The sequence below is a fragment of the Tsukamurella sp. DT100 genome, from assembly GCF_049844855.1.
Lineage (GTDB): Bacteria > Actinomycetota > Actinomycetes > Mycobacteriales > Mycobacteriaceae > Tsukamurella.
The window spans coordinates 35,249-90,865 of sequence record NZ_JBNCLV010000007.1; the positions used below are offsets into that span (position 1 = coordinate 35,249).

Consider the following 55,617-nt stretch of genomic DNA (forward strand, 5'->3'; position numbering starts at 1 on the left):
CCAGACCCCCCCCCGCGGCCGCCCGCCCCCCGCGCCCCCCCCCCCCTCCCCGGTAACCCCGCGGGCCGCGGTTCGGGGTATGGCCCCCCCCCCCGCGACCAGGGCGGCGCAACAGGGTCGTTTGCCGATAGATTGATAAGCACGAGTCCGGCGGTCGCCGGACGGCCGGACGTGGGTTCGGCGATGGACGTATCGAGGCGGAGGAGAACTGACGATGGCTAACCCGTTCGTCAAGGGGTGGAACTACCTGATGGCGCTGTTCAACTCGAAGATCGACGAGAACGCCGATCCGAAGGTGCAGATCCAGCAGGCGATCGAAGACGCGCAGCGCCAGCACCAGGCGCTCTCGCAGCAGGCCGCGGCCGTCATCGGCAACCAGCGTCAGCTCGAGATGAAGCTGAACCGTCAGCTCGCCGAGGTCGAGAAGCTGTCGGCGAACACCCGTCAGGCCGTGCAGCTCGCCGACCAGGCGACCGCCGCCGGTGACGTCGCCAAGGCCACCGAGTACACCAACGCCGCCGAGGCCTTCGCCGCGCAGCTGGTGACCGCCGAGCAGAGCGTCGAGGACCTGAAGGGGCTGCACGACCAGTCGCTGCAGGCCGCCGGCCAGGCCAAGCGCGCCGTCGAGCAGAACGCCATGCAGCTGCAGCAGAAGCTCGCCGAGCGTACCAAGCTGCTCAGCCAGCTGGAGCAGGCGAAGATGCAGGAGCAGGTCTCCGCGTCGCTCAACCAGATGGGTCAGCTTGCGGCCCCGGGCAACACCCCCAACCTCGACGAGGTCCGCGAGAAGATCGAGCGCCGCTACGCCAACGCCCTCGGCTCCACCGAGCTGGCGCAGAACTCCGTGCAGGGACGCATGATGGAGGTCCAGAACGCCACCGTGCAGATGGCCGGCCATTCGCGGCTCGAGCAGATCCGCGCGTCGATGCAGGCCAGCGGCCAGATCAAGGGTGCCCCCGCGGCCCCGCAGGCGGCCCCCGCCCCGCAGACCCCGCAGCAGGCCCCGAACCCGAACTTCCAGAAGCCCTGAGAACCGACGAGGAACGATGACTGACCAGCGAGGAGGCCGCCACCGCACCGACTTCTCGGCGGTGGCGGCCTCTGCTGGTCGGATGGCCGCCTCCGCGATCAGCGCCGCGTCCACCGCGATGGAGACGGCGGCCCGCGCCGCCGACGAGGCCCGCGACAAGGCCGCCCGTCGCCGGGATCCCAAGGCGGCCCACCAGCGCTCCATCAAGCAGGCCCGCTACACCGTGAACAGCTGGGCCGCGACCACCTCCACCTCGGCCGTGGTGGCCGTCGGCGGCTTCGCCGCGGCCGCGCCCGTCGTGGGCGGCACCGCCACCGCCGTCACCGCGCTCATCGCCGTGCCCGCGGGCTACGCCGTCCGCAAGCTGCGCCGCCTGCGCCGCACTCCGCCGCCGCCCCGCACCTACGCCCGCCGCGCGGTCCCCGCGCGCTCGTCGGCCCTCCACGACCCGGTGCGCGCGCTCGCCGACGCCGAGCAGGAGTTCCTGGCGCTCATGTCGGTGCTCACCCGCTCCGGCGCGCTGCCGCCCGACGCCCTCAGCGAGCTCGACGACGACGCCGAGACCTCCGCCGACGCCATCATCTCCTACGCCGAACAGCTCATCGACCTCGAGCGCGTCGTCGCGGGCGGGGGTGGCTCGGCCGCGTACCTGCGCGAGACCTTCGAGGATGGTCTCGACAGCCTCGACGAGGGCGTCGAGGCCTACCGCGAGATGGTCCGCTCCGCCGCGACGACGGTGGCCGCTGCGCGCCGGTCCCTCGGGTCGCCCGCCCGGTTCGACGAGCTCAGCACCGCGACGCCCCGCCTGCAGGAGACCGCCGAACGGCTGCGCGCCTGGGCCTACGGCATAGCGGCGCTGCCGCCGGTGCCGGATCCCCACACCTGGTGATCCGCTCTCGGGGTTAACCCCCAAATCTCCCTGAAACCGCAGTTCAGAGCGTGACTTCCGTGCTCCGACGGGGGCAGTATGGAAGGCGAAGGACTCAACGAAAATCCCCCGAAAGGTGCACCGCAATGTTCTGGAAGATCCTCGGCGCCATCGTCGCCATCTGGCTCGTACTGATGGTGGCCTCGGCGATCATCAAGTCGCTGTTCCCGCTCGCCATCATCGCGCTGGTGATCATCGGTATCGTCTCGGTGGTCAAGTGGCTGGGCTCGGGGAAGAAGACCCCGACCACGTTCTAGCGAGCCGCCCCGCGCACGCCCCCCGGGCATGCCGCCGGCTCACGAAGGAGTGCGGGTGCGCGTTGCGATCGTCGCGGGATCCGAGGCCGGGCATGCACTGCCCGGCCTCGCCCTTGCGCTCCGCCTGATCCGCGCCGGGCACGAGCCCGTCGTCTTCACCGGACGGCAGTGGGGCGGGGTCGGCGCGCGCTACGGCGTCGACACGCGCGAGCTGCCGGGCCTGGCCGCCCGACCGGGCGACGACGACGGCGACGCCGGATCCAAGATCCACGGCCGCGCCGCCCACATCGCCACGCTGGTCCTCCCCGGCATCGAGGCCTTCCGCGCCGACCTCGTGGTCGCCGACATCCTCACCCCCGGCGGCGGGATGGCCGCGGAGTTGTTGGGTGTGCCCTGGCTGGAGCTCAGCCCGCACCCGCTCTACCTGCCCTCGGCGGGGCTGCCGCCCATCGGTTCCGGGCTGGCCCCCGCGCAGACGCCGCGCGAACTGCTCCGCGACGTCGTCCTCCGCGCGTTCACCGCCCGCGACCTGCGCAACGGTCGCCGTCAGCGCGAGGCCGCCCGCGCGGGCATCGGCCTCCCGTCCCACGACGGCGGGCCCGCCGGCCGGCTCGTCGCCACCATCCCCGCACTGGAGCTGCCCCGGCCCGACTGGCCGGCGCGGACGCACCTCGTCGGGCCCCTCACGCTGGAGCCCACGGACGATCCGTGCCCCGTTCCCGACGGTGCCGGTCCGCTCGTCATGGTGGCCCCGTCGACCGCGGCGACGGGGGAGCAGAACCTCGCCGAGGTCGCCGTCGACGGCCTCCGCGGCGCCGGCGTGCGCCTCGCGGTGAGCGGGCTGAACCCGCCCGCCTTCGACGAGCCGTGGGTCGCCAGCGGCTTCGGCCGCCAGGACGACCTGGTCGCGCGGGCCGACGCCGTGGTCTGCGGCAGCGGGCACGGCATGCTCACCAAGGCGCTCACCGCAGGCAAGCCGGTCGTCGTCGTCCCCGGCGGCGGCGACCAATGGGAACTCGCCAACCGCGTAGCGCGGCAGGGGAGCGGCGTCCTCGTGCGGCCTGCGACCGCTGAGGCGATCCGCGACGGCGTGCGCCGAGTCCTCGACGACCCGTCGTTCGCCCGGGCCGCCCGCGCCGCCGCCGACGGTGCGCACCGCGTCGCAGACCCCGTGCTCGTGTGCGAGGCGTATCGGTAACCTGGTGCGGTGCGCCTGACTGACTTCCGCGAACTGCTCTACGCCGAGTTCGGCGCCCTCCGCGGCGACACTCTGATGCGGGACCACCGGCTCAGCGCCTTCGGCGCGACCGGCGATCAGGCCATCGAATCCGGCGTGGACCCGAAGGACGTCTGGCGCGAGCTCTGTTCCGAGTTCGACGTCCCCCGGTCCCGCTGGTAGCCGACCTCGCGTCGGGCGCGTGCCCTCCGCCCCGACCCCGACGTCCCCCGGTCCCGCTGGTAGCTACTCCTGGGGCGTCGGGCCCGGCGTCCACAGCCCGGAACGCGTGACCTCGGTCCGGCCCAGCTGCGCCGCCGGCGCATCGACGTAGGGCACGTACCGCTCCAGCGCGCCCCACTCCCGGCCCCAGTCGTGGTTCAGGTACGTCGGCACCGTCTGCGCCTTGGCGAGCAGCAGCGCCCAGCCCAGCGGCCCGCCGGCGTCGCCGCCCTGCCACGTGGTGGTCGCCGCGGCCGCGAGATCGCGCTCGGGCAGGATCCGCCACCGCGGCTGCTCCGCGACGCCGCCGTTCTCGCGCCACTGGCGCTGGCAGGGGAAGCCGATGCCGGCGCCCCAGTCGACCAGCGTAGGGTCGTCGGCCAACAGTTCCTGCAGCGTCTCCAGCTTCGGAGCGCGCGGGGGCGTGTACGCCACCCAGGTGCTCTCCGACGGTGCCGTGATGCTCGCGCGCACGCGCACGGCGGTCGCGCCCGCGGGCACCGTCTCCGCGGGGACGCGGAGGTTGCGCCACGCGGGGAGCGGGCCGATGTCGATCGGTGTCACGGCCCCGTTCGGGGTGATCGTGTCGGTCCCGGAGCCGAATTCGAGCTGCAGGTCGCCGGGGTTGAACCGGCCGGCGACGCTGATCGTCAGCAGCCGGTCGATCCCGCCGGCGGGCAGCGCGTACCAACTGGAGACGGCTCGGGCCGAGTGCTGCGGCCCGGTCTGGCGGCTGCCGACCACAGGCACGCGCGCAGGGTCGAGCCCGAAGGGTAGCGCCGCCGTGGAGCCGTTGACGCCGGGCGCGTCGAGCGTGCCGCCGCCGGTGCCGCCCGTGTTCGACGGGGTGTTGTCGGCGTCGCCGGTGCGCACGAGGTCCGCGGCGCCCCGCGACGACGAGGACAGGCTGCCGGCGATGCCGTTCGGGGTGAAGTTGGTGTTGAGCTCCCCGACGAGCGGATCGGGGGCGTTGCCGATGGGAGTGAGCACGCCCGCGGTGGCGTCGCGCTCGACGAGCACCTCGTCGGCCATGCCGCACGGGTTGCCGGCGAGCGAGCGCAGGTTCTGCTGCCCGTAGGAGTAGGCCGGTCGCTGGATCATGATCGACGCGACGTTGGTGGCGCCGATCATCGCGATGATCAGCGTCGCGACCAGCGTGATCGGCGTCGCGAATCCCGGCAGGCGTCCGCCGACCTCGGGGACGCGCGGCGTCCAACCGGTGACGTGCACGACGAGCGCCGCGAGCAGCAGCACGACGGTGGCCGCGCCGAAGACGTTCGCGATCTTGATCCCGGCGACGGCCGGCTCGGCGCCGCCCCAGGGGATGCCGAAGTTGCCCGGGTAGAACCAGCCGTTGGTCGTCTCGAAGGCCAGCGTCGCGCAGCCCGCGACGGCCGCGAGGGCGAGGAGCCGGAACTGGGGGCGCCGGATGGTACGCGGCCCGACCGCGACCACGGCGATCGCCGCGACCATTGCGCCCAGCGTGGCGAACGCGCCGAAGTGATGGGTCCACTTGGTGGGGTTGAAGGCCATGACCAGCAGCGAGACGCCGATGGCGGCCACGACGCGGCGCGCCGGCCCGGTCGCGATGCCGGGGATGCGTCGCCGCCACAGCAGCAGCGCGACGACGATCGCCGAGCCGAGGAACAGCGCGAGCATGGCGAACCGTCGGGCGACGGAACCGTTGGGGTTCTGCTGGAACAGGGCCTCGTACCGGATGATCTCGCGGTGCCAGGGCTCGCTCGGCCCGACGTCGCCGAGCAGCTTGGTGGACTGCAGCATCTCGACGAGGCCGTGGTCGGCGAAGACGAGGAAGAGCACCGACGCGCCGGCCGCGCCCAGCGTCAGCAGCGTCGCCGCGTAGCCGTTCGCCTTCACGTGCGCCACGACGGCCCGCCACAGGGGCGCCGCAGCGACGAGGAAGACGACGAACGCGAAGCTGCCCGTCGGGGCTGCGGAGAGGGTCAGGCCGGCCACGACCAGGCCGAGGCCCGCGGGGGCGAGGCGGCGGGTCGCGACGGAGCGCTCCACCAGGCACCAGGTGACGACGGTGCCGACCGCGACGATCGGCTCCGGACGCAGGCCGGGGTTGTAGGTGAGCCAGAACAGGGTGAACACGGCCGCCATCGCCCACAGCGCCCGCGAGTAGTCCCGCGGTGCGCGCCGCTTGCTCAGCCCGAGGCGCGGCAGCACCTCGCGGGAGAGCAGGAACCACGCCAGGATCCCCGACAGCAGCGCGGGCAGGCGCAGCCACGGGCTCGAGACGCTGAGATCCGCCATCCACGAGACCACGTAGAAGGGCATGCCGAAGGGCGCGTAGGGCGCGTCGTAGTACCGGAAGACCTCGGGCATGTAGCCCGAGTGCGGCGCGGCCTTGATCATCCCGAGGATGTAGCCGTCGTCGGACGTCGGCGCCCCGACGATGTGCCAGACCAGCAGGCTGCCGATCACGGCGACGTCGGCGAGGCGCACGTGCAGCCAACTGCGGGGGAGCAGCCGGCCCCGGCGCCGGCCGTCGGCGCGGTCGAGCAGCGCCAGCGCGAGCAGTGAGAGGAGCACGCAGGCCACGCCGACGAGGATCGCGGTGCCCTTGAGCACCGACGGGGAGGAGGTGTACCGCGAGTCGACGTCGATGGTCATCTTCGGCGTCGGGCCCTGCAGGTCCGCCGGCAGGTCGGAGAACACGCCCACCACCTGGGGCCGGAGATCGCCGCGGACGTCGCCCTGACCGGAGATGCCCGTGGCCGCGGCGAAGGCGTGATCGGCGTCGATCGCGATCCGCAGCTCGCCGCACCGCGCCAGGTCGGCGCGCGGCACGTGGTGCACCAGAGCGCCCCGTGAGCGGACCGTCAGCGCCTCGCCGTCGACGGTGACGTACAGCCCGGCCGTGCGCGCCCGGTCCCCGGCGGGCGGGGGCGTCGTGGCCGCGAGCACCGTCTGCCGGTCCGACGGTGCCGCCGCCGCGACCGCGCAGGGGATCGTCGCGTCCACCTCGAGCGGCTTGTACATCGTGAGCGGCGCGGTGACCGGCGCGAGTGATCCGGACTGCGGCCAGTCGATCGTGACGGCGGTCTGCTTGATCGGCAGCAGCGGCGTCGCGATCGCGAGCACCAGGCCGATCAGGCCGGCCACGACGGCGGCGATCCGGGCGATTCGGAGGTTCACGATCAATCAGGGTATCGGCCCGCAGCGGCGGGTCCGGTCGGCGCGCGGCGAGTCGCCCGAGACGGGTGTGAAATAGGTCGTCTCAGCAGTTATGCTGTGACCACCGACACAGCCCACGCCCGGTTCCGCCACCCCTGGAACAGGGCGTATTGAGAGAAAGCACGGTGGTTTCAGTGACCCTTGACGCCAATTCGCCGATCGAGAAGGTTCCCAGTGGCACGGATGCCACGCAGGCGGGCCGGCACGACGCCGACCCCCGGGGCGGGCAGTCCGCCGCGGTCGAGTCCTTCTCCCTGGACGATCGGTACACGCGCGAAGAGGGCACGATCTACCTCACGGGCATTCAGGCCCTGGTCCGCATGGTGCGCGACCGGGCGCGGCTCGATCGCCGCCAGAACCTCAAGACGGGCTCGTTCATCTCCGGCTACGAGGGCTCGCCGCTCGCGGGCTACGACCTGGAGATCGCCAAGCGCACGAAGTACCTCAAGGACTTCGACATCGTCCACCGCCCCGGCCTCAACGAGGAACTGGCCGCCACGTCGGTCATGGGCTCGCAGATCGCCGCGCAGGTCGGGCACCTCGACCGCGGCCTCGACGGCGTGACCGGCTACTGGTACGGCAAGGCCCCGGGCCTCGACCGCGCGACCGATGCGCTGCGGCACGCCAACATCATCGGCACCCACGCGGCGGGCGGCGCAGTCGCCCTCGTCGGTGACGACCCGGGCGCCAAGAGCTCGACGGTGCCGTGCGCCTCCGAAATGGCGCTGGCCGACCTGTACATGCCGATCCTGTACCCGGCCGATTCGCAGGACATCCTGGACCTGGGCGTGCACGCGGCGATCATGTCGCGCGTGTCCGGCCTGTGGACGTCGCTGAAGATCTCCGCGCACGTCGCGGACGGCTCCTCGACCGCCGACGTGCACCCGGACCGGATCCTGCCCGTCTACGGCGATCTCGGCACCAGCCCGCACGTCCCGTCGGGCCTGCTGCTCGGCGCGAAGCTGATGGAGCTCGAGCAGAACCAGCTGACGGTGCGCATGCCGCGCGCCACCGAGTACGCGCGGATCAACCGGCTCAACCGGATCACGGTGCGCTCCAGCGACGACCGGATCGGTATCGTCTGCGCCGGCAAGACCTACCTCGACGTGCGCGAGTCGCTGCGGCTGATCGGCATCGAGGACGACGAGCTCAACCGGCTCGGCATCCGCATCCTCAAGATGGGCATGGTCTACCCGTTCGAGCGGCAGATCATGCACGAGTTCATCGACGGCCTCGACGAGGTGATCGTGGTCGAGGAGAAGCGCGACTTCCTCGAGACCATGATGCGCGACATCCTGTTCCGCCACCCGGGTGCGCCGAACATCGTCGGCAAGACCAACGAGGACGGCTCCACCCTGTTCTCCCGCTTCGGCGAGCTGGACGTGGACTCGGTCTCCCGCGGCCTCGCCTCGCGCCTGGCGCGCGTGCACCAGGTGCCCGCCGCCAAGGACTGGCTGGACCGGAAGGCGCAGGTGCGCACCCGCATCGAGCTGCCGCTGGCGCAGCGCAGCCCGTACTTCTGCTCGGGCTGCCCGCACAACACCTCCACCAAGGTCGCCGACGACACGCTGGTCGGCGCCGGCATCGGCTGCCACGCGATGGTGCTCCTCATGGACCCGCAGCAGGTGGGCGACGTGACGGGCGTCAGCCAGATGGGCGGCGAGGGCGCGCAGTGGGTCGGCATGGCCCCCTTCGTCACCGAGAAGCACTTCGTGCAGAACATCGGCGACGGCACGTTCATGCACTCGGGCTCGCTGGCCCTGCGCCAGTCCGTGGCCTCGGGGGAGCGCATCACCTACAAGCTGCTGTTCAACGGCACCGTCGCGATGACGGGCGGCCAGGACCCGGTCGGCGAGATGACGCTGCCGCAGATCTGCACGCTGCTGCTCGCCGAGCGCGTCACCAAGGTCGTCGTCACGTCCGACGATCCCAAGCGCACCAAGGCCCTCGGCCTGCCGAAGGGCGTCGAGGTCCGCGACCGCGCCGACACCCTGGACATCCAGCGCGAGCTGGCCGAGGTCCCGGGCTGCACCGTCCTGGTGCACGATCAGCACTGCGCCGCGGAGAAGCGGCGCAAGCGCAAGCGCGGCAAGTACCCGGTGCCGAACCAGCGCGTCGTGATCAACGAGCGGATCTGTGAGGGCTGCGGCGACTGCGGCCAGAAGAGCAACTGCCTCTCGGTGCACCCGGTCGAGACCGAGTTCGGCCGCAAGACGCGGATCGACCAGAGCTCGTGCAACCTCGACTTCTCCTGCCTCAAGGGCGATTGCCCGTCGTTCGTGACGGTCACGCCGGGCGCGCAGGGCAAGGTGCGCAAGTCGGTGCCCGAGATCACCGCAGAGTCGATCCCGCAGCCCAAGAAGGCGCGCCGCGAGGCCGACGGCATGGCCATCCGCGTCACCGGCATCGGCGGCACGGGCGTCGTCACCGTCTCCGCGATCCTCGCGACCGCCACGGTGCTCGACGGCCACTCCGCGCGCACCGTCGACATGACGGGCATGGCGCAGAAGGGCGGCGCCGTGGTCTCGGACATCAAGGTCTCGGCGACGTACGTGGACCAGGCGGCGAAGGTCGCCTCCGGCGACTGCGACGTGTACCTCTCGTGCGACAGCCTCGTCGGCGTGGATCCGCAGAACCTCAAGGTGGCCTCGCCGGAGCGCACCACGTCGATCGTCTCGACCACCCAGGTGCCCACAGGGCAGATGGTGATCGACACCTCGGTCGGCTACCCCGACGCGGGCACCATCCATCAGGAGATCGACCGGGCGTCGCTGCGCACCGTCTACCTCGATCCGGGTGCGCTGACGCTGGAGCTGTTCGGCGACGAGCAGTACGCGAACATGTTCATGGTCGGTGCCGCGTTCCAGACCGGAGCGCTGCCGATCAGCTCGGCGTCGATCGAGCGGGCCATCGAGCTCAACGGCGTGGCCGTGGAGAAGAACCTGCAGGCCTTCCGTCGTGGCCGCCAGTCGGTCTCGGACCCGGCCGGCGTCAAGGCCGCGATCGACGCCCTGCATCCCGTGCCCGCGCCGGCCCCGGTCAGCGCGTTCGCCAAGGGCCTCGTCGCCGCCCTCGACGGTGGCTCCGAGGAGCTGCTCCGCCAGGTGGGGCTGCGGGTCGACGAGCTCGTCGCCTACCAGGACAAGGCCTACGCCGAGCGCTACGTCGACGACGTGGTGCGCGTCTTCCGCGCCGAGAAGGGCTGGGGCTCGGAGGATCTGACCGCGGCCGTCGCGCACAACCTGCACAAGCTGATGGCGTACAAGGACGAGTACGAGGTGGCGCGCCTCTCGCAGGACGCCGGCTTCGCGGCACAGGTCGCCGACGAGTTCGGCGCCGACGCCAAGAAGGCGATCCGCCTGCACCCGCCGACACTGCGTGAGATGGGCCTGAAGAACAAGCTCGCGCTGGGCGAGTGGGTGAACCCGGGCATGAAGACGCTGGCGAAGATGAAGCGCCTGCGCGGCACCAAGCTCGACGTCTTCGGCATGACCGAGATGCGGCGCATGGAGCGCACCCTCATCGCGGAGTACCGCGCGCTGGTGGGCCTCATGATCGCCGCCGCCGAGGGCGGTCGCGTCGCGGACGAGCAGCGTGACCAGGTCGTCGCCCTCGCCGAGCTGCCGGACATGGTCCGCGGTTACGAGTCGATCAAGACCGACAACGTGGAGAAGTACCGCGCCGCCGTCCAGGCGCAGCTGGAGACGCTGGGCTGGTAGCTCCCGCTCTCCCGTGTTCGACGGTGACCGTCCCTCCGATCCGGAGGGGCGGTCGCCGTCGTCTCCAGGCCTGGATCACGGGTGCATGCGTGCGCCCTTGAGGATGCGGTCGACGGCGTTCTTGGGGCCGTGCACACCGATGCCGACGAGGTCGAGGTCGTCGCTGCCGACCGCCTGCACCGCGGCGCGGTTGTCTCGGTCGTTGCCGGTCGAGAAGAGCTCCCGGGTGAAGACGGAGACGGTCAGGCCCCGTCCCAGCGCCCGCCGGTGAGCGGCGCGGAGCGTCTCGCCGGCGCCCTCGAAGACGAGGACGGGCTGGCGGAACATCGGCAGGTAGGCGACGCCGTCGGCATCGGCGTAGGGCTCGCCGACGACCTCGGGGACGGTGGCGGCGATCCCGCTGACGAGGAACGCGGTGGTGTTGAGGCGCTGCCACCCGGCCAGGTCGTCCCGGAGCAGCACCGCGATCTTGGTGTCGAATCGAATCGTCTCGGTCATGCCTCCAGCGTCGCCGCCGCCCGGGCGGCGGGTCTTGTACATACTTGATGGATGTCCGCGGAGTCGACCGTCGCCTGGCGTCCGGACGTCGAGGGGATCGCCGAGGTGTTCCGGGCGCACTTCGAGGAGCACGCCTACCCGATGCACACGCACGACGTGTGGACGCTGCTCACCGTCGACCGCGGCCGCATCGGGTACGAATTGGGTGGGGAGCGGTGCGATTCGACGACGCGGTCGGTGACGTTGTTGCCGCCGCACGTCGCCCACGACGGGCACAGCCTGACGGCGGGCGGCTTCGACAAGCGGGTGATCTATCTGGAGTCACGGATGCTCACCGGGGTCGGCCGCGCGGTCGGCAGGCCGACACTGCTCGACGGTCCGCTCCGCCGCCGCGTCGACCGCCTCAACGGCGCGCTCACGGCTCCGGGTGAAGAGTTCGAAGCGGCGAGCCGGCTCGCCCTGATCCTCGAACGCCTCCAATGGCACCTGGACGGGAATCCGCAGCCGCCGGAGATGCCGCGGAATCGGTCGGTCGCGCACGCCTTCCGGGACCTGCTCGACGGTCGTGTCCGCGAGGGGATGACCCTCGAGGAGGCGGGGCGCAGGCTGTACGTGGACCCGACGCACCTGGTCAGGGAGTTCTCCCGCGAGTTCGGGCTCCCTCCGCACCGGTACCTCATCGGCAGGCGGGTCGAGCTGGCGCGCGGGATGCTGCTCGCCGGGGGAACACCCGCCGAGGTCTCGGTGGAGGCGGGCTTCCACGATCAGTCGCACCTCAACCGTCACTTCAAGTCGATGGTCGGGACCACTCCCGGTCGCTACGCGCGGAGCGGCGGAACCGCAGCTCGGAGGTGATCGGACCGGGGGCCTCGGCCACCCGATCGGCGCGGCGCGGCGTGTCGCGCGTTCGATGCTTGCTTCGAACGCAGGTTCGCCTATAGTCGACGGTGTTCGACGTGAAAGTGAGCCGGCGAGAGCGCGCCCGATGCGGATGCGAAAACTTGTCAGAGGGTCCCTCTAGCGTCCGTAGCAACAGTAGAACCCAGCGCCGGCGGCTCTTCCCAGTCCCGGCCCGAAGGACGGAGAGTCCCATGGCACCTGCGGCACCGGATCGCGATAAGGCCCTCGAGCTGGCCCTCGCACAGATCGACAAGAACTACGGCAAGGGCTCGGTCATGCGCCTCGGAGACGAGGTGCGTCAGCCCATCGCGGTGATCCCCACCGGCTCCATCGCGCTGGACGTCGCGCTCGGCATCGGCGGCCTGCCGCGCGGCCGTGTCATCGAGATCTACGGCCCGGAGTCCTCGGGTAAGACCACGGTGGCGCTGCACGCGGTCGCGGAGGCGCAGGCCAACGGCGGCATCGCCGCCTTCATCGACGCGGAGCACGCGCTCGATCCCGACTACGCCGCGAAGCTCGGCGTCGATACCGATGCCCTGCTCGTCTCGCAGCCGGACACCGGTGAGCAGGCGCTCGAGATCGCGGACATGCTGATCCGCTCCGGCGCGCTCGACATCATCGTGATCGACTCGGTGGCCGCGCTGGTCCCCAAGGCCGAGATCGAGGGCGAGATGGGCGACAGCCACGTCGGCCTGCAGGCCCGCCTCATGAGCCAGGCGCTCCGCAAGATGACGGGCGCCCTGAACAACTCCGGCACCACCGCCATCTTCATCAACCAGCTGCGCGAGAAGATCGGCGTCATGTTCGGCTCGCCCGAGACCACCACGGGCGGTAAGGCGCTGAAGTTCTACTCGTCGGTGCGACTCGACGTGCGCCGGATCGAGACCCTCAAGGACGGCACCGACGCCGTGGGCAACCGAACCCGCGTCAAGGTCGTCAAGAACAAGGTCTCGCCGCCCTTCAAGCAGGCCGAGTTCGACATCATCTACGGCCAGGGCATCAGCCGCGAGGGCTCCATCATCGACATGGGCGTCAACGAGGGCTTCATCCGCAAGTCGGGCTCCTGGTACACCTACGACGGTGACCAGCTGGGCCAGGGCAAGGAGAACGCCCGCAAGTTCCTGGTCGAGAACCCGGACGTCCGCGACGAGATCGAGAAGCGGATCAAGGAGAAGCTCGGCGTGGGCGCCGATGTCACTGCCGACGCCGACGAGATCGCTCCCGCGCCCGTCGACTTCTAGGCCGCGATGTCGGACTACGCCGACGACGAGGTCGTCTCGCGAGGTCGGCGCCGTGGGCGCCGCCCGCGGGGCGGCGATGACCCGGCCGCCGGCGAACCGCAGCAGAAGGAGCAGGACCCGGCGCAGCGAGAGGCGCTGGCCCGGGACCTGATCTACCGTGCCCTCGCGATGCGCGATCACTCGCGGTCCGAACTGCGGAACAAGCTCGCGCGCCGCGGCTTCGACGAGGAACTCACCGAGCGGATGCTCGACAAGTTCGTCGACGCCGGCCTCATCGACGACGCCGCGTTCGCGCAGCGCTGGGTCCAGTCCCGGCACCAGTTCTCCGGCCGAGGACGCCGCGCCCTGGCTCAGGAACTGCGGACGAAGGGCGTCGGCGAGGAGGAGGCGTCGGCCGCGCTCGACACCGTCAGCCGCGAGGACGAGCGGGAGCGCGCCGCGGAGCTGGTGGAGCGCAAGCTCGCCCGCGTCGAGGTCCCGGAGGATCGGATCGATCGGGACAAGCTGGTGCAGCGCCTCGTCGGCATGCTCGGCCGCCGCGGCTATCATCCGTCGCTGGCGCTGTCGGTCGTTCTCGACGCGGTCCGCGAGAAGGCCGACGCCGCACACGAGTAGCCGCGAGGCAGCAGAGGCACGCCGCCAGCGCCGCCCGCGCGGAGGCGCGTCGAAAAGACCAGGGGAGTGGATCCCCAGCGAAGTGGAGCCCCCGGAGAACACTCCGGGGGCTTCGCTGTGCGCGCACCCCGCACCCGCACCCCACGCCCCGCGCCCCCACGCTCGGGCACTATCCAGGGAGCGCGCCACCGGGTATCGTGCTCGGCATGACTGCCGGAACGGCCTCGGGCCACGCACAGACGGGTGATCCGGCGGACGGTTGACGGCGCGGTCTCCGCCGTTCGGAATCGATCAACGCAGCACCCCGATTCCGAACCCCCGAAGGAGATCCCCTTTGCCCGCACGTTTCAACCACACCATCATCTTCGCCACGAACAGTGACGAATCCGCGGCGTTCTACCGCGACTACCTCGAGGCCCGCCCCGCCGAGTCCTGGGGGCCGTTCACCAACCTCGAGATCGAGGACGGCGTCCTGCTGCAGATCGCGGCGCCGCCGATCGAGATCCAGCCGCAGCACTACGCCTTCCTCGTCGACGACGAGCACTTCGACCGCGCCCACGCGCTTCTCGTCGACCGCGGAATGGATTTCGCCGCCGACCCGTTCTGGAAGGAGCCCGACCGGATCAATCACGGGCACGGCGGCCGCGGCGTCTACGTCCGCGATCCGGCGGGGCACGGCATCGAACTGCTCACCAGCCCGTACCTGTGACGGTCAGCGGGCCGCACACGGTGCGCTCGTCGCGGTGAGGAAGCCGAGGTCCCCGATGCCGGGTACCAACCGGTCGCTGCCGCCGTCCCGTTCGACGGTCCGACCGGCCTCCTCGTCGCCGACGGCCCGCCGCAGCGAGCGCTCCCACTCGCCGGATTCGAGCATCTGCCGCAGCGCGGCGTTGACCGCATCGCGGGCGGCGTCGTCGCCGTGGGCCAGACCGATGCCGTACCGCTCCACGGAGAAGGGGGCGCCCGCGGAGCGGAGCCGGCCGTCGACACAGGTGTCCTTCGGCAACACCATGTCGACGAGGCGGAAGGCGTCCGGACGCTGCGCGGCGAAGCCGGCGAGGATCACCTCGTCGGTGGTCACCGCGTCGACGGCGCGGCGCGCCAACGCGTCCGCGCACGCCGAATAGGTGTCGTACTCCAGGAGCCGCACACCGGGGAGCAGGGCGGCCACGGTGCGCGCCGACGTCGAGCCCGTCACCGAGCACAGCGTCCGGTCGCGCCCGAGATCGGAGACGGTGCCGACGGCCGCCTCGTCCCTCCGCACCAGCAGGCCCTGCCGGGTCGTGAGGTACGGCCCGGCGAAGGTCACCGCGGAGGCGCGGGCGGTGTCGATCGAGTACGACGCGACGATCGCGTCCACCTCGCCGTTGTCGATCAGCTGCTCGCGCTGCGAGGTCGGGCTCTCACGCCAGGAGATCCGCGGTTCGGCCTTCCCCCGGGCCGCGGCCACCGTCCGCACCACGTACCGGGCGACGTCGATGTCGAAGCCCGAGTACTCCCCGTCGTCGCCGCGCAGCCCGAGTCCGGGCTGGTCGGCCTTGACGCCGAGGAGGACGGCACCGTCGTCGATGGACCGCAGCAGGCTCCGCGGCGACGGCCCCGAACACCCGCAGAGCGCGGCCATGAGCACCGTGATCAGTGCCAGGGCCGCGCTCGCGCGGGGTCTGGAGGGCACGGCGGTCAGTCGCCGTAGTCCTGCCGTAGATCCTTGTGCTTCGGGTCCGGGTGGGTGGTCTCCATGACCTCCTTGGACATGAGCCCGGGCTCGGGGAGCGGCGCTATCGGAGTGTCGAGGATCATCTTCTTCTTGCGGCCCTCGCGGAGGTTCTTCTCGATGTTCGATGCGAGCGCCGAGAGGCCGAAGTTGATGAGGATCATGATGATCGCCACCATGATCAGCGACGGGATGACGTTGCCCCACTCGTTGCCGGCCTGGATGCCGGACTTCACCACCTCGATGTAGCCGATCTGGTAGCCGAGGGCACTGTCCTTGAGCGCGATGACCATCTGCGAGATCAGCGCGGGCAGCATCGCGGCCACGGCCTGCGGCAGCAGGATCAGCCGCATGGTCTGCGACTTCCGCAGCCCGAGCGCCTTGGCCGCCTCGAACTGGCCGCTCGGCAGGGAGTTGATGCCCGACCGCAGGATCTCCGCGATCACCGAGCCGTTGTACAGGGTGAGGCCGAACACCACCGCGAAGAACGCGATGTAGTCCGACGTGAACACCTTGTAGACGCCGAAGACGATGTACAGGAAGTAGATCAGGATCAGCACCGGGATGGCGCGGAAGAACTCGACGATGGCGCCCGTCGCCCAGCGCACCGACCGGTGATCCGAGAGCCGGCCGATGCCGAGGAACGCGCCCATGATCATCGCGAGGATGATCGAGGCGAGCGCGGCCTTGAACGTGCCCCACAGGCCCGGGAGGATGTACGTCCCCCAGTAGTTCGTGTCGACGAACGGCTCGAGCTTCTCCCGATCGAACTGGCCGTTCGCGGCGAACGCCGTGATGACCCAGGCGAACAGGCCCACCACCACGACGATGAAGGCCACCGCGATGATGTTGTTGCGCACGCGAGCCTTCGGGCCCGGCGCGTCGTAGAGAACGGTCGATGTTGCCTTGGCGCTCATCGCTTCACCGCCAGTCGCTTGGCGAAGTAGCCGAAGACGGCTCCCTCGGAGAGTGTGATCACCATGAACGCCGCCGCGAAGATGACGAAGATCAGGATCAGCTGATCACTGTGCAGTTCGAGCTGTTCCTTCATCAGCAGCGCGGCCTCGCCGACACCGATGATCGAGGCGATCGTGGTGTTCTTCGTGAGCGCGATCAGCACGCTGCCCATCGGGGCGATCACCGCGCGGCCGGCCTGCGGCAGCACGATCAGCCGGAACACCTGGATGAAGTTGAGGCCCAGCGAGCGCGCCGCCTCGGCCTGCCCCAGCGGGACGGTGTTGAAGCCGGATCGCAGTGTCTCGCACACGAACGTCGCCGTGTAGACGACGAAGCCGATGACGGCGAGCCAGAAGTTGTTGTTCTCGGTGAAGTCCGCGTCGTTCGGCACCAGCGCGAGCGCCATGTTCTGGTACAGGCCGAGCGAGAGGAACAGGATGATGAGCGTCAGCGGCGTGTTCCGGACGATGTTGACGTACCAGGTGCCGAACACCCGCATCGCGGGGACGGGCGATACCCGCATGCCCGCCAGGATCGTGCCCCAGATGGTGGCGCCGATCGCCGACCAGAAGGTCAGCTTGATCGTCACCCAGAACGCCGGCCACAGCTGTGGCCCGAGGTCTTCCCACATGTTCAGACACCTGCCTTCGTGCATTGCGCCTGCGGATCGGCCTTCGGCAGCGTCATCGTCTGGCCGTTCACCGTCACCTTCACGTTGCCGTCCTTGTCGGGAAGCAGCCACGACTGATCGCCGGGAACGGCGACGAGGACAGACTTGGGCTTACCGCCGTCGACGGGGCGCCCCTGGTCGATCATGGTGTTCGCGTACTCGCCGAGGTTCTTCCGGAGCGCCTGGAACAAGGCGTTGTCGGGGTTGGCGTAGGCGAGACCCGTGAAGCTCGAGACGACCGCCGCGGGGACCACGCAGGACGGGGCCGACGGAACGGCCTCCGCGTCGTACGTCGCGGTGCCCTGTTCGCCGAGGATCATCTGGCGCAGCGCCTTGTTGACCTCGCGGAGCGCGTCGCCGTCACCCTTGCGGAGGCCGATGCCGTACCGCTCGGTGGAGAACTGATCGCCCTTCTTCTTCTCGGTCTTGGTGCCGGTGCTGCTCGTGAGGGTCACGTCCTTCGGGTAGGTCATCGGAACGATGTCGAACTCGCCCGGGTACTTGGCCTGGAAGCCGGCGAGGATCGTCGCGTCCGTCGTGAGCGCGTCCAGCACGCCGCGCCGGACTCCCTCGACGCACGAGGCGTAGCCGTCGTACTGCTGCAGCTGGACGTTCGGCAGGGCCGCCTTGACGTTGATCGCCGAGGTCGAGCCCGACACCGAGCACAGCTTGCGGCCGGAGTTGAGGTCCTCGAGGCTCTTGATCGGGTCGGCGGTCTTCTTGCTGACCAGGAGGGCCTGGTAGGTCGTCAGGTACGGGCCCGCGAAGTCGACCTTCTTCGTGCGGGCGGCGCTGATCGAGTACGTGGCGGCGATCATGTCGACCTCGCCGTTCTCGATCATCCGCTCACGCAGGGGAGACGGGGTCTCCTTCCAGGTGATCTTCGGCTCGGCCCAGCCGTTGTTCTTGGCGACCTGCTTGATGACGAACTCGGACACGTCCACATCGGATCCGCTGTGCGACTTGTCCGGGTTGCGGTTCGCCAGGCCGGGCTGGTCGTACTTGGTGCCGAGGACGACGTCGCCGCTCTTGATGGAGGCGAGGAGGCTACGGGGGGTGTCCGTGCCGCACGCCGAGAGGACGGGAACGGCGACGAGGGCGGCGGCGACGGCCGCGATCGCGCCTCGCCACCGACGGGGTCGGGTGCTCTGCGGGGATGTCATCAGTGCCCCAGGATCTTGCCGAGGAAGTCCTTCGCGCGGTCGGACTTCGGTGCGGTGAAGAAGGACTCGGGCTCGGTGTCCTCGACGATCTGGCCGTCCGCGAGGAACAGGATCCGGTCGGCGGCCTTGCGTGCGAAGCCCATCTCGTGGGTCACGCACACCATCGTCATGCCCTCCTTGGCGAGGCCCACCATCACGTCGAGGACCTCGTTGACCATCTCCGGGTCGAGCGCCGAGGTCGGTTCGTCGAACAGCATCACCTTGGGGCCCATCGCGAGCGCCCGGGCGATCGCGACGCGCTGCTGCTGGCCGCCCGAGAGCTGCGCGGGGTACTTGTCCTTCTGCGCGACGATGCCCACCCGGTCCAGGAGTTCCAGGGCGCGCTTCTCGGCGTCGGCCTTGTTCTGCTTGCGGACCTTCATCGGGCCGAGCGTCACGTTGTCGAGGATCGTCTTGTGCGCGAACAGATTGAACGACTGGAAGACCATGCCGACCTCGGCGCGCAGGTTCGCCAGGCCCTTGCCCTCCGACGGCAGCACGGCACCGTCGATCTTGATGGTGCCCGAGTCGATCGGCTCGAGCCGGTTGATCGTGCGGCACAGCGTGGACTTACCCGAGCCCGACGGGCCCAGCATCACCACGACCTGTCCCTTCGGCACGGTGAGGTTGATGTCCTTGAGCACGTGGAGGGCGCCGAAGTGTTTGTCGACGGACTCGATCTCGATCATAGGGACCGCGCCGGTGGGCCCGTTCGCTGCGGGAGTAGTCATGGACTCGACCCTATGATTGATCAGGTTTCGTCCGAGTAAAGTCCGCAGTATTGGTGCCGCGAATTTCCGACAGTGCGCCTCCGTGACCGTTCGACGCGCTCGGACCGGGCGATTTGCACTCGCCGGATACCCTGGTGAGGTGATCGAATCAGCCTCCACCAGCACCACCGGCGCCCGGACGTATCAGGTCAGAACGTACGGCTGCCAGATGAACGTGCACGATTCCGAGCGGCTCTCGGGCCTGCTCGAGGACGCCGGCTACGTGCGTGCGGACGGCGGCGAGCAGGCGGACCTCGTGGTCTTCAACACCTGCGCGGTCCGGGAGAACGCCGACAACAAGCTGTACGGCAATCTCAGCCACCTCGCGCCGATCAAGCGGGAGCGGCCCGGCATGCAGATCGCCGTCGGCGGGTGCCTCGCCCAGAAGGACCGCGGCACCGTCGTCAAGAAGGCCCCGTGGGTCGACGTGGTCTTCGGCACCCACAACATCGGCTCCCTGCCCACCCTGCTCGAGCGTGCCCGGCACAACGAGAAGGCCGAGGTCGAGATCAAGGAGGCGCTGGACGCCTTCCCGTCGACGCTGCCCGCCCGCCGCGAGAGCGCCTACGCCGGGTGGGTCTCCATCTCGGTCGGCTGCAACAACACCTGCACCTTCTGCATCGTGCCGAGCCTGCGCGGCAAGGAGGTCGACCGCCGCCCCGGCGACATCCTCGCCGAGGTCCAGGCCCTCGTCGACCAGGGCGTCTCCGAGGTCACGCTGCTCGGCCAGAACGTCAACGCCTACGGCGTGAACTTCGCCGATCCCGAGCTGCCGCGCGACCGGGGCGCGTTCGCCGACCTGCTGCGCGCCTGCGGCCGCATCGAGGGCCTCGAGCGGGTGCGGTTCACCAGCCCGCATCCCGCCGAGTTCACCGACGACGTCATCGACGCCATGGCGGAAACCCCGAACATCTGCCCCCAGCTGCACATGCCCCTGCAGTCCGGCTCGGACCGCGTGCTCAAGGAGATGCGCCGCAGCTACCGCAGCACGAAGTTCCTCGGCATCCTCGATCGCGTCCGCGAGAGGATCCCGCACGCCGCGATCACCACGGACATCATCGTCGGCTTCCCGGGGGAGACCGAGGAGGACTTCCAGGGCACCCTCGACGTGGTCGAGAAGGCCCGCTTCAGCTCCGCCTTCACCTTCCAGTACTCGATCCGCCCCGGCACCCCGGCCGCCGACCTGCCCGACCAGCTGCCGAAGAAGGTCGTGCAGGAGCGCTACGACCGGCTCATCGCCCTGCAAGAGCGGATCACGCTCGAGGAGAACCGGAAGCAGGTCGGCCGGCGCGTCGAGCTGCTGGTCGCTCTCGGCGAGGGCCGCAAGGACGCCGAGACCAAGCGCATGTCCGGCCGCGCCCGCGACGGCCGGCTCGTGCACTTCGCCGGCGACGAGGGCATCCGGCCCGGCGACGTCGTCGAGGTCGAGATCACGGGTGCCGCGCCGCACCACCTCGTCGCGGACGGCGGCGTGCTCAGCCACCGCCGCACCCGCGCGGGCGACAACGTGGAGGCCTCCATCACCCCCGTCACGGCGCCCGTCGGGGTGGGTCTCGGGCTGCCGCCGGTCGGCCGCCCGGCGCCCGCCGCCGCACCCGCGTCGACGGGGTGCTCGACCTGCTGATCGCCTCTACGACGACCTGTAGGAGACAACGCTCGGTGCGGGGTGGACAATGGAGGCCATGAACGCCGACAGCGAGAACCCCCGGAGCGCCGAAGAGCTGGAGAGCCTGCGCTCGCAGGTCGAGTCCGTCGAGCGCAAGCTCGCCGGCGAGTTCCAGGTCAGCCCGCGGATCCTGGTGGCCGCGATCGCCGTCGTCGTGGTGATCGGCTCGCTCGCGCTCCCGCACACCGGATCGGTGACGGGCATCGAGATCATCACCGGCGACCCGCACATCGAGGGCAGCTCGCTGGTGATCGTCTCGAAGATCTTCGTCTGGCTCGAGGTGCTGTTCGGCGTCTTCGCCTCGGGCGCCGCCCTGCTGACCCGCCGCTGGGTGCTGTCCGTGATCGCGGGCGCCGGCTGCGGCGTCGCGATCGTCTTCGGCCTGCTGTCGGTGTGGTCGCGGCAGACCACCGGCCTGCACGGCGAGCCGCCCACGGGCGCCGGGATCGGCCTCTACCTGGGCTGGCTCGCGATGATCGTGCTCGCGATCGTCTGGATCAAGACCATCTGGGCCCGCACGCCGTTCCAGCTCGCTGCCGAGCAGGAGCGCCGCGACGCCGCCTCCCAGTGGGACGAGTTCGCCCGGTCCAACCGCATCGGCCAGCAGCCGCCGCGCCCGCAGCGCCCCACCGACCAGTCCTAGCAGCACCGAAACGACGACCGCCCGGCGAGAATCTCGCCGGGCGGTCGTCGTCGTTCGGGCTTCAGCGGTCTTCGATCGCGCCTTCGGCGGCGTCGGCCCACTCGCGCCACTGCTGCGCCTGCTCGCGCAGCCGCACCGCGTCCTTGGTCTTGCCGGCGTTCTCCGCCTTCTCGGCCTGCTCCTCGAACTGCGCGACGCGGTCCCGGAACTGCGCGGCGCGGGCCGCGGCCTCGGGGTCGGTGCGGCGCCACTGGGTGTCGTCCGCGGCCTTGATCTTCTTCTCGAGTGCGCGGATCCCGGCCTCGAGGGAGCCCATCTGCTCGCGGGGGACCTTGCCGATCGCCTCCCACTTGTCCTGCAGCTCGCGCAGCGCGGCCTTCTGCGCGGGGAGGCTCTGGGCGGACTCGATGCGCGGGGTGTACTCGTCGAGCAGCGCCTGCTTGGCCTTGCCGTTCTCGGAGAACTCGGCGTCCCGCTCGTCGGCGGCGGCGTTGCGCGCCGAGAAGAACTCGTCCTGGATGCCCTTGAACCGGGCCCACAGCGCGTCGTCGGTGTCGCGCGGCGCGCGGCCGGCCGCCTTCCACTTCGCGAGCAGGTCGCGGAACTTCGCGGAGGTCTCGCCCCACGAGGTGTCGTTCTTGAGCTTCTCGGCCTCGGCGATCAGCTCCTCCTTGCGCGCCTTCGCGCCGGCGCGCTCGCGGTCGAGCTCGGCGAAGTGCGCGCCGCGCCGCTTGTTGAAGGCGTCACGGGCCTTGGAGTAGCGCTTCCACAGCGCGTCGTCGGTCTTGCGGTCGACGCCCTTGATCGTCTTCCACTCGTCGAGCAGGGTGCGCATCCGGTCGCCGGCGGTCTTCCACTGGGTGGCCTCGGCGGCGATCTGCTCGGCCTCCGCGGCGAGCGTCTCCTTGCGCGCGATGCCCTCGGACCGGCTCTTCTCGCGGTCCGCCTGCGCGGTGACGATCGCGGTGTCCGCGCCCGTGAGCAGCGTGCCGACGCGGGCGGCCAGGCCGTCGAGATCGCCGACGACCGCCGCCGTGGGCAGCGAGTCCGCGACCTGCTGGGCCGCGGTGCGGATCTTCTTCGGGTCGCCGGTGCCGCTGGCCAGGCGCTCCTCGAGCACCTCGACCTCGGTGGCGAGCTCGTCGTACTTGCGGCCGAAGTGCGCGAGGCCTTCCGCGGACTCCCCGGCCTGCCACGAGCCGACGGCGCGCTCGCCGCCGGAGGTCACGACGTAGACGGTGCCGTCCTCGTCGACCCGGCCGTGCTTCGTCGGATCGGACGCCGGGCGGGTGCGCGGCGCGGCCTGCGCGGCGGCGGGGGCGTGCGGGCGCGGACCGCCGGGGCGGGGGCCGGGATGCGGCTTGGGGCCGGGCCGGGCGCCCGGGGTCGGCTTGGGAGCGGCGTTCTCGATCGGAGTGGTCTCGGCGATCGGGTCGTTCTCGGCCACGGGGTTCCCCTTCGTCTGCGCCGCGCGTCACGGCTGCCGGTCGTCATGGACCCGCACTGCGCGCGGGCCCGGATCCATTGAAGCACTCCGCGGGCGCCCTGGCGCGATCGATTAGCGTTCTTCTCGTGCACCCGTCCCCGCGCGACCACCGGCCCGTGGCCGTCATCCCCGGCGCTCCGCTACTCGTTCCCGAGCTGGTGGGCGCCCCCGGCGACCCGGATGCCGACCGGCTGCGCGGCGCCGCGCTCACCGCCGGGGCGTGGCTCGGCGCCCGCGCCAGCACCTGGCGTGTCGTCGCGTCCGCGCCCGTGACCAGGGGTGACGAGGCCTCTGCGGGGACGTTCGCCGGGTTCGGCGCCGACGTCATCGTCACGACGGGGCCCGGCGCACCGTCGAACGACCTGCCGCCCAGCCCCACGTGGCCGCTGCCGCTGCTCCTCGCTGCCTGGCTCCGGGGGAGCGCGGCGCCGTCGGCCCGGATCGTCGACGACGCCGACGCGGAGGGCGTGCTCTTCGTGCTCGACGGACCGAACACCCTGACCGCCCGCGCGCCGGGCGGCCACCGTCCGGAGGACGAGGCGGTCTTCGAGGCCCAGGTCGACGCGATCCGTGCGGGCGGCCCCGTCGACGGGCTCGACGACGGCTGGCGCGCCGCGGCCGAGGCCTGTGCGGGCGGCCCCGTCGACGTGCTCTACCGCGACGCCCCGTTCGGCGTCGGCTACCTCGTCGCCACCGGCGGCGCTGCGTGACGGTGCCCCGGCCGATCGCCGTCGTCGGCCCCACCGCGACCGGGAAGTCGGACCTCGCGCTCGACCTCGCCGAACGGCTGGACGGCGAGATCATCAACATCGACGCCATGCAGATGTACCTGGGCATGGACATCGGCACGGCGAAGCTGCCCGTCGAGGAGCGGCGCGGGATCCCGCACCATCAGCTCGACGTGCTGGAGGTGACCGAGACCGCCACCGTCGCCGCGTACCAGGAGCGGGCCCGCGCCGACGCCGAGGCGCTGCTCGCCGCGGGCCGCACCCCGGTCATCGTCGGCGGCTCGATGATGTACTTCCAGGCCCTGCTCGACGAGTGGAGCTTCCCCGCGACCGACCCCCACGTGCGGCGGCGGTTCGAGGACCGCCTCGCCGAGGTCGGGCCCCTCGCCCTGCACCGCGAGCTGGCCGCGCTCGACCCCGCCGCGGGCGCGAAGATCCTCACCACCGACGGCCGCCGGATCGTCCGTGCCCTCGAGGTCGTGACCATCACCGGCGAGCCCTTCGCCGCGTCCGCGCCCGAGATCGGCCCGGCCCGCTGGGACACGGCGATCGTCGCCCTCGACCGCGACACGGAGGAACTCGACGCCCGGATCGACCTGCGCACCCGGCGCATGTTCGACGGCGGTCTCGTCGACGAGGTCCGTGCCCTCGAGGAGCGGGGCCTGCGGGAGGGCGTCACCGCGGCCCGCGCGATCGGCTACGCCCAGGTGCTCGCCGCGCTCGACGGCGAGTACGACCTCGAGCAGGCGCGCGAACTGACCTTCATCGGCACGCGGCGGTACGTCCGCCGGCAGCGGTCGTGGTTCCGGCGCGATCCCCGCGTCGTCTGGCTGGACGCCGCGGCGCCGGACCTGCTCGGCGCCGCGCTCGCCGCGCACGCCGCCCCGCCGTGGCGGCCATGACGCGCCCGTAGACTGGTTCCCATGACCGCAGTGGACTTCCTCAAGGGCCACGGCACGGAGAACGACTTCGTGATCCTGCCGGACCCGGGCGTCGACATCGAGCTCACGCCCGAGCTCGTCGCCGCCCTCTGCGACCGCCGCGCCGGCATCGGCGGTGACGGCGTGCTCCGCGCCGCCCGCGCGGGTGAGCTGCTGGACGCCGGCGTCCTCGATGCGCTGCCCGCCGGCGTGGCCCGCGAGGACTGGTTCATGGACTACCGCAACTCCGACGGCTCGATCGCCGAGATGTGCGGCAACGGCGTGCGCGTCTTCGCCCACTTCCTCGCTGCGAACGCGCTGGTGGCGGGCGATCAGTTCACGGTCGGCTCCCGGGCCGGCGCCAAGCCGGTGCGCGTGCACCACGCCGACCCCGAGACCGCCGAGGTCTCCGTCGCGATGGGCGTGCCCCGCGTCTTCGGCAGCTCGTCCGCCGGGGTCGACGGGCGCGACCTGGCCGGGATCGCCGTCGACGTGGGCAACCCGCACCTCGCCTGCATCGTGCCCGGGCTCACCGAGCAGGACCTGCTCGCCCTCGACGTCGCCAGCGCGCCCACCTTCGACCACGGCCTGTTCCCGCACGGCACGAACGTCGAGGTCGTCACCCCGCTGGCCGACGGTGCCGTGCACATGCGCGTGCACGAGCGCGGCTCGGGGGAGACCCGGTCCTGCGGGACCGGCACCGTCGCCGCCGCCGTCGCCGCCCTGCGCGCCGCGGGCCTCGAGACCGGCGCGGTCGACGTGCACGTGCCGGGCGGGGTCGTCACCGTCACCGTCGAGGCCGACGGTGCCGTGCTCCGCGGGCCCAGCCGCCTCGTCGCCTCCGGTACCGCCCGCCTCTGACGACGCCCGCCGCGTTCAGCCCTGGGAAAACCCGCGTGACCTCCCACGTCCCGTCGTGCCACACTGGAGGCATATGACAGACATGGATACCTGGGAGCCGGCCCCGACCGTCGGCGAACTCCAGTTGCAGGAGCGTTCGTCGCTCCGTCGCGTCGTCGGCCTCTCGACCGAGCTCGACGACGTCACCGAGGTCGAATACCGCCAGTTGCGCCTCGAGCAGGTCGTGCTCGTGGGCGTGTGGACCTCCGGCTCCGCGGCGCAGGCCGACGCCTCGCTCGCCGAGCTCAAGGCCCTGGCCGAGACCGCGGGCTCCGCGGTCCTCGAGGGACTGATCCAGCGTCGCGACCGGCCCGACCCCGCCACCTACATCGGCTCCGGCAAGGCGCACGAGCTGCGCGAGGTCGTCCTCGCGACCGGCGCCGACACGGTGATCTGCGACGGCGAGCTCACGCCCGCGCAGCTCAACGCCCTGGAGAAGGTGGTGAAGGTCAAGGTCATCGACCGCACCGCCCTGATCCTCGACATCTTCGCCCAGCACGCGACGTCCCGCGAGGGCAAGGCGCAGGTCAGCCTCGCGCAGATGGAGTACATGCTGCCCCGCCTGCGCGGTTGGGGCGAGGCGCTGTCCCGGCAGGCCGGCGGTCGCGCGGGCAGCAACGGCGGCGTGGGCCTCCGTGGTCCGGGTGAGACGAAGATCGAGACCGACCGTCGCCGGATCCGTGAGCGGATGGCGAAGCTGCGCCGCGAGATCAAGGGCATGAAGCAGGCCCGGGACACCAAGCGCGGCTCGCGTCGCCGCTCGGGCGTGCCCGCTGTGGCGATCGCCGGGTACACCAACGCCGGGAAGTCGAGCCTGCTCAACGCGCTCACCGACGCCGGCGTGCTGGTGCAGAACGCGCTGTTCGCCACCCTCGACCCGACCACCCGGCAGGGCGTGCTCACGGACGGCCGCGACGTCGTCTTCACCGACACCGTCGGCTTCGTGCGGCACCTGCCCACCCAGCTCGTCGAGGCCTTCCGGTCGACGCTCGAGGAGGTCGTCGACGCCGACCTGCTGCTGCACGTCGTCGACGGCAGCGACGTGATGCCGCAGCGCCAGATCGACGCCGTGCGGCAGGTCCTGCGCGATGTCGCGGGGGAGCGGGAGGCGTCGCTGCCGCGGGAGTTGCTCGTGGTCAACAAGATCGACGCCGCCGATCCGGTGGTGCTGGCCCAGCTGCGCGTCGCGCTGCCCGAGGCGGTCTTCGTCTCGGCGCATTCGCGCGAGGGCATCGACGAGCTGCTCGAGCGGATGACGCAGCTCATCACCGCGGGCGACGTCGAGGTCAGCACACTCCTGCCCTACGACCGCGGCGACCTCGTCGCGCGGATCCACGCCGAGGGCACCGTCGTCAGCGCCGAGCACGAGGCCGACGGTACGCGGATCGTCGCCCGGGTCCCCGGGCCCCTCGCCGGAGCCCTGGCGCAGTACCCGGCGTCGTGAGCGAGACCCGCGACCTCCCGCCCTCGGCGTCCGCGCGCGCCGCGCTCGCCCTCGCCGTCGGCGCCGTCACGACGGTGGCCGTCGGCGTCCCGCTGGGCTTCTCGCTGGGCGCGCTGCTGGGCATCGGCACGGCGGCCGCGGTCTTCGCCGCCGTCGGGTGGTTCGTGTTGTGGCCGCTGGACGACGCCGCCACCCGGGCGACGGTGCGCCGCGAGAACTTCCGGCCCCGGGTCGCCGAGCTCGTGGTGGGGGTGATCGCGATCAGCGGCCTCGCGGCGATCGTGATCCTGCTGCTCGCGGGCCGCACCGACGCGCGGAACGTGGCCGCGGCGGGTGCGCTACTCGCCGCCTTCGCCGTGTGGGCCTCGCTGCACCTGACCTACGCCACGCAGTACGCCGCGCTCTACTACGGCGACGAGGGCGACGAGCCGGGCGGCATCGACTGGGGGACGGACGACCCGCCCTCGTACCGCGACTTCTTCTACTTCAGCTACAACCTCGGCATGACCTATCAGGTCTCCGACAACTCGGTCTCCACCCGGGAGCTCCGCAGCGTGGTGTTGCGGCACTGCCTGCTCTCGTACGCCTTCGGCACCGTCATCCTCGCGACGGCGATCAACCTCGTCGTCGGCATCGTCTCCGGCTAGGGCCGGCCCGCCCCGTCGAGGAGCAGCTCGACGAGGGCCGCGGCCTTGTCCGGCTGGGGCGGCGTACCGATGATCATGTCGGACCACAGGAACGACTCCGCGAGCCGGACGATCGCGTAGGCGAGGTCCGCCCGGGATACGCCGCGGGCGGCGTCGGAGGACGGGACGGCGATGTCGGCCAGCCAGCCCGCGACCCACTCGATCAGCCGCGCCTGCACCACGCTGCCGCCCGACTGCAGGACCCGCATCGCGAACTCCGGTTCGTCCGTGGCGAATCCGGCGAGCGGGGGATAGTCGCGCACCTCGTGCGCGAGCCGCCCGAACGCGCGGAGGAAGGCCGCGCGGTCGCGGACCGGCTCGGCGGCCTCGACTCGTGCGATCGCCTGCGCGATGCCGAGCCAGATCGCCTCGCCCACCACCTGTTCGCGGCCCTCGAACCACCGGTACAGCGTGGCCCGGCCGATCCCGCTCGCCTTCGCGAGCTGCCCCAGGTCCACCCGGCGGCCCTCGCGGAACCACTGCGCGGCGCGGTGGATCACCTCGACCTGGTTGTCAGGACGCTCCGGATGAGACATACTTCTATTTTGTCTCGCCAGTGCGAGGGTGTCAACGAGGGGAAGACCCGGATGGATGTGACGTTCACGGCGGAGGAAGAGGCCTTCCGCGACGAGGTGCGGGAGTTCCTCGACACGCACCTCACCGACGATCTGCGGGCGGCCGGCAGGCTGGCGACCAGCGTCTACTCCGATCACGAGGCGAGCCTGCAGTGGCAGGCGATCCTGCACAAGCAGGGGTGGGCCGCGCCCGGATGGCCCGTGGAGTGGGGCGGCTGCGACTGGTCGGTCGCGCAGCACTACATCTTCTCGCGCGAATCCGTGCTCGCCGGCGCTCCCTTCCTGTCGCCGATGGGGATCCGGATGGTCGCGCACGCCATCGTGAAGTTCGGGACCGAGGAGCAGAAGAAGTTCTTCCTCCCGGGCATCCTCGACGAGTCGGTCTTCTTCTGCCAGGGCTACTCCGAGCCCGAATCCGGTTCGGACCTCGCCTCGTTGGCGATGCGCGCGGAGTCCGACGGCGACGACCTCGTGCTCACCGGATCCAAGATCTGGACCACCCACGCGCGCGAGGCGAACTGGATGTTCGCGCTGGTCCGCACCTCGAAGCAGGAGCGCAAGCAGCAGGGCATCACGTTCCTGCTCCTCGACATGACGGTGCCCGGCATCGAGATCCAGCCGCTCGTCATGGCCTCCGGCGAGGAGGTGCAGAACGTGGTCTTCTTCGACAGGGTCCGGGTGCCGAAGGCCAACGTGCTGGGGAAGATCGACGAGGGCTGGACGGTCGCCAAGTACCTCCTCGAGTTCGAGCGCGGCGGCGGCGCTGCGGCTCCCTGGATGCAGGTCTCGCTCGACCGGCTCGCCGAGGAGGCGACGACGGTGGCCGGCCGCGGCGGGCGGCCGTTGTCCGAGGACGACGACTTCCGCCTCGGGCTGGCGGAGCTGCGCGCCCGCGTCGACGTCCTGGAGATCCTCGAGCACCGCTCGCTCGCCGTGCTCGCCGCGGGCGGCAACCCGGGCACCGCGTCGTCGATGCTCAAGATCCTGGGTACGGAGCTGAGCCAGGCGATCACCGAGTTCATCCACAAGAGCGCCGGCCCCCGCGGCCGGGTCTATCAGCCGCACGTCACGCGGCCCGGCGGACCGGTGGTCGAGTACCTTCCGCCCGCCGACGGCGCGCACAGCGGAGACCTGTGGCAGGCCGTCGCGCCGCTGCGCTACTTCAACGATCGTGCGGGCTCGATCTACGCGGGCTCCAACGAGATCCAACGGAACATCCTGGCGAAAGCGGCATTGGGGCTGTAGATGGACTTCACACTCACCGACGAACAGACGATGCTGCGCGACGCCGTGCGGTCCTACCTCACGGGCCGGTACCCGCTGGTGGAGTCGCGCAGCGCGGCCCGCTCCGAAATCGGGTGGCAACCCGCCGTGTGGGAGGCCTTCGCCTCCGAGCTGGGCATCCTCGCCGCGACGCTGCCCGAGTCCGTGGGCGGATTGGGCGGCGGGCCCGAGGAGATGATGGTGATCGCCGAGGAGCTCGGCGGCGCGCTCGTCGTCGAGCCCTACGTCGGCACCGCCGTCGTGGGCGCCGCCCTGCTGCGCGGATCCGGCGGCGCGGCCGCCGACGCGCTGCTGACGGCGATCGCCGACGGAGGCGCGCGAACCGCGTTCGCGCTCACCGAGCCCGAGTCCGGGCGCGAGTCCTGGGACGTCCAGACGACGGCCGTGCGCGACGGTGACGAGTACGTGCTGTCCGGCGCGAAGATCGTGGTCGCGGACCTGCCGGTCGCGACGCACCTGATCGTCGCCGCCCGCACCGCAGGAGGCCGGCTCGACCGCGACGGGATTTCGCTCTTCCTTCTCGAGTTCGACCCGCAGGCCCCGCCCGCCGGGGTGAGCGCGCAGTACTTCCGCACGATCGACGATCACCACACGGGCGATCTCGTGCTCAGCGACGTCCGCGTGCCCGCGTCCGCGTTGCTCGGCGCCGAGGGCGGGGCCTGGGACGTCGTCGAACGCGCCCTCGACGACGGTGCCGCCGCGGTGTGCTGTGAGGGAGTCGGGATCATGCGCCGCGTGGTGGCGGACACGGTGGCCTACGCCAAGCAGCGCCGCCAGTTCGGCGTGCCGATCGGCTCCTTCCAGGCGCTGCAGCACCGCATGGTGGACATGTCGCTCGAGCTCGAGCAATCCGTCGCGGCGAGCTACCTCGCGGTGCTCAACCTCGACGCGGAGCCGCAGGTGCGGCGTCGCGCTGTCTCGGCCGCGAAGATCACCATCGCGCGGGCCGCGCGGTTCGTCGGGCAGAACGCGGTCCAGCTGCACGGCGGCATGGGCATGACGGAGGAGCTGGCGATCGGGCACTGCTTCAAGCGGCTCACCGCCATCGAGACCGAGTTCGGCTCGGCCACCGACCACCTGCACCGGTACGCGGAGGCGAGCGCGCAGGGCGGGTAGCCTCGAGGGTGGCCGTGACTGGCGCTGACGGGGAGCACCCCGGGGGAGCGGCCCACCGGAGTATCCGTGAGCCGCGCGCCTGGGCGTCGAAGTCCCAGGAGGTCGCCGTGTCCGTGCCCATCGTTCTCTCCGGAACCCGGCTCGCCGCAGAGCTCAACGGCCGCACCGCCGCACGCGCCGCGGCGCTGCCGTTCACCCCGACCCTGGCCACCGTGCTGGTCGGCGACGACCCGGGATCCGCCACGTACGTGGCGATGAAGCGCCGTCGGTGTTCCGACCACGGCCTGGACTCCCGCTTCGTTCACCTGCCCGCGGAGACCACGACGGCCGAGCTGATCAGTGTGCTCTCCGAGTTGGGGGCTGACGACGGCGTGCACGGCATCCTGTTGCAGCATCCACTGCCGCCGCAGGTGGACGAGCGCGCCGCGTTCGACGCGATCCCCGTGACGAAGGACGTCGACGGCACCTCGAGCGCCGCTTTCGCGGCCGCCGCGCTCGGCAGGCCGGGCCACCGCAGTTGCACGCCCGCGGGGATCGTCGCCTTGCTCGATCATCACGGAGTCGTGCTCGCGGGCGCGGACGTGACCGTGGTCGGGCGCAGCGCGATCCTCGGAAAGCCGCTGTCCGCGCTGCTCGTCCAGCGCGACGCGACGGTCACGGTGTGCCACTCCCGCACCCGCGACCTCGCCGCGCACACCCGACGCGCCGACGTCCTCATCGCGGCCGCGGGCCGGCCGGGCCTGATCACCGCCGACATGGTGCGCCCCGGTGCGGTCATCGTCGACGCGGGCTTCACTCCAGGGGACGTCGCCCCGGGCGCGGCCGCGCGCGCCCGCGCCGCGTCCCCGGTGCCGGGTGGCGTCGGACCCATGACCATCGCAGTCCTTCTCAGCCAGACGGTGGACGCGGCGGAGGAGAGCGCGGTCTAGCGGGGAGTGGTCAGTGAGGCGGCGGCACGGCGGACGGCGGCCCGGACAGTCGCCGGCACGCGCGGCCCGACGGTGACCGCGAGAGCGATCGGCGGCAGGTGCGGCATCGTGTCGACGGTGATCAGGCCGTCGGTCGCGTCGATGGCGGGGAGCAGCGTGACCCCCAGGCCGCTGCGGGCCGCGGAGTACAGGCCCGCGAGGTTCGCGGCCTCGGCGGCGATCGTGTAGTCGATCCCGTTGCGCGCGAGCGCGTCCGCCGCGGGCGCGCGCAGCACGCACGGGTCGTCGAAGAGGAGGACGGGCACCGTTCCGGCGGGGCGCTCCCACTCCCGGGCGGCGTACCACCGCAGGTCGATGGGGCCGACGGCGTCCGGGTGATCGCCGGCGGCGAGGAAGACCGCCACGTCGGCGAGGCCGCGGTCGACGGCGCCCGCGATCTGCGCGCTGCGATCGAACCGGAACTGGGCGGCCCATCCTCCCGGGAGGGCGCCGAAGCCGCGGCTGAGCTCGGGGATGAGCCGGTCGGCGCCGTGCTCGGTCGCGGCGACCGACAGCGTGCGGGTCGTGGGAGAGGCGAGAGCGTGGACGGCGGCGTCGTGCGCGTCGAGAATCGTCTGGGCGTGCCCGAGGAGCCGGTTGCCGTGATCGGTGAACCGGATTCCGCGGCCCGCCTTCTCGACGATCGTGCCGCCCGTCGACTTCTCGAGCCTGCGCAGGTGCGCGCTGACGGTCGACTGCGTCAGGTGCAGCGTCTCCGCGGCGCGGTGGACTCCGCCGCAGCGGGCGATGGCGACCACGCTGCGCAGTGGGACGATGTCCAGGATCGGATCCGGCATGACTGAACGATAGAACCGATCGATCGTGATCGTCAATCGTTGTTGGACGGCGGGGGCCTGCGCGTTCGACCATCGAGTCATGAGAATTCCGCCGATGCTCGCGCTCTCCGTCGTGGTGCTGTACGCCTTCGGGTATCCGCTGGGTGCCCTCGGGATCGCGGCGATGAGCCCGTTCCTGCTGCTCTTCCTGCGGTTCGCGGTCTCCGGGGTGTTGATGCTCGGCCTGGTGCGCGCGACCGACCGGCGCCTGCCGAGGGGCGCCGACCTGGGACACGCCGTCGTCGTCGGGCTGCTCACGCAGGCCACGCAGTTCCTGGGCTGCTACCTGGGACTGCAGGCGGGCGTGCCCGCCGGGGTCGCGGCCCTGATCATCGGTGTCAACCCGGCCGTGACGACGGTGATGGCCCGGATCGCGCTCCGCGAGCGGCTCACGGCCCGCCGCGCCCTGGCGGCTCTGCTGGGGCTCGCAGCGGTCGTCACAGCGTGCTGGTCGACGGTGCCGGCCCTGGCCCATGCCGGGGCGGGGATCGGGTTCACGCTGGTGGGACTGGCGGGCATCGCCGTGGGCGGGGTGTACCAGCAGCGGTTCTGCCGCGACGTGGATCCGTTGGCCGGGAATGCGATCGGCATGGTGGTCGCGGCCGTGCCGGCCGGCGCCCTGACCGTACTGTTCGGCGCGACGGTGAGCGATCCCGTGCAGGGCGCCCTCGTGCTCGTGCTGATGGTGCTGCTGAGTTCGATGACGGCGACGACGCTGTACCTGCGCGTGATCGGCATCGCCGGGGCGAGCGGCGCAGCGATGCTCTTCGCCGTGATCCCGTCGGTCTCGGCGCTGTTCGCCTTCCTGATGCTGGGCGAGGCCCTTCATCCGGGTGTGCTCGCCGGGCTGGTGCTCGGTGGCGCCGCGTGCGCGCTGGCGTCCCTCGGTGGACGACGAACGCCGGCCCCCGACCGAGCGGTCGACGAGCCGGCGCGGCCGGAGGCGAGTGCGGGTGCGGTCAGATCCGACGCATCACGGTGACGACCTTCCCGAGGATCACCGCGTCGTTGCCGTGGATCGGGTCGAAGGCGGGATTGTGCGGCATCAGCCAGACGTCGCGGCCCGTGCGCCGGAAGGTCTTGACGGTGGCCTCGCCGTCGAGCATCGCGGCGACGATGTCGCCGTTCTCGGCGACGGACTGCTGACGCACCACGACCCAGTCCCCGTCGCAGATGGCGGCATCCGTCATCGATTCGCCGACCACCTTGAGCAGGAACAACGAGCCCTCGCCCACGAGCTCACGGGGGAGCGGGAAGATCTCCTCCACCGCCTCCTCGGCCAGGATGGGGCCGCCCGCGGCGATCCGCCCCAGGACCGGGACGAAGGCGGGCTCCGGCATCCGGTCCTCGTCCTCCATGACCTTCTGGATGACCTGGGCGGTGCGCTCCTCCGCGCCCTGGACGTTCACGGCGCGCGGGCGGTTCGGATCGCGGTGCAGGAAGCCCAGGCGCTCCAGGGTGCGGAGCTGATGCGCCACGGAGGAGGTGGACGTGAGGCCCACCTCGTCGCCGATCTCCCGGATGCTCGGGGGATAGCCGCGCTCGCGGACGGAGCGCCGGATGACTTCCAGGACCTGCTTCTGGCGACGGGTGAGGTGATCCTCGGAGACGTTGCCCTGTGCGTCGCGGAAGCGCTTGTCCCGGTGTTGAACCTGTCGCTCATCTGTCATGTGTCGCTCCTCACGCCCGTTCGGTTCCGACTCCACTGTAGTCCAGCTCGAACGACCTGACAAACATCTGTTCGAGAAATTTGTCCGCGTGTCTTCCGCTCGCTCGAGGGGTGTGGTAGAAATCGAACAGAAGTTCTCTCGAACACTTGCACGCACTCCGGTGTGACTGGTGGGGCTGGATTGAAAACTTGTCAGTCCCCTCCGATAGACCAGTAGGTGAGCGAGAAGGACCCGCTACCGACGAAGGAGAGATCATGACCGCGATCATCGATCGGGACGTCATCACTGCAGCGCAGAGCGCTGGCGCCGAGGCGCAGGCGCTCGTGCGGCACGGTTCTGCGGCCGCCGACCGGCGCGGCGCGACCCGGGCCCGCGGGGTCTCGCCGAGGCTCGCCCGCAGCCGCGGACGGGAGGTGTCCGCGCTCTCGATCACCTCGTCGAACGGCGCCGCAGAGGGGCTTGTTCGAACGGAGCCCACCGCCGTCCGCGTGACCGGCGCCCGCGGGTCCGCTCGGCGCACCGTCGAACGCCCGGGCGTGCGTACTGCGGGGCGCCGCGCACCCCTCGGCTACTCGCGCGCCGACGGCTGCGCGCGCCGCATCCCCGGCCCGTCCGTCGCGGCGTGCGTCCTGTTCGCCGCCGGCGTCTTCGCCGCGCTGCTGGTGCTGTTCGGCGGCGCGCCCCAGGCGGAGCCCGCGCCCGCCGGTGCGGCGCAGCCCGCCCTCACCTCGGTCGTGACGGTCCGTGCCGGCCAGGACCTCGCGCAGATCGCCCGTGAGATCGCGCCCGAGCGCGCTCAGGCCGCCGTCGTCGCGGAGATCTCGGAGATCAACGGCCTGCAGGGCGGCCGCGTGCACGCGGGGCAGACCCTCGTCACGCCGCGCTACTGACCATCACCCACGAGCGAAGGAGACGCAGATGACCACCCGCATGGTGATAGTGGATTCCCGGCAGGGCGGGCGCTCCGCCCACCTCGACAACGTGGTGCCGTTCCCGCGCCGAGTATTCTCGGAGTCGAGATCGCGGGGCACGTCGGTGGCAGGGGCCACCGTGCTGCAACTGCCCCGCCGGACGTCCGAGCGCAGCCGCGCGGGAGGTGGACCGATGTATTGCCCGTTCTGCAAGAACGAGGACACCCGTGTGGTCGATTCGCGTGTCTTCGACGACGGGCAGGGCATTCGCCGCCGCCGCTCCTGCAACGAGTGCGGGCGCCGCTTCACCACCGTCGAGAGCGCGGTGATGGCCGTCGTGAAGCGCAACGGCGTCACCGAGCCCTTCAGCCGCGAGAAGGTCGTCAAGGGCGTGCGCCGCGCGTGCCAGGGCCGCGACGTCGCCGAGGACGATCTGCACAAGCTCGCGCAGCAGGTCGAGGAGGCGATCCGCGCGATGGGCGTGGCCGAGGTTCCTGCGAACGAGGTGGGCCTCGCCATCCTCGGGCCGCTCCGCGACCTCGACGAGGTGGCCTACCTGCGGTTCGCCTCCGTCTACCAGGGGTTCTCGTCCATCGAGGACTTCGAGGCCGCCATCCGCGATCTCCGCACCCGGGCCGCCGCGGCGGACCCCACCGACGCGGCGTAGCCCGTTTCCGCGCCGGCCCGCGCGGTCGGCTCTCAGGTCAGAGCCGCGATCGCGGCCAGCACCTTCTTCTCCGAGACCGACCCGGCGGTACCGAGCGACTGCGCGAACAGGCTGACCCGCAGTTCCTCGATCAGCCAGTGCACCTGGTCCAGAGCTGCGTCGCGGCGATGCTCGGGCAGTGTGTCCAGCTTCGCGGTCAGGGCGCCGTAGACACGATCCAGCGTCGCCATGCCGCGGTCGTCCCGGTCGATCGACGCGGGTAGCGCGGCCCAGCGCGCGGCGGCGCCCGCGGTGTAGCGCGGCAGGTGTTGCAGATGGACGTCCGCAGTGGCCGCGACGAAGCCGCTGAACAGCAGCCCGTCGAGCTGTTCGGCGATGTCCTCCGCCGCGTCGCGCAGCGCCGGCGGCGCGGACGCGATCGCGCCTCGAACCTCGGTGGCCGTCGCCACCGCGGCGGCGACGGCGGCGAAGTTCTGCTGGACCGCCTCGCCGAGCCCGGCGCGCACCGTCGCCGTGAGCGACGCGAACTCGTCCGGCGTCCACGCGAGGCCCGCGCGGACACGGAGATCCGTGATGGCGCGCCGCCGGCAGTCGGCGACGAGGTCCATCGGCGTCGCGTACGGGCTCTGCGACAGTGCCAGCCGTTCCCGCTGTCCGACGGACTGCAGCACCGACTTGTGCGCCGCCGGGAGGACGTTGGCGAGGAGCACGTCGAGCCCGGCCCCCATCAGCGCGGTCTGCTCCGGCTCCGCCGCGACCACCTTCACGCCCGCGGCGTCACCGGCGGGGTAGAGAGTGCCGAAGCCGGTCACGCGGCTGCCGCGCACCTCGGTGTCGATGGTCCGCGGCACGTCGCCGAGAGTGTCCGCGGTCCACTGCTTCGCCGGAGCGCGCTCGTACGCCCCGGCGCGGCTCGACAGGTCCTGCTGCACCGCGGCCCCGAGTTTGCGCTTGAGGGCGTCGAGGTCCTTGCCGGAGCCGAGCACGCGGCCGTCGTCGCCGATCACCGTGAACGTCACCCGCAGGTGATCGGGGATCGCGCCGGTGGAGAAGTCCCCGGCTCGGATCACGGTGCCGGACAGCTGCGTCAGCTCGCGGGCGAGGCCCTCGGTGAGCGGCTCCGCGCGCGGGGTGAGGCGCGCGAGCGCGGCCGCGGCGAAGTCGGGGGCCGGCACCACCTCGCGGCGCAGCTGCTTGGGCAGCGACTTGATCAGCGCCACCGCGAGCTCCTCGCGCATCGCGGGGACGAGCCACTCGAAGCCGTCGGCGCGGACGGTGGACAGGTCCTTGACGGGGATCCGCGCGGTGACGCCGTCGTCGGCCGCACCCGGCTCGAAGCGGTACTTCAGCGGGACTTCGATGCGGCCCTGCAGCCACGAGGTCGGGTACGCCTCCGCGGTTACGTCCGCGGCACCGTCGGCGAGGAGGTCGTCGGCGGTGAAGTCCAGCAGGCGGGGGTCCGTCCGCGAGGCTTTCTTCCACCAGGAGTCGAAGTGGCGCGCCGAGACGATGCCCTCGGGCACGCGTCGGTCGTAGAAGTCGTAGAGACCGTCCTCGTCCACGACGATGTCCCGGCGGCGGGCCTTGTCCTCGAGGTACTCCGCGTCGTCGAGCAGCGCCCGGTTACGAGCGAAGAACGGGTGGCGCGTGCGCCATTCGCCCTGGACGAGCGCGTGCCGCAGGAAGAGTTCCCGCGCGGCGACGGGGTCGATACGGCCGAAGTTCACCGTGCGGTCGGCCACCAGCGGCACGCCGAAGAGTGTGACGCGCTCCTTGGCGAGCACGGCCTCCCGCTTCGTGGACCAGTGCGGCTCGGAGTAGTGGTGCTTCGCGAGCGGCCCGGCCAGCTTCTCGGCCCACTCGGGCTCGATCTTGGCGACGGTCCGCGCGAAGAGCCGCGAGGTCTCCACGAGCTCACCGGCCATGACGAACCGCGGCGGCTTCTTGGCGAGTGCGGAGCCGGGAAAGACCAGGAACTTCGCGTTCCGCGCGCCCAGGAACTCCCTGCCGTCCGGCTCGCGCAGGCCGATCTGGGACAGGAGTCCGGCCAGCATCGCCTGGTGGATCAGGTCGGGCGACGGCGCCGGCTCCCGGCCGAGCGAGTCGAGCTTCCACCCCAGGTCCCTGCAGATCTGCCGCAGTTGGCCCTGCAGGTCCTGCCACTCGCGGATCCGCACGTAATGCAGGAACTCCCGCTGGCACTCGCGGCGGAAGGCGCTCGAGGTCAGCTCCGCGCGACGGTCGCCGAGGTGCCGCCACAGGTTCAGGTACGAGAGGAAGTCCGAGGTCGGGTCGGCGAAGCGGGCGTGCTGCGCGTCTGCGGCCTGACGGTGCTCGGCGGGCCGCTCGCGCACATCCTGGATCGACAGCCCGGCGACGATCACGAGCACTTCGGGGAGCACCCCGAACTCGCGGGCGGCGACGAGCATGCGTGCCATGCGCGGGTCGACGGGCAGGTCCGCGAGCTGACGGCCGACCGCGGAGAGCCGCTTGTGTCCCTCGTGCGCGTCCTCCAGCGCCCCCAGCTCCTCGAGCAGTGCGGTGCCGTCGCGGACGGCCCGCTCGTCGGGCGGCTGCACGAACGGGAAGGCGGAGACCTCGCCCAGCTCCAGCGCGGTCATCGACAGGATCACCGAGGCCAGGTTGGTCCGCAGGATCTCGGGATCGGTGTACACGGGCCGCGCGTCGAAGTCGTCCTCCGAGTACAGCCGGATCGCGATGCCGTCCGACGTGCGGCCGCAGCGCCCGGAGCGCTGCTGCGCCGAGGCCTGCGAGACCGGCTCGATGGGGAGGCGCTGCACCTTGGTGCGCACCGAGTACCGGGAGATGCGCGCGGTGCCGGTGTCCACCACGTACTTGATGCCGGGCACCGTCAGCGAGGTCTCGGCGACGTTGGTGGACAGCACGATCCGCCGGCCCGTGTGCGGGGCGAAGACGCGGTGCTGCTCGGCGGAGGACAGGCGTGCGTAGAGCGGCAGGATCTCGGTCCCGGGCCGCACGTGCGCCTGCAGCGCCTCCGCGGCGTCACGGATCTCGCGCTCGCCGGAGAGGAAGACGAGGACGTCGCCGGCTGCCTCGCGGGAGAGCTCGTCGACGGCGTGAACGATCCCGGTGACCTGGTCGAGCGGCTCGGCGTCGTCGGTCATCTCGTCCAGCGGCCGGTACCGGATCTCCACCGGGTAGGTGCGGCCGCTGACCTCGATGACGGGGGCCGGCGTACCGTCGGGCCGCGCGAAGTGGGCGGCGAACCGCTCCGGCTCGATGGTCGCGGAGGTGACGATCACCTTGAGGTCGGGCCGGCGGGGCAGCAGCTGCCGCAGGTACCCGAGGAGGAAGTCGATGTTGAGGCTGCGCTCGTGGGCCTCGTCGATGATGATCGTGTCGTAGTCGCGGAGCAGGCGGTCGCGGGTGAGTTCGCGTAGCAGGATGCCGTCGGTCATCAGCTTGACCGAGGTCTTCGCGGACACCCGGTCGGTGAACCGGACGGCGTAGCCGACGGCGTCGCCCAGCTCCGTGTTCGTCTCCTCGGCGATGCGCTCGGCGACGCTGCGGGCGGCGAGTCGCCGGGGCTGGGTGTGGCCGATCATGCCCCGGACGCCGCGGCCGAGCTCGAGGCAGATCTTCGGCAGCTGCGTCGTCTTCCCCGAACCGGTCTCGCCCGCGAGGATGATGACCTGGTTCTCGGAGATGGCCTTGGCGATCTCCTCGCGCCGCGCGCTGACGGGCAGGTTCTCGGGGTAGACGATGGCCGGCACCGCCGCCGTGCGCTCGGCGTAGCGCGCCCGCGCGGTCTCGACCTCGCGGGCCAGCTTCGGTAGGTCGGAGGGCTTGGCGCGCTTGAGTCTTCCGCGGAGGCGGGCCTCGTCCCGGAGGGTGAGCGCGGGGTCGGCATCGGTGCCGAGCGCGGCGTACAGATCGCGCTTCGACGGTCCGCCCGCGCCGTCGTCTCGTGCGGTGCGCGTCTCCTGCTTCGTCATTTGCGACTAGTTTATCCACCATGAGCGGACAGGGACCCACGACCTCATCGGCACTCTGGCACGGCTTCGCGGACATGGGCGCCGTGCAGCGCGACGGCGCCTTCGTCTTCGCGCGCGGCGAGGGCGCGTACGTCTTCGACACCGACGGCAATCGGTACCTCGACGCGACCGCCGGCCTGTGGTTCGCCAACGTCGGCCACGGCCGCGCCGAGGTCGCCGACGCGGTGCGCGACCAGCTGCTCAAGGTCGCGCACGTGACCGGCTTCGGCGATGCCGCGACCGACACGACCGTCGCCCTCGCGAACCGCCTGCAGGCCATCGCGCCGGTGCCGGACAGCAAGATCTTCTTCACTTCGGGCGGCTCCGATTCGGTCGACTCGGCGATCAAGCTGGCCCGCCGGTACTGGCAGGAGCAGGGACGTCCGGAGAAGAAGCTCATCGTCGGCCGCTCGAACGCCTACCACGGCATGCACGTGGGCGGCACCAGCCTGGGCGGCATCCCGGCGAACGCCGAGGGCTACGGCGGCGTGCTCTTCGACGACACCGCGACGGTCGCGTGGGACGACGCGAAGGAGCTGCTGGGCCTCATCGAGCGGGTCGGCGCGGATGCCATCGCGGCCTTCGTCGCGGAGCCGGTGATCGGCGCGGGCGGCCTGCTGCCCCCACCGGAGGGGTACCTGCGCGAGGTCCGCGACATCTGCCGTGAGCACGACGTGTTGTTCATCGCCGACGAGGTGATCACCGGTTTCGGCCGGATCGGCGGCGCGTGGTTCGCCTCGAGCCGGTTCGACTTGGAGCCCGACCTGATGACCACGGCCAAGGGGCTCACCAGCGGCTACGTGCCGATGGGCGCCCTGTTCGTGGCACCGCGCGTCGCCGAGCCCTTCTACGGGGGCGGCGTGTGGTGGCGGCACGGCTATACCTACGGAGGCCACGCGGCCGCCGCCGCTGCGTCGATGGCGGTGCTCGACATCATGGTGCGCGAGAACCTGCTCGCCGAGGCGCTGCGGCTGCAGGACACCCTGCTGCGGGAGCTCGCCACGCTGGCCGACCATCCGAAGGTCAAGGACGTGCGGGGCGGCGTCGGCGCCGTCGCCGGCGTGCAGCTGCACGAGCCCGCCGAGGCCATGGCGATGGTGAAGAAGCTTCGGGCGCAGGGCGTCTCCGGCCGCGCCGCCGGCCTCGGAACGCTGCAGTACTCGCCGGCGCTGGTCACCACCGACGAGCAGGTCGCCGAGATCGCCGCGGCGACGCGGCGGGCGCTCGACTCCTGACCGGAGCAAGCGCCGAGTAAAGGCGGTTGCAAGGGGTTGCACGGCGTATGTGGCCCATTCAACCCTGCGGTGAATGTGGTCCGTGCCACACTTTCGGACGTGAACGAAGAGGATGCGGCGGCGGTCTACCAGCGCGCCTACGACAGCAAGGAATTCCACGAGCTCCGGCGCAGGCTGGCGACGTTCGTGATCCCGATCTCCGTGGCGTTCCTGCTCTGGTACGCCGTGTACGTGCTGCTGGCCACCTACGCGCACGAATTCATGAGCCAGAAGCTGTTCGGGAACATCAACGTCGCGCTGGTGATGGGGCTCGGGCAGTTCGTCACCACGTTCGCCATCACCTGGGCGTACGTGCGGTTCGCGAACAACACGATCGACCCGATGGCGACGGATCTCCGTGAGCACATCGAGGGCGAGCTCAAGGCCGGGGAGGCGGGCCAGTGACCGATCTCCTCGCCTGGGAGCCCCGCACGATCGAGGTCGGCCAGCAGGTCGGCTCCACCGCGCTGAACATCCTCGTCTTCGTCCTGTTCATCGGCGTCACGATGGGCCTGGTCATCAAGGCCAGTCGTACCACCAAGAAGGCCACGGACTTCTACACCGGCGGCGCCACGTTCACGGGCCCGCAGAACGGTTTCGCCATCGCGGGCGACTACCTCTCGGCCGCCAGCTTCCTCGGCATCTGCGGCGCCATCGCGGTCCAGGGCTACGACGGTTTCCTGTACTCCATCGGCTTCCTGGTCGCCTGGCTCGTCGCGCTCCTGCTCGTCGCCGAGCGGCTGCGCAACGTCGGCAAGTTCACCATGGCCGACGTACTGAGCTTCCGGCTCAAGCAGCGCCCCGTCCGCATGGCCGCCGCCCTCGCGACGCTCACCGTCTCGCTCTTCTACCTGATCGCCCAGATGGCCGGCGCGGGCGGCCTCGTCTCGCTCCTGCTCAACATCAAGGGCACCACCGGCCAGGCCGTCGTCGTCGCGGTCGTGGGCGTCCTGATGATCGTCTACGTGCTCGTCGGCGGCATGAAGGGCACCACGTACGTGCAGATGGTCAAGGCGGTCCTGCTCGTCGGCGGCGCCCTGCTGATGACGCTCATGGTGCTCGCCGCGGTCAAGGGCAACTTCTCCGACCTGCTGCAGAAGGCCATCGACGGCAGCGCGGCGGGCGAGAAGATCATCGAGCCCGGCCTCAAGTACGGCAAGACCGAGACCACCAAGCTGGACTTCATCTCGCTGGCGCTGGCGCTGGTGCTCGGCACCGCGGGCCTGCCGCACGTGCTGATGCGCTTCTACACCGTGCCCACGGCCAAGGAGGCCCGCCGTTCGGTGACCTGGGCCATCGGCCTGATCGGCGCGTTCTACATCTTCACCCTGGTGCTGGGCTTCGGCGCCGCCGCCTACGTGGGCGCCGACGTCATCGCGAAGGCCCCCGGCGGGGTCAACTCCGCGGCGCCGCTGCTCGCGTTCTCGCTGGGCGGCACGATCCTCATGGCGGTCATCTCCGCCGTCGCCTTCGCCACGATCCTCGCGGTCGTCGCCGGCCTGGCGATCACCGCGTCCGCGAGCCTCGCCCACGACATCTACAACGGTGTCATCAAGCACGGCAAGGCTTCCGAGGAGTCCCAGGTCCGCGTCTCGCGCATCACCGTCGTGGTCATCGGCATCGCGTCGATCATCCTGGGCATCGGCGCCATGGGGCAGAACATCGCCTTCCTGGTGGCCCTGGCGTTCGCCGTCGCGGCGTCCGCCAACCTGCCGACGATCCTGTTCTCGCTGTTCTGGCGGAAGTTCAACACCACCGGCGCGGTGCTGTCGATGTACGGCGGCCTGATCTCGGCCATCGTCCTGATCGTCTTCTCGCCGGCCGTGTCGGGCAAGTCGACGTCGATGTTCAAGTCGCTCGACTTCCACTGGTTCCCCCTGGAGAACCCCGGCCTGGTGTCGATCCCGATCGGCTTCGGCCTCGCGATCCTGGGCACGCTCTTCGGCAAGCCGGACACCGATCTCGCCGACAAGGCGGTCGAGATGGAGGTCCGCTCGCTCACCGGCGTCGGTGTCGAGAAGGCCATCGACCACTAGGCCCATCGCGTTCGACGGTGCCCGTCCCCGGCTCTCCGGGGGCGGACACCGTCGTTCCACGGGTCAGAGCGGGACCACCTCGCTGCCCGCCACCTCGTCGGCGCGCAGGGTGACGTCGAGGGCGGCGATCCGGCCGTCCGCGGTGAAAGTCACGTCGCCGAGCAGTAGGTAGCTGGGCGCGCCAGGCAGCCGCACGGTGTAGCCGAGCACGCCGTCGACCAGCGCGACCAGGGCCGTCTTCGCCTTGAACAGGAAGGCCTCCGCGATCGCGGGCGCGCCGGTCAGCACGGACGTGGCCGCACCGTCGGTGTGCGTGCGGAAGACGGCGTCCGGGTCGAGCAGCTCGACGAGGGCGGCGAAGTCACCGTCGCGCGACGCCGCGAGGAAGGCGCGCACGGCGTCCGTCCGCGCCGCGTCCGGCCGGGGCGTCCCGGCCACCCGCCGGCGGGCGCGGCTCGCGAGTTGGCGCGTCGCGGCGGGGCTCCGCCCGAGGATGGCCGCCACGTCGTCGAAGGGCACGGCGAAGACGTCGTGCAGGACGAAGGCCACGCGCTCCGCCGGCCCGAGGTCGTCGAGGACCGCGCCCATCGCCGCACCGACGGACTCCGCGAGTTGCGCTTCGTCGTCTGGCGCGGGCGCAGGGTCGGCGGGGTCGACGTCGTCGAGCGACGCGGTCTCGCGACGGGCGCGCAGGCGGTCCAGGCAGATCCGCGACACGACGGTCGTCAGCCACGCGGCCGGATTGTCGACGGTTCCTTCCCCGTCCGCCCGGTCGGCCCGGAGCCACGCCTCCTGCACCGCGTCCTCGGCGTCGGCGGGGGAGCCGAGCATCCGCGTGGCCACCGCGAGCAGCCGGGGCCGTGCGCTTTCGAAGTCGTTCAGGTCCATGTGTCACATCCTCCGTCGTCGATCCGTCAGGTGTATGACGGGGCGCCCGCCCCGAGTGTGACCGACAGAGGAGACCGACATGACCGCACGGATGACGAACCCCGCTTTCGCCCTGCCCGGGGCGCTGGATGCGCTGACGAAGCTGGGCGAGGCGGTGGCGGCCTCGGGGCTGTCGCCGGAGCTGTTGGAGCTGGTCAACATGCGGGCCAGTCAGCTCAACAGCTGCAGCACCTGCCTCGACGGGCACTGGCGGATGGCCCGCAAGCACGGCGCGTCCGACGACAAGCTCTTCGCCGTCGGCGCCTGGCGTCACACGCCCTACTTCTCCGACGCCGAGCGGATCGCGCTCGAGCTCACGGAGGAGCTGACCGCGCTCGCGGGGCGCCCCGAGGCCGTGCCGGACGCGCTGTGGGACGCCGCCGCGGACGAGTTCGACGCGAACCAGCTGGCCGCGCTGGTCCTGGCGGTCGGGCAGATCAACCTCTGGAACCGGGTCAACCACGCAACCCGCCAGGAGGCCGGCTCCTGGCGACCGTGACGATCACGGCAGGACGAAGCCGACGAGCCACCCGACCCCCGCCGATGCCGCGGCTGCGACGATCGCGGCGAGGAGTGAGAGCAGGCAGCCCTGCGCGCCGTCGCGCCGCGGTCTCGGCGGTGCGGGTTCGTCGTACGGCTCGGGTGCACCCGGCGGGCCGCCCGGGCGGCGACGGCGGGGGAACCGCACGAATGGCCGCGGTTCGAAGATCAGGTAGAGGATCACCCCGATCTGGCCGATGACGAACATCCAGAACCAGGCCCAGCGATTGCCCCAGCGCGGGGTCGACGTGAGCATCACGGCGAAAGTCGCGAGCCAGGTGAGGAAGACGAACAGGCTGAACCACTCCGGAGTCCGCAACGGCCAGGCGATGAAGGTCGGACCGTCGTCGGACTCACGATCGAGGTCGACGCCTCGCGCACGCATGTCGTTCGCGAAGGTCGACCACGGCGACGGACCCGCGGCGTCCGACGTGGACCGCGTGGACCACTCGGGCATCTCCCACGGAGGCGTGTCGACGACCGTGCCCTGCTTCCACCGGAACGGGCCGGTGGACCAGATTCCGGTCCGGACGGAGTCCTGGGTCCATTGGTTCTTCGGGATGATGACCCGGGTGACGGAACCCCGCTCCACGTCGCGGCGGAAGTCTTCGTAGCTCGCCTCGCGGGGGTGCCGCGGTGAGGAGGACGATGAGGGCTGCGACGCGGAGCGCCACCACCAGGTTCTGCCGCATGACCGTAGGTCGGTGGTCGCGAGCTGTTCGTTACGCGTACGAGAACGACGGTGCCCGCCCCTCGCGAGGAGGGGCGGGCACCGTCGTGTTGTGAAGCGGTGAGGCTAGACCGAAGCGGTCGCGAGGGTCTCGGCGGCGAAGATCGCCTGCGCGACGCCCTGCACGGTGGCCGCAACCTTGACGGCCTCGAAGGCCTGCTCTTTGGTGAGGCCGGCCTTGCGGACCACGTCGTCGTGGGCGGCGACGCAGTGCTCGCAGCCGTTGATCGCCGAGACGGCGAGGCTCCACAGCTCGAAGTCGGTCTTGTCGACGCCGGGGTTGCCGATGATGTTCATCCGCAGGCCCATGCGCACCTGGGCGTAGTCGGCGCCGAGGAAGCCCTTCGCCCGGTACGCGACGTTGTTCATGCCCATGACGGAGGCGGCACCGAGGGCGGCCTGGTAGGCCTCCGCCGACAGGGTGTCGGCGGCCTCTTCGGCGATCTCGCGCAGGACGGTCGCGTTCTTGGTGGCCGCGGCCGAGGCGAGGAAGGTGCCCCACAGCTGCTGCTCGGTGAGCTCGGTGGAGCGCGCGAGCGAGCTGAGGTTGAGCTTGAGGTCCTTGGCGTACTCGGGGACCGCGTTCTTCAGGTTGTCGATCGACATGTGTTTAGACGCTCTCCTTCAGCAGCTCGCCGGCGTCGAGGGTCGGGTCGCCCTTCTTCCAGTTGCAGGCGCAGAGCTCGTCGGACTGCAGGGCGTCCAGCACGCGGAGCACCTCGTCGACGTTGCGGCCCACGGAACCGGCCGTCACGGAGACGAACTGGATCTCGTTGTTGGGGTCGACGATGAACGTCGCGCGGTCCGCGACGCCGTCGGCGTTGAGCACGCCCGAGGCCTGCGCCAGCTCGCGCTTGAGGTCCGAGAGCATCGGGAAGGGGAGGGTCTTGAGGTCCTCGTGCTGCGCGCGCCACTGGAAGTGCACGAACTCGTTGTCGACCGAGGCGCCGAGCACCTGGGCGTCACGATCGGCGAACTCGTCGTTGAGCTTGCCGAAGGCGGCGATCTCGGTGGGGCAGACGAAGGTGAAGTCCTTCGGCCAGAAGAAGACGATCTTCCACTTGCCGGCGTAGTCATCGCTGGTGACGGTGGTGAAGTAGTCGTCCGGCTGCTGCGCGTCGACCTTCGACAGGTCGCCGCCGATCACGGCGGTGAGGTTGAACGCGGGGAACTGGTCGCCGATGGTCAAGAGAGGCAAGATGACTCCTTCATTGGGTATCGATGAGCCCGAGGTGCGACCCGGGGTATGGGCGCGCGGGCGGGGTTGCTTTCGGAGACCACTGTGCCGAGCGAATCACATCTTTGTAAAGCAAAGGTGATGGATGGCACTAGACTGATAGGTATGTCCGATCAGCCTTATCAGCCGACCCTCGCGCAGCTGCGCGCCTTCGTCGCAGTGGCACGCTCGCGCCACTTCGGCACCGCGGCGACATCGCTCGGCGTGAGCCAGCCGTCGCTGTCGCAGGCGCTGGCCTCGCTCGAGACCGGGCTCGGCGTACAGCTGGTGGAGCGCAGCACGCGCAAAGTGCTCATCACGGAGGCGGGAATGGCCCTGCTGGAACAGGCCTCCGTCATCGTCGCGTCCGCGGCGGAGCTGGTGAGCTCGGCGGCCGGCCTCACCGGCGAGCTGCGGGGGACGCTCCGGCTCGGCATGATCCCGACGGTCGCGCCGTATCGACTGCCCCGTATCCTGCCGCAGCTGCGCGCCGAGGTCGACGATCTGGCGGTCACCGTCGTCGAGGACCAGACGGCCCGCCTGCTCGACGCGCTGCGCTCCGGCCGGATCGACGTGGCCGTGCTCGCGCTGCCGGTGCACAGCTCGTCGGTCGCCGAGATCCCGCTCTACGACGAGGAGTTCGTCCTCGTGGTGCCGCCCGGTCACCCGCTCGCCGGCCGCGACGACCTGACCGCGGACGACCTCTCCGGGCTGCCGCTGCTGCTGCTCGACGAGGGACACTGCCTCCGCGACCAGGCGCTCGACCTGTGCCGCCAGGCCGAGGCGGGCGTCGGCGTCATGGGCGACACCCGGGCGGCCTCGCTCGCGACGATCGTGCAGTGCGTCTCCGGCGGGCTGGGGGTCACCCTGCTGCCCGAGCCCGCGGTCGCCGTCGAACTGCGCGGCACGGATCTGGCGACCGCACGGTTCGCGGCACCGGCGCCGGGCCGCCGGATCGGCCTCGCCTACCGAGCGTCCAGCGCGAAGACGGAGGGCTTCGCCCGCCTCGCCGAGATCGCCCGCGCGGCCGCGGGATCTACCGTGTGACCTGGCCGAACCGGGCGTACGATGGCGCCATGACCGCAGCGACCCGCCCGCACCTCCTCTCGTTGGAGGAGTGGGACGCCTTGGGGGAGGACTCGTCGTCGCACGCGGAGCTGCAGGAGGGGGTCCTGATCGTGTCGCCGAAGCTGAGGCCGGAACATCAGTACGCCGCAGGGGTTCTGTTCAGCGTGCTCAACGGGGCGACGCCCGAAGGGTTTCGTGCGTACCCCGAGGTCGACCTCATTCTCGAGGCCCGAACACCGGCGTCCGTCCGCGCTCCCGATGCCGTGGTGATGCCGCAGGACGCGGCAAAGCCCTTTGTCGCTTCGGACGCGATACTCGTTGTTGAGGTGCTCTCGCCCGGCACCCGAAGGACCGACCTGGTCATGAAGCGCCACGAGTACGCCGAGGTCGGGATCCCGCACTACTGGATCGTCGACCTCGACGGTGCGGACGTCCGGCTCGAGGTGCTCACACTGGTCGACGGCGCCTACGAGTCCGTCGGGGCCACCGGCGCGTTCGCGGCGACGGCACCGTTCGCCGTGCGGCTGGATCTCGACGCGCTGCGCTGAGCGCTAGCCTGGACGCATGGCCGAATCGCGTTCCGTTCTGATCCTCATGGACTACCAGCGAGGCATCGTCGACGGTGCCGAGCGCGCCGGCGCCGCAGCGCTGGCCTCCGCCGCACGTGCCCTGTCGGCGGCGCGCGACCACGGCGTGCCGGTGGTGCACGTGCGTGTCGCCTTCCGGCCCGATTATCCCGAGATCCCGCCGACCAACCGGGCTTTCGCCATGCTGCGCGAGGGAGGCGATTCGATGACCGAGGTGTCGCCGCTCACGGCGATCGTCCCCGAGGTGGCGCCGCTGCCGGGGGAGCCCGTCGTGGTCAAGCGCCGGTTCGGGGCGTTCAGCGGCAGCGATCTCGACGTGGTGCTGCGCGGCCTGCAGGCCGATCACCTGGTGCTCGCAGGCATTTCGACGAGCGGGGTGGTCCTGTCGACGGTCCGCTACGCGGGCGATCTCGACTACGGCCTCACGGTCCTGGCCGACGCCTGCGCCGACCACGATCCCGAGGTGCACCGCGTGCTGGTGCGCAAGGTCTTCCCGCGTCAGGCCGAGGTGCTGGCCGTCGACGAGTGGATCGAATCGCTCGGCTGAGCTCAGCGGCGGGGTCGCTTGCCGGGCTTGGCCTTCGGGGTCGCGGCCTTCTTGCCCGCCGCGGCGCGGGCGGCCTGCTTCGCGAGCGTCTTCTCGCGCGCGGTGCGCTTGGGTGCGGGCTCGGCGCGGCCCCGGGACGAGCCCGTCTTCCGGCCGCGCACCACGCCGATGAACTCCGCGACGGCCTCCGGTTGCTCGCCCGCGAGGACCGCGAGCACGACGGGGGAGGGCGGCGCGTCGATGACCGGCCGGTACGTGAGGTCCTTGCGGTGGTGCAGCCGCGCGAGCGACTGCGGCACGAGGAGCACGCCCAGGCCCGCGGCGACGAGTTCGATCGCGGCCTCGGTGGTCTCCGGCCGGTGCTCGACCGGCGCGCCCGGGGCGCCGTCCCAGTGCAGGGCCTCGTCGTGGGGGAGAAGGGTCGGCTCCCCGTCGAGATCGGCCGCGGCGAGCTCGTCGGCGGCCGCGGCGTGGTGCTCCTTCGGCACCACCGCGACCACCTGCTCCTCGTACAGCGCGATCGTCGCGAGCCCGCTCGTCTCCGCGGGCAGGCGCAGGAGCGCCAGGTCGACGGTGCCGTCCCGGACCGCGTCCGGCGCGTCCGCCGCCGGGAGGGGGACGAGGTCCAGTCGGACGTCCGGATGCCGCTCGCCCCAGATGCGGGCCCATTTGGCGGGCGTGGCGCCGGGGACGTAGCCGAGCCGCAGGCCCGGCGGGAGCGATGAGGTCACGGCATGAGATTACCGATAGGCTGGTCCGCATGAGCAGGCCGAACACGCAGTCCATGAAACCCGCGACCGCGGCGAAGAAGCTGGACGTGTACCTGCCCGCCACGCCAGCGGAGTTTCAGGAGAAGGCGATCACCCGCGACGAGCTGGCCGCGCTGCAGGCCGAGCCGCCGCAGTGGTTGCAGGATCTGCGGAAGAACGGGCCGCACCCGAAGAACCTCGTCGCCGCCCGCCTGGGCGTGTCGATCTCGGGCCTGCAGCGCGCCGGCGTGGGCGAGGCGCTGACCACCGAGGAGATCACAGCCCTCCTCGCGGATCCGCCGCAGTGGTTGATCGACGAGCGCGCCGGCCTCGACGCGGTGCGCGCCGATGAGCAGCGGGTCATCGAGGCGCGCGCGGCCCGCAACCGGCCCCGCCGGAAGTAGCCCGCGCCCACTCGCGCCGCCGCACGAGATCGCCCACCGAATCGGCTCGACGTCCGGTTTAATCTCTCCTTGGTATCGCAAGGACGAAGGGCGGGGACGATGGCACGGCGAGGCGGGCTCGGGGCGACGGCGGTCGCTGTGATGGCGGTCGCGGGGATCAGCGCGATGACGGCGGCTCCCGCCGCGGCGGCGACCACGGCGGTGCCGCCCGTGGTGCGGCCCGCGCCGGCGCCCGCGCCCGCGGCACCCGTCGAGGTCAAGGTGCAGGCCTGGAACATGTACCAGCTGCCGAACATCCTCAACGCGGTCTCCGGGACCCAGGCCGATTCCGACGCCCGCGTCCGGGCGTCGGTCGACCAGCTCGCCGCGAGCGGCGCCGACGTGCTGCTGCTCAGCGAGGTGAACGGCACCGCCGGCCGCGCGATCCTCGACGGCCTGCGGGAGCAGGGCTACACCTATCAGACGCCGCGCCTCGGCGAGAGCTGCGCCGGAGTGTTCGGCGCCTGCAGCGACGCGCTCTGGTCGGTCAACGGCGGCGTCGCTGTGGTGAGCAAGTACCCGATCGCGCAGTCGGAGCAGTACGTCTACACCAACTACGCCCCGCTCGCCCCCGACATGTTCGCGAACAAGGGCGCGGTGATGGCCCGGATCGAGAAGGACGGCCAGGAGTTTTGGGTCGTCGCCATGCACACCCAGGCCGACGACACGATCAACGACCGCGCTTCGCGCACCCACGACATCCGCATGAAGCAGGCTGCGGAGCTGCGCCGCTTCGTCGACACGTTCGCCGCGGACGGCGCGCCCGTGATCTACGGGGGCGACTTCAACACCGAGTACTTCGCCGGGAAGGGCAGGCCGGACGCCCAGGGACTCACGGAGTTCCAGCAGCTCATCGCCCGCAGCGGGATCGACCTGTTCGATCCCGGCGCCTTGCCCTTCACCTACGACTCCGTGACCAATACCCTCGTCGCGCAGCAGGGCTATACGGGCTACCGCGACACCCTCGACTACGTGGGCACCACCGGCGGCGCGAAGGTCCGCTGGGTGCAGATCCCGGTCGCGGGAGCGGATCCCGTGTCCGACCACGAGCCCGTGATCGGCTACTTCGAGATCACCCGCGCCGATGGCAGCATCGTGCGCACCGGCGTCGACCCCCGCGCGCTCAACCCGAGCGCGGTCGAGCGCGCCGTCTACTTCGTGCAGAACAGCCTCGAGACCGCGGTGCGGATCGTGCTCATCGCGGTCGAGGACGCGATCGCCCAGGTGCAGAAGGTCGTCGCCGACGTCCTCCGGCCCGCCGGCCCGACGGTGACCGCCGCGCCGGCCGGCACGGCCGGGGTCGCGTCGTCCGACGCCGCCTCCGGGGACGGCGCGGCGCGCACCGCGGAGCCGGCGGCACCCGCGGGGAGCTCGTCGGCGTTCGGCGCGGACGACGCGGCCGGCCCCTCGTCCGGGGCGCGCCCGGTCTCCGTCGAACCCGCGACGACGCCCGTCTCCGCGACGAGCGCGCCGCTCGACGCCGTCTGGGCGTCGACGCCTGAGCCGGCGCCCAGCGGCCCGGCGACGCCCGCACCGGCTTCGCCCGCATCGCCCACCGACGCGTCGACCGTGGTCGAGGCCTCCGGCACGAGCGCGCCGGAGACCCCGCGGTCGGAGCCGACGCCCACGGAGTCGGCCCCCGCCGTGGAGTCGACCCCCACCGTGGAGTCGGCAGCGGCGCAGGGGGCGGACGAGGGCGGCGTCGAGGCCGCGCCCGCACGCTGACCGGCGGCGGATACCCGCGATCCGGCGCCGCCGGAGGCCTTCATGTGTACGCTGTGAACATGGCGTGCGGGCCGACGCGCGTCGTGGAGACACAGCAGAGAGTGAGTCACCATGTCCGAGCGGATGTCCACCACCCGAGTCATCGCCGCGAGCCCCGATCGGGTCTTCGCCGCGCTCGCCGATCCTGCGCGCCACCAGGACATCGAGCCCACGGATTGGGTCCGCGCCGCGGTGGACCCCGCCCCGCTCGACCACGTCGGGCAGATGTTCTCCGTGAACATGTACCTCGAGCAGGCGGGCGGCGACTACGTGATGGAGAACAAGGTCACCGACTTCGAGCGGGACCGGGTCATCGGGTGGCTGCCCGGAACGAGCCGGGAGGGCGCCTGGGAGGCCGGCGGATGGTGGTGGCGGTACGACCTCGCACCGTCGGACGACGGCACGCAGGTCACGCTGACCTACGACTGGACCGACACCCCGCAGTCCTTCCGGGACTTCGTCGGTTCCATGCCGCCGTTCCCGCCGGAGTACCTCGACCAGTCCCTCGCGGGGCTCGACGCCGTCGTCCGGGGCTAGTCAGCCCGAGACGACCTCCACGTCCACGAGTACGACGTCGCCGCGCTCGTCGGACGCGGGGAGGTCGACGACGGCCGTGATGGCCCAGCCGTGGTCGCCGTCGGGATCGGCGATCGTCTGCCGCACCTTCCAGGCCCGCGGCATCGACGTGTCGAGCGAGAACAGCTGCGGGCCACGGGCGTCCGGTCCGGTCTCGATGTCGTCGTAGTCCTCGTAGTAGTCGTCGAAGGCCGCGTACCAGTCGACGCCGGGGTCCATCGCGTCGAGCAGGTCGTACTCCTCCTCGGCGACGAGCTGCACGCGCCGGAACATCGTGTTGCGCACCATGACTGCGAACGCCCGCTCGTCGGAGGTCAGCGACGTGGAGCGCCCGATCTCCGGGGCGGAGGCGTGCGCCTTCACCGGGTCCGGGGAGGTCATCTCCTCCCACTCGTCGACGAGCGAGCTGTCCACGTACCGCACCAGCGCGCCCAGCCAGGCGATGTAGTCGTCGAGTTCCGGCGTGCGCACCGCCTCGGGAACGGTGTGCCGCAGCGTCCGGAAGGCGTCCGACAGGTACCGCAGGACCGCGCCCTCCGAGCGGCCCAGCTGGTACTTCGAGACCAGGTCGTTGAAGGTCATCGCGCGCTCGATCATCTCCCGCACCACGGACTTCGGCGAGAGTTCGAACTGCGTCACCCAGGCGTGCCCCGCGGCGTAGGTCGCGAACGCGGGGACGAGCAGCTCCTCCAGCGGCTTCGGGTACGTGACGTCCTCGAGCAGCGCCATCCGCTCGTCGTAGTCGATCCCGTCCGCCTTCATCTCCGCCACCGCGGCGCCGCGCGCGGCGTTCTGCTGCGCCCGCAGTACCGGCCGAGGGTCGTCGAGGACGGATTCGATCACGGAGATCACGTCGAGGGCGTACTCCGGAGACTCGGCGTCGAGCAGCTCCAGCGCCGCGAGCGCGAAGGGCGCGAGGGGCTGATTCAGGGCGAAATCGGGCTGCAGGTCGACGGTGAGCCGCACGTGCCGGCCGTCCTCGTCGGGCTCGGCGAGCCGCTCGACGACGCCGCCCGATTCGAGGCCGCGGAACAGCGTGATCGCGGTTCTGATGTGCCGTAGCTGGTTCCGGCGCGACTCGTGATTCTGCTCCAGGAGGTGACGCATCGACTCGAAGCAGTTCTGCGGCCGGGCGATCACGTTGAGCAGCATCGAGTTGGTCACCGAGAAACGCGAGACCAGCGGTTCCGGATCCGCCGCCACGAGCTTCTCGAAGGTGGCCTTCCCCCAGGAGACGAAGCCCTCGGGCGGTTTCTTGCGCTGGACGCGCTTGAGCTTCGCGGGATCCCCGCCCGCCTTCGCCTCCCGGCGCGCGTTCTCGATCTCGTGCTCGGGCGCGGCCACCACGACGGTGCCCATCGTGTCGAACCCCGCGCGTCCGGCCCGCCCCGCGATCTGGTGGAACTCGCGGGCCCGGAGGTGGCGCGTGCGGTTCCCGTCGTACTTGGTCAGGCCCGTGAGGTAGACGGTGCGGATCGGCACGTTGATGCCGACGCCGAGCGTGTCCGTGCCGCAGATGACCTTGAGCAGGCCCTCCTGCGCGAGCTTCTCCACCAGCCGCCGGTAACGGGGGAGCATGCCGGCGTGGTGCACGCCGACACCGGAGCGGATCAGGCGCGAGAGGGTCTTGCCGAAGCCGGTGGTGAACTGGAAGTCGCCGATCGCCGCGGCGATCGCCGCCTTCTCCTCCTTGCTCGCCAGCGGGAGCGACATGAGCGCCTGGGCGCGCTCCGCCGCGGACTGCTGCGTGAAGTGGACGACGTACACGGGCGCCTGGTGCGTGGTGACCAGCTCGACGATCTGGTCCTGGATCGCCATGGTGGAGTAGGCGAAGTGGAGCGGCACCGGGCGCTCCGCCCCGGCGACGAGGACCGTCTCCCGTCCCGTGCGTCGGGTGAGATCCTCCTCGAAGAAGGACGTGTCGCCGAGCGTCGCGGACATGAGCACGAACTGCGCGTGCGGCAGCTCGATCAGCGGCACCTGCCAGGCCCACCCGCGGTCGGGCTCGGAGTAGTAGTGGAACTCGTCCATCACCACCTGGGCGATGTCCGAGTCCGCGCCCTCGCGCAGCGCGAAGTTCGCGACGATCTCCGCCGTGGCGCACACGATCGGGGCGTCGGCGTTCACCGCGGCGTCGCCCGTCACCATGCCCACGTTCTCCGTGCCGAAGACCTCGCACAGCGCGAAGAACTTCTCACTGACCAGGGCCTTGATCGGGGCGGTGTAGTAGGTGCGGCGGCCCTGCGCGAGCGCCGCGAACTGGGCGCCCATCGCCACCAGGGATTTGCCGGAGCCGGTGGGCGTCGCCACGATCACGTTGGCGCCCGAGCACGCCGCGATCAGGGCCTCCTCCTGGGCGGGGTAGAGCGTGATGCCGCGATCCTCGGTCCACTCCAGGAAGGCCTCGAAGACCGCGTCGGCCGTCGGGTCGGACGGCAGCAGGTCGGTGAGGTTCACTCATCTCACTCTACGGGCCGCGATCGTGGCCGCTCAGCCCAGCTCCTGGGCCGGCGCGGCGACGGTGACGCCGGCGGCGGACCGCAGCCCGTCGCGCAGGTGGGTCCGCGCCAGCCGCGCCGGCGAGGTGGTCGTCAGGAAGTCCGTGAGGAGCGTCAGGAACCGGTCGGGCGCCTCCGTCATCGGGAAGTGGCCGACACCGTCGAACACCTCCACGCGCGCCGACGGCAGCGCCGCCCGGAGCACCTCGGCATGCGATGCCGGGATGATGGAATCGTCGGAGCCCCACGCCACGAGCGTGGGGACCTCGGCCGTGAGGTAGCAGCGGTCCAGCATGGTGACCACCTGGCCGCGCAGGTCGACCACGGAGCGCAGCGTCCGCGCGAAGGCGTGCGGGGAGGCGGTGTTCGGCATCCGGTCGAGCGCGCGGCGCAGCTGCACCGCGTCGGGGCGCACGGGGCTGGGCACGGCGGCTGCGGCGAGCAGCGCGGTGGCGAGGACCTGCTTCGCACCCGGCAGCGCCGTGAGCGCGACGAGCTGCTCGGCGAAGGGGAGCGAGAGGAGCCGCAGCAGCGGTGAGACGTCGTGGTCCACCCCGCCCGGCGCCACGAAGGCGATGCGCTCCACCATCTCCGGGTACTGGTAGGCGAACTGCCCCGCGACGCCGCCGCCCAGTGAGTGCCCGACGACCGAGACGCGCTCGATGCCGAGGTAGCAGAGCAGGTCGCGCATGCCGTTCGCGAACGCCGCGACGGAGTAGTCGGCGCGCGGCCGGTCGGAGAGGCCGTGGCCCAACAGGTCCGGGGCGATCACGGTGAACCGGTCGGTGAGCGGCGCCAGGACGGAATCCCAGACCAGGGAGTTGTCGCCGATGCCGTGCAGCAGCAGCACGGCCGGGCCGGTGCCCCCGATCCGGTAGGCGCGACGGTGCCCGTGGATCGTCGCGAAGCACAGGTCGGGCACGTACGGACGGGCCCGGAAGGGCAGGACCTCGGAACTCATCGCGGCCTCCTCACGACTGACTGCTCGTCAGTGTGGGCGGGC

The 55,617-nt window shown here is 71.3% G+C and carries 52 protein-coding genes and 1 riboswitch; of the genes, 33 read left to right on the forward strand and 19 right to left on the reverse strand.

Annotated features, from left to right (window positions below; translation table 11 throughout):
• Positions 1-214: 214 nt before the first annotated feature.
• From ACLQ3K_RS17335 to ACLQ3K_RS17355, 5 genes are all read left to right on the forward strand, one after another.
• Complete coding sequence (locus ACLQ3K_RS17335) at positions 215-1,030, forward strand: PspA/IM30 family protein (RefSeq protein WP_336670491.1); 816 nt, start codon at positions 215-217, stop codon at positions 1,028-1,030.
• Positions 1,031-1,046: 16 nt separating this feature from the next.
• The gene (gene pspM / locus ACLQ3K_RS17340; protein WP_426000913.1) at positions 1,047-1,919 is read left to right on the forward strand and encodes a phage shock envelope stress response protein PspM; all 873 of its coding nucleotides are present in this window, start codon (positions 1,047-1,049) and stop codon (positions 1,917-1,919) included.
• A 125-nt stretch (positions 1,920-2,044) separates the two neighbouring features.
• Positions 2,045-2,215 (forward strand): hypothetical protein, encoded by a 171-nt coding sequence (locus ACLQ3K_RS17345; protein WP_224651663.1) that lies wholly within the window; start codon positions 2,045-2,047, stop codon positions 2,213-2,215.
• A gap of 55 nt (positions 2,216-2,270) precedes the next feature.
• On the forward strand, positions 2,271-3,413 hold the full coding sequence (locus ACLQ3K_RS17350) for a glycosyltransferase (RefSeq protein ID WP_426000914.1): 1,143 nt from the start codon (positions 2,271-2,273) through the stop codon (positions 3,411-3,413).
• 9 nt (positions 3,414-3,422) lie between these two features.
• A complete protein-coding gene (locus ACLQ3K_RS17355; protein WP_224651659.1) occupies positions 3,423-3,614 on the forward strand; it encodes a DUF3046 domain-containing protein in 192 nt (63 codons plus the stop codon).
• Positions 3,615-3,677: 63 nt separating this feature from the next.
• Here ACLQ3K_RS17355 and ACLQ3K_RS17360 read toward each other — a convergent pair whose 3' ends face one another.
• A complete protein-coding gene (locus tag ACLQ3K_RS17360) occupies positions 3,678-6,818 on the reverse strand; it encodes an arabinosyltransferase domain-containing protein (RefSeq protein WP_426000915.1) in 3,141 nt (1,046 codons plus the stop codon).
• 173 nt (positions 6,819-6,991) lie between these two features.
• On the opposite strand from ACLQ3K_RS17360, the gene ACLQ3K_RS17365 reads away from it, so the two are divergent.
• Positions 6,992-10,576 carry an indolepyruvate ferredoxin oxidoreductase family protein gene (locus ACLQ3K_RS17365; protein ID WP_426000916.1) on the forward strand — a complete coding sequence of 1,195 codons (3,585 nt, stop codon included), beginning with the start codon at positions 6,992-6,994 and terminating at the stop codon, positions 10,574-10,576.
• 75 nt (positions 10,577-10,651) lie between these two features.
• On the opposite strand, the gene ACLQ3K_RS17370 is transcribed toward ACLQ3K_RS17365, so the two are convergent.
• The gene (locus ACLQ3K_RS17370) at positions 10,652-11,074 is read right to left on the reverse strand and encodes a DUF2000 domain-containing protein (RefSeq protein ID WP_224651653.1); all 423 of its coding nucleotides are present in this window, start codon (positions 11,072-11,074) and stop codon (positions 10,652-10,654) included.
• Positions 11,075-11,125: 51 nt separating this feature from the next.
• On the opposite strand from ACLQ3K_RS17370, the gene ACLQ3K_RS17375 reads away from it, so the two are divergent.
• The 4 genes from ACLQ3K_RS17375 to ACLQ3K_RS17390 all read left to right on the forward strand — a co-directional run bounded on the left by ACLQ3K_RS17375 (position 11,126) and on the right by ACLQ3K_RS17390 (position 14,539).
• Positions 11,126-11,929, forward strand: a complete 804-nt coding sequence (locus tag ACLQ3K_RS17375; protein ID WP_426000917.1) for a helix-turn-helix domain-containing protein — start codon at positions 11,126-11,128, stop codon at positions 11,927-11,929.
• 236 nt (positions 11,930-12,165) lie between these two features.
• Positions 12,166-13,215 carry a recombinase RecA gene (recA, locus tag ACLQ3K_RS17380; RefSeq protein ID WP_224651649.1) on the forward strand — a complete coding sequence of 350 codons (1,050 nt, stop codon included), beginning with the start codon at positions 12,166-12,168 and terminating at the stop codon, positions 13,213-13,215.
• A 6-nt stretch (positions 13,216-13,221) separates the two neighbouring features.
• Entirely contained in the window at positions 13,222-13,830 is a 609-nt protein-coding gene (locus tag ACLQ3K_RS17385; RefSeq protein ID WP_224651647.1) for a regulatory protein RecX, read from the forward strand.
• Between the two features lie 334 nt (positions 13,831-14,164).
• Positions 14,165-14,539 carry a VOC family protein gene (locus ACLQ3K_RS17390; protein WP_426000918.1) on the forward strand — a complete coding sequence of 125 codons (375 nt, stop codon included), beginning with the start codon at positions 14,165-14,167 and terminating at the stop codon, positions 14,537-14,539.
• A gap of 3 nt (positions 14,540-14,542) precedes the next feature.
• Here ACLQ3K_RS17390 and ACLQ3K_RS17395 read toward each other — a convergent pair whose 3' ends face one another.
• Genes ACLQ3K_RS17395 through gluA form a run of 5 tightly spaced genes read right to left on the reverse strand, consistent with a single transcriptional unit; the run spans position 14,543 to position 19,062 of the window.
• On the reverse strand, positions 14,543-15,505 hold the full coding sequence (locus tag ACLQ3K_RS17395; protein ID WP_426000919.1) for a glutamate ABC transporter substrate-binding protein: 963 nt from the start codon (positions 15,503-15,505) through the stop codon (positions 14,543-14,545).
• Between the two features lie 5 nt (positions 15,506-15,510).
• Positions 15,511-16,461: an amino acid ABC transporter permease gene (locus ACLQ3K_RS17400; RefSeq protein WP_426000920.1), complete on the reverse strand. Its 951-nt coding sequence runs from the start codon at positions 16,459-16,461 to the stop codon at positions 15,511-15,513.
• Positions 16,458-17,132, reverse strand: a complete 675-nt coding sequence (locus ACLQ3K_RS17405) for an amino acid ABC transporter permease (RefSeq protein WP_426000921.1) — start codon at positions 17,130-17,132, stop codon at positions 16,458-16,460. The genes ACLQ3K_RS17400 and ACLQ3K_RS17405 overlap by 4 nt, the downstream gene beginning before the upstream one ends.
• Positions 17,133-17,134: 2 nt before the next feature.
• Complete coding sequence (locus tag ACLQ3K_RS17410) at positions 17,135-18,334, reverse strand: transporter substrate-binding domain-containing protein (protein WP_426000922.1); 1,200 nt, start codon at positions 18,332-18,334, stop codon at positions 17,135-17,137.
• Positions 18,334-19,062, reverse strand: coding sequence for a glutamate ABC transporter ATP-binding protein GluA (gene gluA, locus ACLQ3K_RS17415; protein ID WP_224651669.1), 729 nt, complete (start codon positions 19,060-19,062; stop codon positions 18,334-18,336). The genes ACLQ3K_RS17410 and gluA overlap by 1 nt, the downstream gene beginning before the upstream one ends.
• A 184-nt stretch (positions 19,063-19,246) precedes the next feature.
• Between gluA and miaB the strand changes: the two genes are divergently transcribed.
• Positions 19,247-20,767, forward strand: a complete 1,521-nt coding sequence (gene miaB, locus ACLQ3K_RS17420; RefSeq protein ID WP_426001046.1) for a tRNA (N6-isopentenyl adenosine(37)-C2)-methylthiotransferase MiaB — start codon at positions 19,247-19,249, stop codon at positions 20,765-20,767.
• Positions 20,768-20,825: 58 nt separating this feature from the next.
• Positions 20,826-21,452, forward strand: coding sequence for an Rv2732c family membrane protein (locus tag ACLQ3K_RS17425; protein ID WP_224651635.1), 627 nt, complete (start codon positions 20,826-20,828; stop codon positions 21,450-21,452).
• Between the two features lie 61 nt (positions 21,453-21,513).
• Here the strand turns inward: ACLQ3K_RS17425 and ACLQ3K_RS17430 are convergent, their stop codons facing one another.
• Entirely contained in the window at positions 21,514-22,899 is a 1,386-nt protein-coding gene (locus tag ACLQ3K_RS17430) for a DUF349 domain-containing protein (RefSeq protein ID WP_426000923.1), read from the reverse strand.
• Positions 22,900-23,024: 125 nt separating this feature from the next.
• Here ACLQ3K_RS17430 and ACLQ3K_RS17435 point away from each other — a divergent pair, with 125 nt between their 5' ends.
• The 5 genes from ACLQ3K_RS17435 (at position 23,025) to ACLQ3K_RS17455 (ending at position 27,577) form a co-directional block, all read left to right on the forward strand.
• Complete coding sequence (locus ACLQ3K_RS17435) at positions 23,025-23,648, forward strand: hypothetical protein (RefSeq protein ID WP_426000924.1); 624 nt, start codon at positions 23,025-23,027, stop codon at positions 23,646-23,648.
• The gene (miaA, locus tag ACLQ3K_RS17440) at positions 23,645-24,568 is read left to right on the forward strand and encodes a tRNA (adenosine(37)-N6)-dimethylallyltransferase MiaA (RefSeq protein ID WP_426000925.1); all 924 of its coding nucleotides are present in this window, start codon (positions 23,645-23,647) and stop codon (positions 24,566-24,568) included. Before ACLQ3K_RS17435 ends, miaA begins: the two co-directional genes overlap by 4 nt.
• 30 nt (positions 24,569-24,598) lie before the next feature.
• Complete coding sequence (gene dapF / locus ACLQ3K_RS17445) at positions 24,599-25,447, forward strand: diaminopimelate epimerase (RefSeq protein WP_426001047.1); 849 nt, start codon at positions 24,599-24,601, stop codon at positions 25,445-25,447.
• Positions 25,448-25,520: 73 nt separating this feature from the next.
• A complete protein-coding gene (hflX, locus tag ACLQ3K_RS17450; RefSeq protein ID WP_426000926.1) occupies positions 25,521-26,930 on the forward strand; it encodes a GTPase HflX in 1,410 nt (469 codons plus the stop codon).
• Positions 26,927-27,577: a DUF1345 domain-containing protein gene (locus ACLQ3K_RS17455; RefSeq protein WP_224645788.1), complete on the forward strand. Its 651-nt coding sequence runs from the start codon at positions 26,927-26,929 to the stop codon at positions 27,575-27,577. Before hflX ends, ACLQ3K_RS17455 begins: the two co-directional genes overlap by 4 nt.
• On the opposite strand, the gene ACLQ3K_RS17460 is transcribed toward ACLQ3K_RS17455, so the two are convergent.
• Positions 27,574-28,152: a QsdR family transcriptional regulator gene (locus ACLQ3K_RS17460; protein ID WP_426000927.1), complete on the reverse strand. Its 579-nt coding sequence runs from the start codon at positions 28,150-28,152 to the stop codon at positions 27,574-27,576. The two genes, ACLQ3K_RS17455 and ACLQ3K_RS17460, sit on opposite strands and share 4 nt — an antisense overlap.
• Positions 28,153-28,203: 51 nt before the next feature.
• Between ACLQ3K_RS17460 and ACLQ3K_RS17465 the strand changes: the two genes are divergently transcribed.
• The 3 genes from ACLQ3K_RS17465 (at position 28,204) to ACLQ3K_RS17475 (ending at position 31,520) form a co-directional block, all read left to right on the forward strand.
• Complete coding sequence (locus tag ACLQ3K_RS17465; protein ID WP_426000928.1) at positions 28,204-29,436, forward strand: acyl-CoA dehydrogenase family protein; 1,233 nt, start codon at positions 28,204-28,206, stop codon at positions 29,434-29,436.
• The gene (locus ACLQ3K_RS17470; protein WP_426000929.1) at positions 29,437-30,591 is read left to right on the forward strand and encodes an acyl-CoA dehydrogenase family protein; all 1,155 of its coding nucleotides are present in this window, start codon (positions 29,437-29,439) and stop codon (positions 30,589-30,591) included.
• Between the two features lie 4 nt (positions 30,592-30,595).
• Positions 30,596-30,683: riboswitch (ZMP/ZTP riboswitch) on the forward strand.
• A 15-nt stretch (positions 30,684-30,698) separates the two neighbouring features.
• Complete coding sequence (locus tag ACLQ3K_RS17475) at positions 30,699-31,520, forward strand: bifunctional 5,10-methylenetetrahydrofolate dehydrogenase/5,10-methenyltetrahydrofolate cyclohydrolase (protein ID WP_426000930.1); 822 nt, start codon at positions 30,699-30,701, stop codon at positions 31,518-31,520.
• Here ACLQ3K_RS17475 and ACLQ3K_RS17480 read toward each other — a convergent pair.
• Positions 31,517-32,356 (reverse strand): LysR family transcriptional regulator, encoded by an 840-nt coding sequence (locus tag ACLQ3K_RS17480; protein WP_426000931.1) that lies wholly within the window; start codon positions 32,354-32,356, stop codon positions 31,517-31,519. The two genes, ACLQ3K_RS17475 and ACLQ3K_RS17480, sit on opposite strands and share 4 nt — an antisense overlap.
• A 79-nt stretch (positions 32,357-32,435) precedes the next feature.
• Here ACLQ3K_RS17480 and ACLQ3K_RS17485 point away from each other — a divergent pair, with 79 nt between their 5' ends.
• The gene (locus tag ACLQ3K_RS17485) at positions 32,436-33,377 is read left to right on the forward strand and encodes a DMT family transporter (protein WP_426000932.1); all 942 of its coding nucleotides are present in this window, start codon (positions 32,436-32,438) and stop codon (positions 33,375-33,377) included.
• Here the strand turns inward: ACLQ3K_RS17485 and lexA are convergent.
• On the reverse strand, positions 33,355-34,065 hold the full coding sequence (gene lexA, locus ACLQ3K_RS17490) for a transcriptional repressor LexA (RefSeq protein ID WP_224645781.1): 711 nt from the start codon (positions 34,063-34,065) through the stop codon (positions 33,355-33,357). The genes ACLQ3K_RS17485 and lexA overlap by 23 nt on opposite strands.
• Before the next feature lie 254 nt (positions 34,066-34,319).
• On the opposite strand from lexA, the gene ACLQ3K_RS17495 reads away from it, so the two are divergent.
• On the forward strand, positions 34,320-34,955 hold the full coding sequence (locus ACLQ3K_RS17495; protein WP_426000933.1) for a hypothetical protein: 636 nt from the start codon (positions 34,320-34,322) through the stop codon (positions 34,953-34,955).
• 214 nt (positions 34,956-35,169) lie between these two features.
• On the forward strand, positions 35,170-35,643 hold the full coding sequence (gene nrdR, locus ACLQ3K_RS17500) for a transcriptional regulator NrdR (RefSeq protein ID WP_224645796.1): 474 nt from the start codon (positions 35,170-35,172) through the stop codon (positions 35,641-35,643).
• Between the two features lie 32 nt (positions 35,644-35,675).
• Here nrdR and hrpA read toward each other — a convergent pair whose 3' ends face one another.
• Positions 35,676-39,620, reverse strand: coding sequence for an ATP-dependent RNA helicase HrpA (hrpA, locus tag ACLQ3K_RS17505; protein ID WP_426000934.1), 3,945 nt, complete (start codon positions 39,618-39,620; stop codon positions 35,676-35,678).
• Positions 39,621-39,640: 20 nt separating this feature from the next.
• Here hrpA and ACLQ3K_RS17510 point away from each other — a divergent pair, with 20 nt between their 5' ends.
• The 3 genes from ACLQ3K_RS17510 to ACLQ3K_RS17520 all read left to right on the forward strand — a co-directional run bounded on the left by ACLQ3K_RS17510 (position 39,641) and on the right by ACLQ3K_RS17520 (position 42,969).
• Positions 39,641-40,894 (forward strand): aspartate aminotransferase family protein, encoded by a 1,254-nt coding sequence (locus ACLQ3K_RS17510; RefSeq protein WP_426000935.1) that lies wholly within the window; start codon positions 39,641-39,643, stop codon positions 40,892-40,894.
• Between the two features lie 99 nt (positions 40,895-40,993).
• A complete protein-coding gene (locus ACLQ3K_RS17515; protein WP_426000936.1) occupies positions 40,994-41,338 on the forward strand; it encodes a DUF485 domain-containing protein in 345 nt (114 codons plus the stop codon).
• Positions 41,335-42,969, forward strand: coding sequence for a solute symporter family protein (locus ACLQ3K_RS17520; RefSeq protein WP_224645776.1), 1,635 nt, complete (start codon positions 41,335-41,337; stop codon positions 42,967-42,969). Before ACLQ3K_RS17515 ends, ACLQ3K_RS17520 begins: the two co-directional genes overlap by 4 nt.
• A 63-nt stretch (positions 42,970-43,032) precedes the next feature.
• Here ACLQ3K_RS17520 and ACLQ3K_RS17525 read toward each other — a convergent pair whose 3' ends face one another.
• On the reverse strand, positions 43,033-43,857 hold the full coding sequence (locus ACLQ3K_RS17525; protein WP_426000937.1) for a sigma-70 family RNA polymerase sigma factor: 825 nt from the start codon (positions 43,855-43,857) through the stop codon (positions 43,033-43,035).
• Between the two features lie 79 nt (positions 43,858-43,936).
• Between ACLQ3K_RS17525 and ACLQ3K_RS17530 the strand changes: the two genes are divergently transcribed.
• Positions 43,937-44,395, forward strand: a complete 459-nt coding sequence (locus ACLQ3K_RS17530; RefSeq protein WP_426000938.1) for a carboxymuconolactone decarboxylase family protein — start codon at positions 43,937-43,939, stop codon at positions 44,393-44,395.
• Between the two features lie 3 nt (positions 44,396-44,398).
• Here ACLQ3K_RS17530 and ACLQ3K_RS17535 read toward each other — a convergent pair whose 3' ends face one another.
• The 3 genes from ACLQ3K_RS17535 to ACLQ3K_RS17545 all read right to left on the reverse strand — a co-directional run bounded on the left by ACLQ3K_RS17535 (position 44,399) and on the right by ACLQ3K_RS17545 (position 46,364).
• Positions 44,399-45,028 (reverse strand): hypothetical protein, encoded by a 630-nt coding sequence (locus ACLQ3K_RS17535; protein ID WP_426000939.1) that lies wholly within the window; start codon positions 45,026-45,028, stop codon positions 44,399-44,401.
• Positions 45,029-45,232: 204 nt separating this feature from the next.
• A complete protein-coding gene (locus tag ACLQ3K_RS17540; RefSeq protein WP_068742148.1) occupies positions 45,233-45,772 on the reverse strand; it encodes a carboxymuconolactone decarboxylase family protein in 540 nt (179 codons plus the stop codon).
• Positions 45,773-45,776: 4 nt separating this feature from the next.
• A complete protein-coding gene (locus ACLQ3K_RS17545; protein ID WP_224645771.1) occupies positions 45,777-46,364 on the reverse strand; it encodes a peroxiredoxin in 588 nt (195 codons plus the stop codon).
• 144 nt (positions 46,365-46,508) lie between these two features.
• Between ACLQ3K_RS17545 and ACLQ3K_RS17550 the strand changes: the two genes are divergently transcribed.
• The 3 genes from ACLQ3K_RS17550 to ACLQ3K_RS17560 are packed head-to-tail and all read left to right on the forward strand — an operon-like array spanning position 46,509 to position 48,584.
• Positions 46,509-47,429, forward strand: coding sequence for a LysR substrate-binding domain-containing protein (locus ACLQ3K_RS17550; RefSeq protein WP_426000940.1), 921 nt, complete (start codon positions 46,509-46,511; stop codon positions 47,427-47,429).
• 29 nt (positions 47,430-47,458) lie between these two features.
• Positions 47,459-47,998, forward strand: a complete 540-nt coding sequence (locus ACLQ3K_RS17555; protein WP_426000941.1) for a Uma2 family endonuclease — start codon at positions 47,459-47,461, stop codon at positions 47,996-47,998.
• A 16-nt stretch (positions 47,999-48,014) separates the two neighbouring features.
• Complete coding sequence (locus ACLQ3K_RS17560) at positions 48,015-48,584, forward strand: cysteine hydrolase family protein (protein WP_259140132.1); 570 nt, start codon at positions 48,015-48,017, stop codon at positions 48,582-48,584.
• Positions 48,585-48,586: 2 nt separating this feature from the next.
• Here ACLQ3K_RS17560 and ACLQ3K_RS17565 read toward each other — a convergent pair whose 3' ends face one another.
• Positions 48,587-49,315 carry a LysR family transcriptional regulator substrate-binding protein gene (locus ACLQ3K_RS17565; protein WP_426000942.1) on the reverse strand — a complete coding sequence of 243 codons (729 nt, stop codon included), beginning with the start codon at positions 49,313-49,315 and terminating at the stop codon, positions 48,587-48,589.
• Between the two features lie 29 nt (positions 49,316-49,344).
• Here ACLQ3K_RS17565 and ACLQ3K_RS17570 point away from each other — a divergent pair, with 29 nt between their 5' ends.
• The 3 genes from ACLQ3K_RS17570 to ACLQ3K_RS17580 all read left to right on the forward strand — a co-directional run bounded on the left by ACLQ3K_RS17570 (position 49,345) and on the right by ACLQ3K_RS17580 (position 52,077).
• Positions 49,345-49,737 carry a DUF5997 family protein gene (locus ACLQ3K_RS17570; RefSeq protein ID WP_426000943.1) on the forward strand — a complete coding sequence of 131 codons (393 nt, stop codon included), beginning with the start codon at positions 49,345-49,347 and terminating at the stop codon, positions 49,735-49,737.
• A 99-nt stretch (positions 49,738-49,836) separates the two neighbouring features.
• Positions 49,837-51,501 carry an endonuclease/exonuclease/phosphatase family protein gene (locus tag ACLQ3K_RS17575; RefSeq protein WP_426000944.1) on the forward strand — a complete coding sequence of 555 codons (1,665 nt, stop codon included), beginning with the start codon at positions 49,837-49,839 and terminating at the stop codon, positions 51,499-51,501.
• Between the two features lie 123 nt (positions 51,502-51,624).
• On the forward strand, positions 51,625-52,077 hold the full coding sequence (locus ACLQ3K_RS17580) for an ATPase (RefSeq protein ID WP_426000945.1): 453 nt from the start codon (positions 51,625-51,627) through the stop codon (positions 52,075-52,077).
• Here ACLQ3K_RS17580 and ACLQ3K_RS17585 read toward each other — a convergent pair whose 3' ends face one another.
• Together ACLQ3K_RS17585 and ACLQ3K_RS17590 are read right to left on the reverse strand one after the other, a co-directional pair.
• Positions 52,078-54,573 (reverse strand): DEAD/DEAH box helicase, encoded by a 2,496-nt coding sequence (locus ACLQ3K_RS17585; protein ID WP_426000946.1) that lies wholly within the window; start codon positions 54,571-54,573, stop codon positions 52,078-52,080.
• A gap of 33 nt (positions 54,574-54,606) precedes the next feature.
• A complete protein-coding gene (locus tag ACLQ3K_RS17590; protein ID WP_224645762.1) occupies positions 54,607-55,575 on the reverse strand; it encodes an alpha/beta fold hydrolase in 969 nt (322 codons plus the stop codon).
• Between the last annotated feature and the right edge of the window lie 42 nt (positions 55,576-55,617).

What these genes read in the sequence shown, in the direction of transcription:
- ACLQ3K_RS17470 (WP_426000929.1), top strand. Translation starts at nt 29,437, where the DNA reads ATGGACTTCACACTCACCGACGAACAGACGATGCTGCGCGACGCCGTG.
- ACLQ3K_RS17375 (WP_426000917.1), top strand. Translation starts at nt 11,126, where the DNA reads ATGTCCGCGGAGTCGACCGTCGCCTGGCGTCCGGACGTCGAGGGGATC.
- ACLQ3K_RS17525 (WP_426000937.1), bottom strand. Translation starts at nt 43,857, where the DNA reads ATGGACCTGAACGACTTCGAAAGCGCACGGCCCCGGCTGCTCGCGGTG.
- ACLQ3K_RS17575 (WP_426000944.1), top strand. Translation starts at nt 49,837, where the DNA reads ATGGCACGGCGAGGCGGGCTCGGGGCGACGGCGGTCGCTGTGATGGCG.
- ACLQ3K_RS17335 (WP_336670491.1), top strand. Translation starts at nt 215, where the DNA reads ATGGCTAACCCGTTCGTCAAGGGGTGGAACTACCTGATGGCGCTGTTC.
- ACLQ3K_RS17550 (WP_426000940.1), top strand. Translation starts at nt 46,509, where the DNA reads ATGTCCGATCAGCCTTATCAGCCGACCCTCGCGCAGCTGCGCGCCTTC.
- hflX (WP_426000926.1), top strand. Translation starts at nt 25,521, where the DNA reads ATGACAGACATGGATACCTGGGAGCCGGCCCCGACCGTCGGCGAACTC.
- ACLQ3K_RS17570 (WP_426000943.1), top strand. Translation starts at nt 49,345, where the DNA reads ATGAGCAGGCCGAACACGCAGTCCATGAAACCCGCGACCGCGGCGAAG.
- ACLQ3K_RS17530 (WP_426000938.1), top strand. Translation starts at nt 43,937, where the DNA reads ATGACCGCACGGATGACGAACCCCGCTTTCGCCCTGCCCGGGGCGCTG.
- ACLQ3K_RS17345 (WP_224651663.1), top strand. Translation starts at nt 2,045, where the DNA reads ATGTTCTGGAAGATCCTCGGCGCCATCGTCGCCATCTGGCTCGTACTG.
- nrdR (WP_224645796.1), top strand. Translation starts at nt 35,170, where the DNA reads ATGTATTGCCCGTTCTGCAAGAACGAGGACACCCGTGTGGTCGATTCG.
- ACLQ3K_RS17485 (WP_426000932.1), top strand. Translation starts at nt 32,436, where the DNA reads ATGAGAATTCCGCCGATGCTCGCGCTCTCCGTCGTGGTGCTGTACGCC.
- ACLQ3K_RS17400 (WP_426000920.1), bottom strand. Translation starts at nt 16,461, where the DNA reads ATGAGCGCCAAGGCAACATCGACCGTTCTCTACGACGCGCCGGGCCCG.
- ACLQ3K_RS17370 (WP_224651653.1), bottom strand. Translation starts at nt 11,074, where the DNA reads ATGACCGAGACGATTCGATTCGACACCAAGATCGCGGTGCTGCTCCGG.
- ACLQ3K_RS17460 (WP_426000927.1), bottom strand. Translation starts at nt 28,152, where the DNA reads ATGTCTCATCCGGAGCGTCCTGACAACCAGGTCGAGGTGATCCACCGC.
- ACLQ3K_RS17495 (WP_426000933.1), top strand. Translation starts at nt 34,320, where the DNA reads ATGACCGCGATCATCGATCGGGACGTCATCACTGCAGCGCAGAGCGCT.
- ACLQ3K_RS17510 (WP_426000935.1), top strand. Translation starts at nt 39,641, where the DNA reads ATGAGCGGACAGGGACCCACGACCTCATCGGCACTCTGGCACGGCTTC.
- pspM (WP_426000913.1), top strand. Translation starts at nt 1,047, where the DNA reads ATGACTGACCAGCGAGGAGGCCGCCACCGCACCGACTTCTCGGCGGTG.
- ACLQ3K_RS17590 (WP_224645762.1), bottom strand. Translation starts at nt 55,575, where the DNA reads ATGAGTTCCGAGGTCCTGCCCTTCCGGGCCCGTCCGTACGTGCCCGAC.
- ACLQ3K_RS17410 (WP_426000922.1), bottom strand. Translation starts at nt 18,334, where the DNA reads ATGACATCCCCGCAGAGCACCCGACCCCGTCGGTGGCGAGGCGCGATC.
- hrpA (WP_426000934.1), bottom strand. Translation starts at nt 39,620, where the DNA reads ATGACGAAGCAGGAGACGCGCACCGCACGAGACGACGGCGCGGGCGGA.
- ACLQ3K_RS17480 (WP_426000931.1), bottom strand. Translation starts at nt 32,356, where the DNA reads ATGCCGGATCCGATCCTGGACATCGTCCCACTGCGCAGCGTGGTCGCC.
- ACLQ3K_RS17555 (WP_426000941.1), top strand. Translation starts at nt 47,459, where the DNA reads ATGACCGCAGCGACCCGCCCGCACCTCCTCTCGTTGGAGGAGTGGGAC.
- ACLQ3K_RS17540 (WP_068742148.1), bottom strand. Translation starts at nt 45,772, where the DNA reads ATGTCGATCGACAACCTGAAGAACGCGGTCCCCGAGTACGCCAAGGAC.
- recA (WP_224651649.1), top strand. Translation starts at nt 12,166, where the DNA reads ATGGCACCTGCGGCACCGGATCGCGATAAGGCCCTCGAGCTGGCCCTC.
- lexA (WP_224645781.1), bottom strand. Translation starts at nt 34,065, where the DNA reads ATGACAGATGAGCGACAGGTTCAACACCGGGACAAGCGCTTCCGCGAC.
- gluA (WP_224651669.1), bottom strand. Translation starts at nt 19,062, where the DNA reads ATGATCGAGATCGAGTCCGTCGACAAACACTTCGGCGCCCTCCACGTG.
- ACLQ3K_RS17385 (WP_224651647.1), top strand. Translation starts at nt 13,222, where the DNA reads ATGTCGGACTACGCCGACGACGAGGTCGTCTCGCGAGGTCGGCGCCGT.
- ACLQ3K_RS17580 (WP_426000945.1), top strand. Translation starts at nt 51,625, where the DNA reads ATGTCCACCACCCGAGTCATCGCCGCGAGCCCCGATCGGGTCTTCGCC.
- ACLQ3K_RS17425 (WP_224651635.1), top strand. Translation starts at nt 20,826, where the DNA reads ATGAACGCCGACAGCGAGAACCCCCGGAGCGCCGAAGAGCTGGAGAGC.
- ACLQ3K_RS17405 (WP_426000921.1), bottom strand. Translation starts at nt 17,132, where the DNA reads ATGTGGGAAGACCTCGGGCCACAGCTGTGGCCGGCGTTCTGGGTGACG.
- ACLQ3K_RS17560 (WP_259140132.1), top strand. Translation starts at nt 48,015, where the DNA reads ATGGCCGAATCGCGTTCCGTTCTGATCCTCATGGACTACCAGCGAGGC.
- ACLQ3K_RS17465 (WP_426000928.1), top strand. Translation starts at nt 28,204, where the DNA reads ATGGATGTGACGTTCACGGCGGAGGAAGAGGCCTTCCGCGACGAGGTG.